This is a genomic window from Streptococcus sp. NSSLK0004 (genome assembly GCF_059039125.1).
The window spans coordinates 1,527,818-1,585,364 of sequence record NZ_CM180142.1; the positions used below are offsets into that span (position 1 = coordinate 1,527,818).

At 41.8% G+C, this 57,547-nt stretch carries 58 protein-coding genes and 2 pseudogenes (1 of these 60 only partly in view); 10 read left to right on the plus strand and 50 right to left on the minus strand.

The window, feature by feature from the left end; all coding sequences use genetic code 11:
* Positions 1–85: 85 nt before the first annotated feature.
* Positions 86–1,081 carry an alpha-ketoacid dehydrogenase subunit beta gene (locus tag AC4CS8_RS07905; RefSeq protein ID WP_024376419.1) on the minus strand — a complete coding sequence of 332 codons (996 nt, stop codon included), beginning with the start codon at positions 1,079–1,081 and terminating at the stop codon, positions 86–88.
* Between the two features lie 424 nt (positions 1,082–1,505).
* Positions 1,506–2,474, minus strand: a complete 969-nt coding sequence (locus AC4CS8_RS07910; RefSeq protein WP_104931150.1) for a thiamine pyrophosphate-dependent dehydrogenase E1 component subunit alpha — start codon at positions 2,472–2,474, stop codon at positions 1,506–1,508.
* A gap of 234 nt (positions 2,475–2,708) precedes the next feature.
* Here AC4CS8_RS07910 and AC4CS8_RS07915 point away from each other — a divergent pair, with 234 nt between their 5' ends.
* Complete coding sequence (locus tag AC4CS8_RS07915; protein ID WP_493892706.1) at positions 2,709–3,362, plus strand: trimeric intracellular cation channel family protein; 654 nt, start codon at positions 2,709–2,711, stop codon at positions 3,360–3,362.
* A gap of 33 nt (positions 3,363–3,395) precedes the next feature.
* Here the strand turns inward: AC4CS8_RS07915 and AC4CS8_RS07920 are convergent, their stop codons facing one another.
* The 17 genes and pseudogenes from AC4CS8_RS07920 to AC4CS8_RS08000 all read right to left on the minus strand — a co-directional run bounded on the left by AC4CS8_RS07920 (position 3,396) and on the right by AC4CS8_RS08000 (position 19,823).
* Positions 3,396–4,550 carry a carbohydrate-binding domain-containing protein gene (locus AC4CS8_RS07920; RefSeq protein WP_493892707.1) on the minus strand — a complete coding sequence of 385 codons (1,155 nt, stop codon included), beginning with the start codon at positions 4,548–4,550 and terminating at the stop codon, positions 3,396–3,398.
* Positions 4,551–4,675: 125 nt separating this feature from the next.
* On the minus strand, positions 4,676–6,109 hold the full coding sequence (locus tag AC4CS8_RS07925) for an ABC transporter ATP-binding protein (RefSeq protein WP_493892708.1): 1,434 nt from the start codon (positions 6,107–6,109) through the stop codon (positions 4,676–4,678).
* Positions 6,067–6,732 (minus strand): energy-coupling factor transporter transmembrane component T, encoded by a 666-nt coding sequence (locus AC4CS8_RS07930; protein ID WP_493892709.1) that lies wholly within the window; start codon positions 6,730–6,732, stop codon positions 6,067–6,069. The genes AC4CS8_RS07925 and AC4CS8_RS07930 overlap by 43 nt, the downstream gene beginning before the upstream one ends.
* Positions 6,732–7,322 (minus strand): MptD family putative ECF transporter S component, encoded by a 591-nt coding sequence (locus AC4CS8_RS07935; protein ID WP_493892710.1) that lies wholly within the window; start codon positions 7,320–7,322, stop codon positions 6,732–6,734. Before AC4CS8_RS07935 ends, AC4CS8_RS07930 begins: the two co-directional genes overlap by 1 nt.
* A complete protein-coding gene (locus AC4CS8_RS07940) occupies positions 7,323–8,984 on the minus strand; it encodes an amino acid ABC transporter ATP-binding/permease protein (RefSeq protein ID WP_493892711.1) in 1,662 nt (553 codons plus the stop codon).
* On the minus strand, positions 8,977–10,737 hold the full coding sequence (locus AC4CS8_RS07945) for an ABC transporter ATP-binding protein/permease (RefSeq protein WP_493892712.1): 1,761 nt from the start codon (positions 10,735–10,737) through the stop codon (positions 8,977–8,979). The genes AC4CS8_RS07940 and AC4CS8_RS07945 overlap by 8 nt, the downstream gene beginning before the upstream one ends.
* Before the next feature lie 122 nt (positions 10,738–10,859).
* Entirely contained in the window at positions 10,860–11,210 is a 351-nt protein-coding gene (rbfA, locus tag AC4CS8_RS07950) for a 30S ribosome-binding factor RbfA (RefSeq protein ID WP_493892713.1), read from the minus strand.
* Positions 11,211–11,298: 88 nt separating this feature from the next.
* A pseudogene (gene infB, locus AC4CS8_RS07955) lies at positions 11,299–13,761 on the minus strand (translation initiation factor IF-2); the annotation flags it as partial.
* Positions 13,762–13,916: 155 nt separating this feature from the next.
* Positions 13,917–14,073 (minus strand): annotated as a pseudogene (locus tag AC4CS8_RS07960) (translation initiation factor IF-2 N-terminal domain-containing protein); the annotation flags it as partial.
* Positions 14,074–14,090: 17 nt separating this feature from the next.
* The gene (locus AC4CS8_RS07965) at positions 14,091–14,399 is read right to left on the minus strand and encodes a YlxQ-related RNA-binding protein (RefSeq protein WP_493892714.1); all 309 of its coding nucleotides are present in this window, start codon (positions 14,397–14,399) and stop codon (positions 14,091–14,093) included.
* The gene (rnpM, locus tag AC4CS8_RS07970; RefSeq protein WP_493892715.1) at positions 14,386–14,682 is read right to left on the minus strand and encodes an RNase P modulator RnpM; all 297 of its coding nucleotides are present in this window, start codon (positions 14,680–14,682) and stop codon (positions 14,386–14,388) included. The genes AC4CS8_RS07965 and rnpM overlap by 14 nt, the downstream gene beginning before the upstream one ends.
* 18 nt (positions 14,683–14,700) lie before the next feature.
* On the minus strand, positions 14,701–15,846 hold the full coding sequence (nusA, locus tag AC4CS8_RS07975; RefSeq protein WP_493892716.1) for a transcription termination factor NusA: 1,146 nt from the start codon (positions 15,844–15,846) through the stop codon (positions 14,701–14,703).
* Between the two features lie 89 nt (positions 15,847–15,935).
* On the minus strand, positions 15,936–16,406 hold the full coding sequence (rimP, locus tag AC4CS8_RS07980) for a ribosome maturation factor RimP (RefSeq protein WP_493892717.1): 471 nt from the start codon (positions 16,404–16,406) through the stop codon (positions 15,936–15,938).
* A 160-nt stretch (positions 16,407–16,566) separates the two neighbouring features.
* Positions 16,567–17,205, minus strand: a complete 639-nt coding sequence (trmB, locus tag AC4CS8_RS07985; protein WP_493892718.1) for a tRNA (guanosine(46)-N7)-methyltransferase TrmB — start codon at positions 17,203–17,205, stop codon at positions 16,567–16,569.
* Positions 17,202–17,996: a cell cycle regulator CcrZ gene (gene ccrZ, locus AC4CS8_RS07990; protein ID WP_493892719.1), complete on the minus strand. Its 795-nt coding sequence runs from the start codon at positions 17,994–17,996 to the stop codon at positions 17,202–17,204. The genes trmB and ccrZ overlap by 4 nt, the downstream gene beginning before the upstream one ends.
* A gap of 49 nt (positions 17,997–18,045) precedes the next feature.
* Positions 18,046–19,092, minus strand: a complete 1,047-nt coding sequence (locus AC4CS8_RS07995) for an ABC transporter permease (RefSeq protein ID WP_493892720.1) — start codon at positions 19,090–19,092, stop codon at positions 18,046–18,048.
* A complete protein-coding gene (locus AC4CS8_RS08000) occupies positions 19,092–19,823 on the minus strand; it encodes an ABC transporter ATP-binding protein (protein WP_493892721.1) in 732 nt (243 codons plus the stop codon). The genes AC4CS8_RS07995 and AC4CS8_RS08000 overlap by 1 nt, the downstream gene beginning before the upstream one ends.
* Before the next feature lie 62 nt (positions 19,824–19,885).
* Here AC4CS8_RS08000 and AC4CS8_RS08005 point away from each other — a divergent pair, with 62 nt between their 5' ends.
* Together AC4CS8_RS08005 and AC4CS8_RS08010 are read left to right on the plus strand one after the other, a co-directional pair.
* On the plus strand, positions 19,886–20,305 hold the full coding sequence (locus tag AC4CS8_RS08005; protein WP_493892722.1) for an HIT family protein: 420 nt from the start codon (positions 19,886–19,888) through the stop codon (positions 20,303–20,305).
* On the plus strand, positions 20,302–20,598 hold the full coding sequence (locus AC4CS8_RS08010) for a chemotaxis protein (protein WP_493892723.1): 297 nt from the start codon (positions 20,302–20,304) through the stop codon (positions 20,596–20,598). The genes AC4CS8_RS08005 and AC4CS8_RS08010 overlap by 4 nt, the downstream gene beginning before the upstream one ends.
* 48 nt (positions 20,599–20,646) lie before the next feature.
* Here AC4CS8_RS08010 and lytR read toward each other — a convergent pair whose 3' ends face one another.
* The 6 genes from lytR to AC4CS8_RS08040 form a co-directional block, all read right to left on the minus strand.
* The gene (lytR, locus tag AC4CS8_RS08015; protein WP_493892724.1) at positions 20,647–21,801 is read right to left on the minus strand and encodes a glycopolymer--peptidoglycan transferase LytR; all 1,155 of its coding nucleotides are present in this window, start codon (positions 21,799–21,801) and stop codon (positions 20,647–20,649) included.
* On the minus strand, positions 21,798–22,325 hold the full coding sequence (locus AC4CS8_RS08020; RefSeq protein ID WP_493892725.1) for a GNAT family N-acetyltransferase: 528 nt from the start codon (positions 22,323–22,325) through the stop codon (positions 21,798–21,800). Before AC4CS8_RS08020 ends, lytR begins: the two co-directional genes overlap by 4 nt.
* On the minus strand, positions 22,318–22,758 hold the full coding sequence (tsaE, locus tag AC4CS8_RS08025) for a tRNA (adenosine(37)-N6)-threonylcarbamoyltransferase complex ATPase subunit type 1 TsaE (protein ID WP_493892726.1): 441 nt from the start codon (positions 22,756–22,758) through the stop codon (positions 22,318–22,320). Before tsaE ends, AC4CS8_RS08020 begins: the two co-directional genes overlap by 8 nt.
* A gap of 221 nt (positions 22,759–22,979) precedes the next feature.
* Positions 22,980–23,459 carry a TM2 domain-containing protein gene (locus tag AC4CS8_RS08030; protein ID WP_493892727.1) on the minus strand — a complete coding sequence of 160 codons (480 nt, stop codon included), beginning with the start codon at positions 23,457–23,459 and terminating at the stop codon, positions 22,980–22,982.
* 2 nt (positions 23,460–23,461) lie between these two features.
* Entirely contained in the window at positions 23,462–23,791 is a 330-nt protein-coding gene (locus AC4CS8_RS08035; protein WP_493892728.1) for a hypothetical protein, read from the minus strand.
* Between the two features lie 105 nt (positions 23,792–23,896).
* Positions 23,897–25,357: an NCS2 family permease gene (locus AC4CS8_RS08040; RefSeq protein ID WP_493892729.1), complete on the minus strand. Its 1,461-nt coding sequence runs from the start codon at positions 25,355–25,357 to the stop codon at positions 23,897–23,899.
* A gap of 230 nt (positions 25,358–25,587) precedes the next feature.
* Between AC4CS8_RS08040 and AC4CS8_RS08045 the strand changes: the two genes are divergently transcribed.
* From AC4CS8_RS08045 to serS, 6 genes are all read left to right on the plus strand, one after another.
* Positions 25,588–26,400, plus strand: a complete 813-nt coding sequence (locus AC4CS8_RS08045) for a Cof-type HAD-IIB family hydrolase (protein WP_493892730.1) — start codon at positions 25,588–25,590, stop codon at positions 26,398–26,400.
* A 465-nt stretch (positions 26,401–26,865) separates the two neighbouring features.
* A complete protein-coding gene (locus AC4CS8_RS08050; protein WP_493892731.1) occupies positions 26,866–27,858 on the plus strand; it encodes a PTS sugar transporter subunit IIB in 993 nt (330 codons plus the stop codon).
* Positions 27,859–27,889: 31 nt separating this feature from the next.
* Positions 27,890–28,699, plus strand: a complete 810-nt coding sequence (locus AC4CS8_RS08055; RefSeq protein ID WP_493892732.1) for a PTS mannose/fructose/sorbose transporter subunit IIC — start codon at positions 27,890–27,892, stop codon at positions 28,697–28,699.
* An 18-nt stretch (positions 28,700–28,717) separates the two neighbouring features.
* Positions 28,718–29,629 carry a PTS system mannose/fructose/sorbose family transporter subunit IID gene (locus tag AC4CS8_RS08060; protein WP_248027188.1) on the plus strand — a complete coding sequence of 304 codons (912 nt, stop codon included), beginning with the start codon at positions 28,718–28,720 and terminating at the stop codon, positions 29,627–29,629.
* A 59-nt stretch (positions 29,630–29,688) separates the two neighbouring features.
* Positions 29,689–30,060, plus strand: coding sequence for a DUF956 family protein (locus tag AC4CS8_RS08065; RefSeq protein WP_024403603.1), 372 nt, complete (start codon positions 29,689–29,691; stop codon positions 30,058–30,060).
* 217 nt (positions 30,061–30,277) lie between these two features.
* Positions 30,278–31,552, plus strand: a complete 1,275-nt coding sequence (serS, locus tag AC4CS8_RS08070; RefSeq protein WP_493892733.1) for a serine--tRNA ligase — start codon at positions 30,278–30,280, stop codon at positions 31,550–31,552.
* Positions 31,553–31,598: 46 nt separating this feature from the next.
* On the opposite strand, the gene AC4CS8_RS08075 is transcribed toward serS, so the two are convergent.
* From AC4CS8_RS08075 to AC4CS8_RS08145, 15 genes are all read right to left on the minus strand, one after another.
* Positions 31,599–32,264 (minus strand): CPBP family intramembrane glutamic endopeptidase, encoded by a 666-nt coding sequence (locus tag AC4CS8_RS08075; protein ID WP_493892734.1) that lies wholly within the window; start codon positions 32,262–32,264, stop codon positions 31,599–31,601.
* A 151-nt stretch (positions 32,265–32,415) separates the two neighbouring features.
* Positions 32,416–33,189 (minus strand): acetyl-CoA carboxylase carboxyl transferase subunit alpha, encoded by a 774-nt coding sequence (locus tag AC4CS8_RS08080; protein WP_493892735.1) that lies wholly within the window; start codon positions 33,187–33,189, stop codon positions 32,416–32,418.
* Entirely contained in the window at positions 33,186–34,052 is an 867-nt protein-coding gene (gene accD, locus AC4CS8_RS08085; RefSeq protein ID WP_493892736.1) for an acetyl-CoA carboxylase, carboxyltransferase subunit beta, read from the minus strand. The genes AC4CS8_RS08080 and accD overlap by 4 nt, the downstream gene beginning before the upstream one ends.
* A gap of 14 nt (positions 34,053–34,066) precedes the next feature.
* Complete coding sequence (locus tag AC4CS8_RS08090; protein WP_493892737.1) at positions 34,067–35,440, minus strand: acetyl-CoA carboxylase biotin carboxylase subunit; 1,374 nt, start codon at positions 35,438–35,440, stop codon at positions 34,067–34,069.
* A gap of 24 nt (positions 35,441–35,464) precedes the next feature.
* On the minus strand, positions 35,465–35,887 hold the full coding sequence (gene fabZ / locus AC4CS8_RS08095) for a 3-hydroxyacyl-ACP dehydratase FabZ (RefSeq protein ID WP_014638565.1): 423 nt from the start codon (positions 35,885–35,887) through the stop codon (positions 35,465–35,467).
* Positions 35,884–36,357 carry an acetyl-CoA carboxylase biotin carboxyl carrier protein gene (accB, locus tag AC4CS8_RS08100; RefSeq protein ID WP_493892738.1) on the minus strand — a complete coding sequence of 158 codons (474 nt, stop codon included), beginning with the start codon at positions 36,355–36,357 and terminating at the stop codon, positions 35,884–35,886. The genes fabZ and accB overlap by 4 nt, the downstream gene beginning before the upstream one ends.
* The gene (gene fabF / locus AC4CS8_RS08105; RefSeq protein ID WP_493892739.1) at positions 36,358–37,593 is read right to left on the minus strand and encodes a beta-ketoacyl-ACP synthase II; all 1,236 of its coding nucleotides are present in this window, start codon (positions 37,591–37,593) and stop codon (positions 36,358–36,360) included.
* 15 nt (positions 37,594–37,608) lie between these two features.
* Complete coding sequence (gene fabG / locus AC4CS8_RS08110) at positions 37,609–38,343, minus strand: 3-oxoacyl-[acyl-carrier-protein] reductase (protein ID WP_493892740.1); 735 nt, start codon at positions 38,341–38,343, stop codon at positions 37,609–37,611.
* 9 nt (positions 38,344–38,352) lie between these two features.
* Positions 38,353–39,273: an ACP S-malonyltransferase gene (gene fabD, locus AC4CS8_RS08115; RefSeq protein ID WP_493892741.1), complete on the minus strand. Its 921-nt coding sequence runs from the start codon at positions 39,271–39,273 to the stop codon at positions 38,353–38,355.
* A 1-nt stretch (position 39,274) separates the two neighbouring features.
* Positions 39,275–40,240, minus strand: coding sequence for an enoyl-[acyl-carrier-protein] reductase FabK (gene fabK / locus AC4CS8_RS08120; protein ID WP_493892742.1), 966 nt, complete (start codon positions 40,238–40,240; stop codon positions 39,275–39,277).
* 167 nt (positions 40,241–40,407) lie between these two features.
* Positions 40,408–40,632: an acyl carrier protein gene (locus AC4CS8_RS08125; protein WP_105146749.1), complete on the minus strand. Its 225-nt coding sequence runs from the start codon at positions 40,630–40,632 to the stop codon at positions 40,408–40,410.
* 58 nt (positions 40,633–40,690) lie between these two features.
* A complete protein-coding gene (locus AC4CS8_RS08130) occupies positions 40,691–41,668 on the minus strand; it encodes a beta-ketoacyl-ACP synthase III (RefSeq protein ID WP_493892743.1) in 978 nt (325 codons plus the stop codon).
* Complete coding sequence (gene fabT / locus AC4CS8_RS08135; protein WP_493892744.1) at positions 41,665–42,099, minus strand: fatty acid biosynthesis transcriptional regulator FabT; 435 nt, start codon at positions 42,097–42,099, stop codon at positions 41,665–41,667. The genes AC4CS8_RS08130 and fabT overlap by 4 nt, the downstream gene beginning before the upstream one ends.
* An 80-nt stretch (positions 42,100–42,179) precedes the next feature.
* On the minus strand, positions 42,180–42,971 hold the full coding sequence (locus AC4CS8_RS08140; protein ID WP_493892745.1) for an enoyl-CoA hydratase: 792 nt from the start codon (positions 42,969–42,971) through the stop codon (positions 42,180–42,182).
* Between the two features lie 138 nt (positions 42,972–43,109).
* A complete protein-coding gene (locus AC4CS8_RS08145) occupies positions 43,110–43,757 on the minus strand; it encodes an HAD family hydrolase (RefSeq protein ID WP_493892746.1) in 648 nt (215 codons plus the stop codon).
* A gap of 119 nt (positions 43,758–43,876) precedes the next feature.
* Between AC4CS8_RS08145 and AC4CS8_RS08150 the strand changes: the two genes are divergently transcribed.
* Positions 43,877–45,226 (plus strand): aspartate kinase, encoded by a 1,350-nt coding sequence (locus AC4CS8_RS08150; RefSeq protein WP_493892747.1) that lies wholly within the window; start codon positions 43,877–43,879, stop codon positions 45,224–45,226.
* A 77-nt stretch (positions 45,227–45,303) separates the two neighbouring features.
* On the opposite strand, the gene AC4CS8_RS08155 is transcribed toward AC4CS8_RS08150, so the two are convergent.
* From AC4CS8_RS08155 to AC4CS8_RS08200, 10 genes are all read right to left on the minus strand, one after another.
* Positions 45,304–45,468: a hypothetical protein gene (locus AC4CS8_RS08155; protein ID WP_493892748.1), complete on the minus strand. Its 165-nt coding sequence runs from the start codon at positions 45,466–45,468 to the stop codon at positions 45,304–45,306.
* 8 nt (positions 45,469–45,476) lie between these two features.
* Positions 45,477–46,790, minus strand: coding sequence for an accessory Sec system glycosylation chaperone GtfB (gene gtfB / locus AC4CS8_RS08160; protein ID WP_493892749.1), 1,314 nt, complete (start codon positions 46,788–46,790; stop codon positions 45,477–45,479).
* Complete coding sequence (gene gtfA / locus AC4CS8_RS08165) at positions 46,774–48,294, minus strand: accessory Sec system glycosyltransferase GtfA (protein ID WP_493892750.1); 1,521 nt, start codon at positions 48,292–48,294, stop codon at positions 46,774–46,776. The genes gtfB and gtfA overlap by 17 nt, the downstream gene beginning before the upstream one ends.
* A gap of 12 nt (positions 48,295–48,306) precedes the next feature.
* Positions 48,307–50,691: an accessory Sec system translocase SecA2 gene (gene secA2 / locus AC4CS8_RS08170; RefSeq protein WP_493892751.1), complete on the minus strand. Its 2,385-nt coding sequence runs from the start codon at positions 50,689–50,691 to the stop codon at positions 48,307–48,309.
* Positions 50,688–51,239 carry an accessory Sec system protein Asp3 gene (gene asp3 / locus AC4CS8_RS08175; RefSeq protein WP_493892752.1) on the minus strand — a complete coding sequence of 184 codons (552 nt, stop codon included), beginning with the start codon at positions 51,237–51,239 and terminating at the stop codon, positions 50,688–50,690. Before asp3 ends, secA2 begins: the two co-directional genes overlap by 4 nt.
* Positions 51,239–52,813, minus strand: coding sequence for an accessory Sec system protein Asp2 (gene asp2, locus AC4CS8_RS08180; RefSeq protein WP_493892753.1), 1,575 nt, complete (start codon positions 52,811–52,813; stop codon positions 51,239–51,241). The genes asp3 and asp2 overlap by 1 nt, the downstream gene beginning before the upstream one ends.
* On the minus strand, positions 52,791–54,380 hold the full coding sequence (gene asp1 / locus AC4CS8_RS08185; RefSeq protein ID WP_493892754.1) for an accessory Sec system protein Asp1: 1,590 nt from the start codon (positions 54,378–54,380) through the stop codon (positions 52,791–52,793). Before asp1 ends, asp2 begins: the two co-directional genes overlap by 23 nt.
* 10 nt (positions 54,381–54,390) lie before the next feature.
* Complete coding sequence (gene secY2 / locus AC4CS8_RS08190) at positions 54,391–55,647, minus strand: accessory Sec system protein translocase subunit SecY2 (protein WP_493892755.1); 1,257 nt, start codon at positions 55,645–55,647, stop codon at positions 54,391–54,393.
* Between the two features lie 156 nt (positions 55,648–55,803).
* Positions 55,804–55,980 carry an LPXTG cell wall anchor domain-containing protein gene (locus AC4CS8_RS08195; RefSeq protein WP_493892756.1) on the minus strand — a complete coding sequence of 59 codons (177 nt, stop codon included), beginning with the start codon at positions 55,978–55,980 and terminating at the stop codon, positions 55,804–55,806.
* Positions 55,981–56,310: 330 nt separating this feature from the next.
* Positions 56,311–57,547: the 3' portion of a KxYKxGKxW signal peptide domain-containing protein gene (locus tag AC4CS8_RS08200; protein ID WP_493892757.1), read on the minus strand. Its footprint extends 1,007 nt past the window's final position; only the last 1,237 of its 2,244 coding nucleotides appear in the window; the start codon falls outside the window, past its right edge; it ends in the stop codon at positions 56,311–56,313.

A 57,547-nucleotide genomic window follows, 5' to 3' on the forward strand; every position in this document is an offset into this window, starting at 1 on the left:
ACCAGACCTATTCCCTAGTCGGTTCAAGTTCTGGTTGCATTCTTTCAAACAGGGACTGGACGGTTGCCCGTCCTTCCGTTCTGGATTAACCTCTGTTTACTTGCTTGTAGATTGCCGCTTTGATTTTCTCTACGTTTGGCAATACTGCGTTTTCAAGAATGTTTGCGTAAGGAACTGGTACATCGTCTGAAGCGATACGAATGATTGGTGCATCCAAGTAGTCAAAGGCTTCGCTTTCTGTGATGATTGATGCGATTTCACCAATGAAACCACCTGTTTTGTAAGCATCGTTCACCAAGATAACCTTACCAGTTTTCTTAACAGATTCGATAATCAATTCTTTATCCAATGGGATAAGAGTACGTGGGTCAACCACTTCTACGCTGATGCCTTCTGCAGCTACTTCTTCAGCCGCTTTCAAGGCACGTTCCAACATACGACCGTATGAAATGATGGTTACATCTGTACCTTCACGTTTGATTTCACCTTTACCAAGTGGAATGTAGAAATCAGGATCCAAGTTAACTTCTTCTTTCTTACCGTAAAGTGCTTTAGGCTCCAAGAAGATAACTGGGTTGTTGTCAAGGATAGATGACTTCAAGAGACCTTTTGCATCGTTCGCTGTACCTGGTGCAACCACCTTGATACCTGGGATGTGGGTCAACCAAGCCTCAAGAGATTGTGAGTGCTGTGCCGCTGAACCGATACCTGATCCAGATGCCACACGGAAGGTTACAGGTGTTTTCAAACCGCCACCAAACATGTAGTTGGTTTTCGCAGCTTGGTTAACAATCGCATCAAGGGCAATTGTTACGAAGTCCATGAAGGTCAAGTCAACGATTGGACGAAGACCTGTTTGAGCCGCACCAACCGCAGAACCAGCGATTGCTGCCTCAGAGATAGGCGTGTCGCGAACGCGTTTGGGACCAAATTCGTCCAACATACCAACAGATGTACCGAAGTCACCGCCGTAGATACCGACGTCTTCACCCATCAAGAATACTTTTTCATCCTTACGCATTTCTTCGCTTTGAGCCAAGTTAATCGCTTCACGCAAGGCCATTACTTTTGTTTCAGCCATTTTTTACTCCTAATTTATATCAATTTATCTATACTGTACCAAGGAAAACCAAACAATTACCACAATGTAATTGTCTATAGTCCCTGCTTAAGACACCTTAGTTTGACTTTCCCTTCAACTCTGATGTTACTTACGACACGGAGACTATTCAGCCGATATTGCTGAATAGACGAAGTTAGCTTCAAACTTTTGGGAAATGTTTGAAGGTCTTCCCGATAGGGAGAACTTTGTTCTCCTCCTGTAAGTAGGTAGTCCACCTTGGTGAGCTACCCTAGTTTGACTTGCTCTTTAGAGCTTAGTCAAACTTCTTACGTTAGTAGTTGGGTTCAGACTAGAGGCTTGGAAAAATAGATGAGCCATTAGTGATGTCCACATCACTAGCTGACTCCCTAATTTTTCTGTGCCTCTTTAACGTCTTCACACCCTAGTCTACAAACACGTCTTCGTAAGCTACTGAGATGTCTGGATCTGGGCTTTCTTGTGCGAATTTCACAGATGCTTCTACCTGTTCTGCAACTTGTGCTTCGATTGCATCCAATTCTTCGTCTGTCGCAATCTTGTTTTCTGTCAAGTATTTACGGTATTTCTTAAGTGGGTCTTTTGCTTTCCACTCGTTAACTTCTTCTTTTGTACGGTAAACACCTGCATCGGCAGTTGAGTGACCAAACCAGCGATATGACTCGACCTCAACCATTGCTGGTCCGTTACCTGCACGAACGTACTCGATGACTTCTTGCATTTTCTCATAAACGGCAATGACATCGTTACCATCTTCAACATAGTGACCAGGCATACCGTATGCAGCAGCACGTTGGTAAAGGTGAGGAATCTTAGTCGAATAAGAAATATCTGTTGAGATACCGTAACGGTTGTTTGTAATGAAGAAGATAACTGGCAAGTTCCAAACTGCCGCCAAGTTCATTGATTCATGGAAGGAACCTTCGTTAGTAGCTGAATCACCTGAGAAGGCAATAACAATGTTATCTGTACCAAGATATTGTTGCGTAAGGGCTGCACCAACTGCAAGGGCATAACCACCACCTACGATACCGTTTGAACCAAAGTTTCCTTTTTCAACGTTTGCCAAGTGCATAGAACCACCACGACCTTTTGATGTACCAGTTGCCTTACCAGCAAGCTCAGCCATCATGCCATTGATGTCAATACCTTTTGCAATAACGTGACCGTGACCACGGTGGTGTGAGAAGATAATGTCCTCATCTGTCAATCCTGCAATTGGACCAACCGCTGCAGCTTCTTCACCAACTGAGAAGTGAGTCATACCTTGTACGAAGCCACGACGCACCAATTTGTTCAATTTCATATCAACATCACGGATTTGTTGCATTTTTAAGAACATGTCCAAATGTTGTTCTTTTGAGATAGATACCATAATTTCCTCCAAAGGTTTTCTCGTTCTGCTCTATGATAGACCAATATTTCACAAATGGCAAATAATTGAACCGTTTTCTATTCCACAACTAAAATGCCTCAACCTATTGACGTTAGTGTATTTTTTCACAATCCAATTATCTTATTCATCTTTTTGTTTGATATTTTTTTCACAAACTTTTCCGACTGTTGAAAGCCAAATCATTTTGTGCTAAGATGAAGTCAGGAGGTAGATATGGACTTTGATTTTTTCCTACTAATTTGTAACTACATTGGAAGTACCGCCTTTGCCGTATCAGGTGTTGTCAAGGGGTTTAAGAAAAAATTGGATATTTTTGGAATTACCTTGCTAGCTATTCTTACTGCAGTTGGTGGTGGAATCATTCGGGATATCATGCTTGGAAAAATTCCGGCAGCTCTGAAAGAACCGTCCTCCATCTATTTATCCATCGGCGTTTCTCTGATAATGTATCTAATTGTTATCTGTAAAAAGCAGGACACACCCCGTGACAACCAACTTTATCGCTATCTAAGTAAGATAAATTTAATCTTTGATGCGATTGGGTTGGTTATCTTTGCTCTTTTGGGAGCTAGCGCTGGCATCGAATCCAACTTGAATAGTATGGCAACTGGTATTTTAGCCAGTCTAACAGGTGTTGGTGGCGGTATTATCCGTGATCTGCTCGTCAATGAAACCCCTTCTGTACTAAAAGAAGATATCTATGCCTTACTCGCATTTCTCACTGGATTGAGCTACCACATCTTGGTCCTCCAATTCCATCTACCTCGTATTCCCAGCTTTATTAGCTGCTTCGCCTTTTTCCTAATCCTTCGTCTCTTGATCATTAAATACAACATTAACCTACCAAATATGGATCGCACAAAATAAGACTTGAGCCTGCTCAAGTCTTATTCTTATTTCTTACCAGCCACCGTGACCGTCAGGAGCTGCACCTGGACCTGTAGCTGTAATTTCCGTGATTTGCTCACCATTGACTGTTACAGTACCACCTGTAAACTCAACCGTTCCATCAAAGTCAAATGCTGATTGCGCTGTGACATCAATTGTACCACCTGAGATGTAAATATCACCATTAGCATCAAAAGCATCTGTATCACCACTACCCACTGCTACTTTGAGATTGCCACCTGTCACCTTGATAAAGATATCAGATGAAATTGTACTTGCTGCATTGATTGCATCATCAGAACCGTACACATCCAAGGTACCACCGTTGATAGTAATATTTGTTCCCTCAAGGGCTTCAAGCGATTCCGATACCGTGATATCTCCACCATCAATTGTCAATGCCATTTCAGCCTTAATACCATCGTCACCGGCAGCTACAGTAATTGTACCGCCTGTGATGGTTGTATAACCCTTAGTCGTATCTGTATCATTGGTTGATTTTATACCGTCTCCACCTGCTGTCACATCAATTGTGCCACCATTGATAGTCATAGAATCCTTACCGCGGATACCATCATCTACTGCAGTTACTTTAATATTTCCTGCATTGATTACCAAATCATCGGTTGATACGATACCATCTTGGAAGTTTGCTTCTACTGTCAAGCTACCATTACCAGTAATGGTCAAATCTGCTTCTACGTGAATTGCCCCTTCGATATTGGTGTCTGAGTGAGTGCTCGTATCTTTAACTATATTTTCTGTACCGTCTTGCAACTCGATTTCAACATTGTCTGCTGAAATAACATTGATTGCCGCTGTATCTGAACTTGAAATAGTTGCACCAGCCAAAATGATACGAACATTTGCATCTGTTTCAACCGTCACACCGCCTGTTGTTGAACCGGTTAAAACATAAGTCCCTCCCTCAGTAATTTTCAAACCGTCGTTTGACAGCGTCACTTCTGTAGTTGGAAGAGCTGACCAGTCGATTGAAGAACTTGTATCAGACGTTGCTGATGTATTGCTAGTCGTCACAGCGGTTGATGACGTTGTTCCTGATGAAGAGCTATTGTTGGTCGCAGTCGAACAAGCTGCCAGAACACTAATGCTGAATAGAGTAATTGTTGAGTAAAGCCATTTTTTCATAGGTTTTGATGATTTCATGTAAATATACCTCTTTTTCTATCAGGAGAACATCAGGCCTCCCTTGTATGCTCTTAGTTTACAGACTATTCCTAAAAGAAAGGTTAAAGATATCCAAAAGAAATCTTAAAACAAAAAAACTGCCCTTAGACAGTTTTTATGTATTCTATATCGATAATTTTATCACAAACAGTTGCCAAAAGTTCCTCATCATGCGAGATTAGAATGACTAGCTTCTTTTCTTTCTTTAAAAAGGCCAGAGCCTTAGCCAGTTCCTTCATCTGAGCCAGATCCAATCCGCTAGAAGGCTCATCAAAGATGAGGATATCCTTGTCCGCCAATAAGCTGGCTACAATCATCAAGCGTTGCTGCTCACCCCCAGATAAGCTGACGGGGTGCCTGTCCAGCAAGCCATTCAAGCGAAAACGGCTGAGTAAATCTTCAGCAATCTCCTTGTTTTTTTTACCTAATGTAAGTTCTCTACGAACAGTTTCAGCAAAGAGTTGCAGGTGAACATCCTGCATGACAAAGCTGGTTTTTTCTAATCGTTGTCGTGATGACAAGACCTGTCCCTGCCAACTAATTTGGCTGGCCTTGTCCTCTTCTAAGCCAACTAAGAAACGAGCCAAACTGGTTTTGCCAAATCCATTGGGTCCGACAATGCCGACAACCTGACCTGGTGCAAGGCATAGGCCTTCAATCTTATAAAGAAGGTTTCCAGCTTGACTGACTGACAAATGTGAGATGGATAGCCCTTCCTCATCTGAAACAAACAGACTAGCCTGCTCTGCTATTGCCTGCCGATAAGGCTCCACATCATAACACCGTAAGCCCATGTCCTGACGACACTCCTCTGTTCTATGAAGGAAATCACTCGCTGGATAATCTGCAACCAGCTGACCATCCTGAAAGTAGAGATAGCGATCTGCCAAGTCTCCCAAATAAGCTAGCAGGTGTTCCGCAATCAAGATAGTCCGCCCTTCCTGTTTCAGCTTATGCAGGGTTTCCTTGACCTTTTGAACACCAACCTGGTCCAAATTTGCAGTCGGCTCATCTAAGAGCAAGACCGGACTACCCTGCATGGTCGCCGTAGCCAAGGCTACCAACTGCTTTTGCCCACCAGATAGTTGAAAAATTGGCTTCTCCAACAAATCTTCCAGTTGAAAGAGTGTATTGACCTGCTGCAAGCGTTTTGCAATTTCCTCCCTTGAAAGTCCCTGATTCTCACAAGGAAAGACCAGCTCATGCAAGACTTGGGAATGGAAAAATTGAGTAGCGGGATTTTGAAAAACGGAGGCTACATAGTAGGACAGCTCCTCCACGCTAGTCTGTCCAATATTTAGCTGACCTAGAAAGGCTTGTCCTGCAAGCTGAGCGGGATAATATTCAGGAATCAATCCATTGAGCAGTTTGAGCAGACTAGATTTACCAGAGCCACTAGGACCACACAAGGCGACACATTGCCCAGTTGGAATGGTCAGCTCCTTAATCTGTAAAGCCGGTTTGGCCGCACCTAAGTAAGTTATCTCTATATTCTTTAATGAAATAGTCGTGTCCATAGAAGAAAGACTAGACAACATAGACAAAGACTCCAATCTAGCCAAGTCCACTTTGACTTGACAAACTCACTGGGACGACCATGAAGCGCTAAGCCCTTGGTCAAGGTGGCCACTGTCAAATCCTGTGCAGTGGTCAAGAGAGATAGCATCAGGGGGACCAAAAAGTACTCCAAATACCTAAGCGGTTGAAGGAGGATAGCCCACCTACTGAGGAAAATTCCTCTGACTTTCAACGATGCCCGAATAGTACGTGCATCTTGCTTGATAGCTGGCAAAAATCGAAACATGACCCCCAAGGTCAATAGGAAAGTTTCTGGCAGGTGCCATTTTCGCAAACCATGAATGAGCTCATAGCTACCAGTGGTCATCAAGAGCAAATGCCCTGCCAAAAGCGGTGGCCAGATATAGCCCATCACAACAAACAAATACGTCAACCAAGCAGGCAAGATAGACCAATAGGATAAGCCCTGAAACAGACCGTAGCCAATTAATCCAACAAGTGCCATTTTAGGCTTTCCAGAAAGCCAGAAAAGCAGGCTCAGTCCACAGACCAAGACTACATTTTCTATCCCGTTTAGTCGCATGCCATAGGTAAAACTGGTAAAGACGACTAAAAGAATTTTACTGCGCGCGTCTAATTTCATTACACCAAACCTGAACGGTCAAAGTAGCGTTTGACCATGTATTGTCCGAACAAGCCGCTCAGACTAGCTGCTAAGATAATGGTAAAGGATAGCCAGAGAACATTATTCGGTGTGAAATCCAGCATGACACGTGCTACATATTCTGCAGATTTTCCACGCGCTAAGAGATTGGCCTCATAGGCATCCCGCATCAACCACATGAGAATGATAGGACCTAGATTGCCAAAGGAAAAGAGAATAAAGCTGAGCAAGTTACTCCATTTATTCTTATAGGCACCTAGCTTAGCCAAGCCATCTCCCAACAAGCCAAAGGTCAAACTTGGTAAAAAGGCTGCTGTCATATAGCCTGATAGAAAGAAGAAAAAGGCCATGACTGCACCGACCAGGCTAATCGATCCAAACTTTCCAACTTTGGCAATCAAAAGCATATAAACTGGACCAGCTAAGAGGGCAGCAAAAGCTGGTGCGTACATCATATTTCCTGAACGGTCAAAGAAGACACCGATTAAGGTTCCTAAACCTACACACAGAAAATACAAGCCAGCTAAAGCCCCTGTCACCATGAGGTCTTTGATTTTTAATTGTTTCATTTATCGTTCCTTTTGTAAATTTCCATTCTCCAAGCGGAAGATGACATCCGCACAAGCCATAGTCGAACTTCTATGCGAAATCAAGAAGACCATACCCTGACAGTGTTCTTTGACCAACTGGATAAAACGAGCTTCATTGAGCGAGTCCAAGTTACTAGTTGGTTCATCAAAAATATAACAATCAGCCTGCTTGAGAAGAGCTCGCATGAGTTCCAAACGTTGCCCCTCTCCCGCTGAGAAATCACTTGCTTCCACAAGCGTATCCAAACCTTGTGGTGCCGCTTCAATCCGCTCCTTCATGTAGCATTTTTCAGCCAAGTCCATGATATGCTCATCTGACACATCTGTCCGTCCCAAAAGAAGATTCTCTCGAATGGTCTGACGAAAAATTTGTGGCACTTGAGGGACATAGGCAAAGGAGCCTTGCAGATGTGCCTTATCAACTTGACGACTATCGAATCCAGACAGGCTAATCTGACCAGACTGCCAGTCATACCAGCGCATGATGAGTTTCATCAAGGTTGATTTTCCTGTACCTGATTCACCGACCAGACCAATGATTCCACCTTGAGAGAACTGGACAGACAAGTTGCGATAGAGACCTGTTTCCCGGTCATCGTAGTCAAAGTCCAGTTGGTCAATTACAATATCTTTCACACTGACCTCAACAAGCTCACCTGTTCGCTCTGCTTCTTTTTCATCCAAAAGAGCATAGATGTTGCGACCAGCATTCATAGCCCGTTTGAAACCAAGAGGCAGACGGCTGAGTTCCAAGAATGGCGCAAAAGAACTGGTGAAAGATACCAATAAAGCCACTCCTGTTGCCAACTCCAATTTTTGAGCGCCGACTAAATCAAAAGTCAACCATGCAAAGCCCATAATGGATAAGCCCACCACTAAGAAGGACACCGCATACTGCATAAAGTTGGTTTGGGCAACTCTCCGTTCCTGACCATTAACCTCTTGACTTTTTTGAGTCAAACTAGCAAAGCGGGCATCGGTCTGTTGGAATTGCATAAGGTCTTTCATACTCTTGAGACTTTCAATAAAGTAGGACACATAGCCTTTACGACTGGCATTTTGCTCCTTGAGTAAGGGTTGTAAGTTCTTAGCAAAGCGATTGGGAATAGCGATCGCCAAGAGGACATATGTTAGGAGAGCCAGCAAGGCCAAGCCCCAACTAGATAGACCGAAATACAGGGTCAAGCCAAGGGCCACCAAAATCCCCGTACAGATTGGAGCAATAGTATGAGCAAAAAAGACTTCTAAAGCTTCAATGTCCTCCCCAATCATCTTGAGCAGGCTACCACTGTCCTGCCGGTCCAATTTCCCAGGAGCCAAGGCCCGCAATTTTGCAAAAATCAGACGGCGGTAGGCAGCCAGGGTATGAAAGGCCACATAGTGACCAAAGTAGTGCTCGCCATAGCGGAAGGCACCACGCAGAAGAGCTAGAATGACTAAAGCTCCCAAGGTCCATAGCGGAGCAGGATTGCCAGCAAGGGCATTAAAAGCCAGATAGACTAGCGTTACTGGAATAGCAATGGTCACTACCTGCCCCAAAACCGCAAAGCAAACCGCTACTACAATCCGTGGCAAAAGGTGTTTCATGGAGTGCAAGAGTCTCGGAATCAGCACCCGTGTTGGCATTTCTTTCTTATCCATAAACGGACTCCTCCAATTCTCTTTGTTTATCGACCAGCTGACGGTAGGCTGGACTGGTTTGATAAAGCCAGCTATGGTTGCCTGTCACCGCTCCCTCCGCAGACAAGAAGAGAATATCATCTGCCTGTTCCACCTGCTTCATCTTATGCGTAATAATGATGACAATAGCATCCTTAGCGACCAAATTAATCAAGTCATAAATCAAGCCTTCATTGTCTTGGTCCACACTTGAGGTCACCTCATCAAAAATATAGAGCGAGCGTTTAGCCAAGATTGCACGGGCACAAATGACCTGCTGGCGTTGACCAGGAGACAAGAAAGCACCATCATCGCCAACTACCGTGTCCAAACCATCTTTCAGGTTCTTGATAAATTGCAAGACACTATGCTCCTCTGCCCAAGCCAAGATGTCCTCCTTGGACAAATCGCAAGCCATCCGCAAATTGTCATAAATTGACTGATTAAGAAGATAAGACTGACCAGACACATAGAGGACCTGCTCATTCAGCGACAACTGACTGACACCTGAAATCTCCTGCTCACCCAAGTAAATCGCTCCCTTATCCGCCTGCAAGCGTCGCAAGAGTAGCTGAGCCAAGGTCGTTTTCCCCTGACCAGATTCACCCGCCAAAGCATAGACACGACCTGCTGTCATGGTCATGGAAATATTCTCTAAAACAGATTTTTCGCCGTAGGCAAAGGCCAGATTTTCAAGTGTCAAACTATCGAAGACTTGCACATGTACAGAATCCATTTCCTGCTCCGCTGTCATGCTGTCCAAGAAACCAAAGATGCGATCCGCCATCTTGGTATTCATCATAACCAAGTGCATACCGTAGCCCTGCTCCCGAATCGGTGCAAAAAACTCCGTCGCAATGAGGACAAAGAAAAGCATACTAAACAGAGATAAATTGCCTGCCGCTAGGCTATTGACCGCTACAAAACCAGACAGACCAATACCTAGATACATAACCGCATCCATGTAGCCTACCGCTTGCAGTTGGAAACTGAGCAACTCCATGGTCGCATCGCGGAAGTCCTCCGCCTGCTCACTAAAGGTCTTCTCGTAAGTCGCATCCGCCTGATATGAGTAAAGAGTGTTGAGCCCCTTGAGGTCATCCAAGAAGAGATTGCCCACATCCATGTAGGAGCCCCAGTAGCGATTCATGATCCGCTTGGACCGCTTCTGCATAGCGATAATGGAAATGGGAATCAAAGGCAAGGCCAAGATGAAAATGACCGCACCCAACGGGAAAATCAGAAAGACCAGCAAGAGCACAGTCGCACAGTTAAACTGGGTCCGCAAGGACGAAGCCAAATAGTAGGAATAGTAAGTATCCAGACTGTCAATTCCCTGCGAAGCGATGTTAAAAACATCAGCCGCAGTTGCTGTTGAGTCAAACTGACCGTCCTTGGCCAAAAGGGCCTCAAAGAAGGACTGCTTGAGCGAATCCCGAGCAAACTGGGAGCCCAAGCCCTGCAAACGCTTGGCGATCAAGGCCACACCGTAACCAAAGGCATTCAAACCTAACAAAATGAGGACATATTGCAGTAAATCAACCTGACCACCTTCATAATAGGTCACAAAACCTTGGGCAATCAGATAAAAGGAAATAATCCGCATCAAAAATTGTACCCAGGATAAAAAAGCTGCTAGATAAACTAGCTTCATTTTTGGCTTAATCCGTTCTTTCAGACGCTTCAAAAGCGCCTTTTTCTTTTCTCGAGAGATTTTCTCCTGTTCTTGTGCCATGGCTCACCCATTCTTTCTCATTTTCTATCATTCAATAGTCACGTCAAACCAACCCCTATTATATCATTCTTTGAATTGTCTGTAAATTCTAAGTAAAATAAAACTGGATTTCTCCAGTTTTCTTATTGCTGATCCAAAGCACGTAGCATTTGATCAATTTTATTACCATATTCAATCGATTGGTCTTTTTCAAAGACCAAATCAGGGATTTTATAAAGAGTAAGCTTGCGACCGAGTTCTCTCTTAATGGTTCCTGTTGCTTTTTCCAGACCTGTTTGGGCTTTTTGATTATCCGATGCCAAGTCACTCATAATAGAGTAATAGACTTTGGCTACTGATAAATCGCCAACCATCTGCACATCTGTAATGGTCACTCCTTGTACACGGGGGTCACGGACCTTTTTCTGCAAAATCTCATTCACTTCGCGTTTGATTTCCATACCCACACGGTCTGTACGAAAATGGTTTGCCATAGAGCATTTCCTTTCTTACATGATAGAAAAGCTGAGTTTCCTCAGCTTTAAGTAATTACAGTAGGTTCAATTTACTGTATGCTTTGATTTATTTTTTAATTTCTTCCATGATGTAGGCTTCAATGGTATCGTCAACTTTCAAGTCGTTGTAGTTCTCAATCATGAGACCACCTTCTTGGGCATTGCCGACTTCCTTAACATCGTCCTTATAACGTTTCAAGCTTGCCAACTGACCATCAAAGACAACCACACCGTCACGGATAACGCGGACGCTTGAATCACGGGTAACTTTACCACGGATAACCATAAATCCTCCGATAGTACCAACTTTGGATACCTTGAAGGTTTCACGAATAGTTGCTTCACCAATGATTTTCTCTTCGTACTCAGGATCCAACATCCCTTTCATAGCGTCTTCCATTTCCTCAATCACCTTGTAGATGATACTGTGGAGACGAACTTCTACCTCATCTGCTTCTGCCTGTTGGCGTGCTTCTGGTGTAGGACGAACGTTAAATCCAATAACAAGAGCATTCGACGCTTCTGCAAGGGTAATATCTGATTCATTGATGGCACCGACTGCTGAGTGGACAATATTAACACGCACCCCTTCCACTTCAATCTTTTGAAGAGATGAAGACAAGGCTTCAACAGATCCTTGTACGTCAGCCTTGATAATGACGTTAACAGACTTGACTTCACCTGCTTTAAGAGTATCAAAGAGGTTTTCAAGGCTAACACGTTGGGTAGCTTGACGTTGTTTGAGAAGGGCACGTTTAGCACGCTCTTCACCAGCTGCACGAGCAGATTTTTCATCTTCATAAACTGCGAAATGGTCTCCCGCCATCGGAGTTTCATTCAAACCAGTGATAGAGACTGGTGTAGACGGACCTGCAACTTTAACACGACGACCAAGGTCATTAGTCATAGCACGGACACGACCAAAGGTATTTCCGACAACGATTGGATCTTGAACATTAAGGGTGCCTTGTTGAATAAGGAGAGTTGCAACCGCACCTTTTCCTTTGTCCAGATGCGCCTCAATAACTGTACCAATCGCACGAACTGTAGGGTCAGCCTTGAGTTCTTGAATTTCAGCTACCAACAGAACAGTTTCTAGCAATTCATCTATGTTTTGGTTGAACTTAGCTGAGATTTCCACAAACTCAGACTCTCCGCCCCAGGCAGTTGAGATAACACCATGTTCTGCCAATTCACCGATAACACGCTCAGGGTTAGCACCTGGTTTATCAATCTTGTTAATGGCAACAATAATTGGAACATTGGCAGCTTTGGAATGGTTGATAGCCTCGATAGTCTGCGGCATTACACCATCATCTGCTGCAACGACCAAAATCGTCAAATCGGTAACAGAGGCACCACGCGCACGCATAGATGTGAAAGCCGCGTGTCCAGGAGTATCCAAGAAGGTGATTTTCTTACCACTTTCTTCGATCTGATAGGCACCAATATGCTGGGTAATACCACCAGCTTCTCCGGTTGCGATACGTGAGTTACGAAGGGTATCCAAAAGAGTTGTCTTACCATGGTCAACGTGTCCCATGATAGTCACAACTGGTGGACGCTCTACCAATTCATCTTCGTTAAGGTAACCTTCTTCTACGAAGAATCGCTCGATGTCTGCATTATCAACTTCTACTTTTTCCTTCGCTTCGATACCATAATCAACCATGAGGAGTTCAATGGTGTCTCCATCTAGAGATTGGTTTTGTGTTGCCATAACACCCATCAGGAAGAGTTTCTTCACGATTTCTGCAGGTTCACGCTTAATACGTTTAGCGATTTCTGCAACGGTCATACCAGCAGTGTACTCAAACTCTGTTGGCAACTCATGGAACTTACGTTCTGTTACAGGTTTAGTAGGCTGATTATTCTTGCCTTTTTTATTTTTCTTGTTATTATTCCAGTTACTATTTCTTTGATTTCTCACTTGATTTTGACTATTTCGATTTCTTTGTTGTTTTCTTGGACCATCTTCTTCGTCACTATTGAAGTCACGTTTTTTATCTGGTCGTGCTTGTTTTTTCCGACGGGTATCAGCATTTGCCGGTTCTACTGGAACTGGAGCAGGTTTTACAACTGGCTTCACTTCCTCTACCGGTTCTTCAAACTTGATTTCCTTCGGTTTTTTCGGTTGTTTTTTAGCCTCTTGGGCTTGACGGAATCGCTCCTCGCTCGTGCGAGCATATTCTGCATTTTGCTCTGCTTTTAAAGCTGCTGCACGTGCTTTAAAGTCAATTTTAACAGCCGGTGATGGGCTTTCTTGACGGCGATTCTGGCGTTCAAATCGTCCTGCTTGTCCTTGTGGTCGACGATCGTTTCCACCTTGGCGACGGTCTTGACCTTTGAAGTCACGACGATCTCCTGTCCGTACTTCTTTTCGGTCATCACGGCGAACGTTATCACGACGGTCTTGGCTAGGCTTATTCTGCGAACGTCCTGCACCTTGACCCTGTGTACGTTTCGTTGCTTGTTCCTTAGCCCGTGCTTCCCGTTCTGCCTTAAAATTGCGACTCTTTGGTCGTTGAACTGTCGGGCGAGCAGGCCCTTCTTGTGCAACTGCAGAAGCAACTAGTTTCGTTTCCAAATCCTCTTTTTTCGTTTCTGACTTCTCTATTTGGCTTGACTGTGTTTCCGACGCAGCTACCTGTTCTTTCTTGGTAGTCGGTTTCGTTTCATTTTTTCCCTTACCAAAGCTAGCAACGATACGCTGAGCACTCACTTCATCTACACTAGATGCGTGACTTTTAACATCAAAGCCCAGTTCCTGTGCCTTGGAAACGACTTCCTTACTGGTAAGCCCTAATTCACGGGCAATTTCATTCAATCTCTTCTTAGACAATGCCTTGTCCTCCTGTTCTATTCCATAATAGACCTCATCTTCTTTGTAAATCCAGTGTCTGTTACTGCAAGGACTTTTCGTGCCTTGCCAACAGCCGCACTTAATTCCAGCGTTGAAAACGCGGTTACAACTTCTACGTGATAGGTATGACTTTTGTCAGTTACTTTTTTACTTAAATTTGGGCCAGCATCTGCCGCTAAAAATACAAGTTTAGCCTGCTGTTTTTGTATAGCCTCAACGACTAAATCCTCTCCTGAAACCAGGCGACCTGCTCGCTGAGCTAATCCCAATAGATTTAAGATTTTCTGTGTTTTATTCGAGTCCAAGCTCTCTCCTTTTGACCTTGTGGTCAACGTAGCTAATCAATTCATCGTAAAATTCAGGAGCTACTTCCATGCTAAAAGCACGGTTAAAAACTTGCTTTTTCTTAGCTAGAGCAGCTTCTTCATTGTCCAGTTTGATATAGGCACCGCGTCCATTAGCTTTACCTGTCGGATCTATAAAGACTTGGCCCTCTTTATTTTTTACGATGCGGAGCAAATCTCGTTTATCAATGATTTCTCCAGACACTACGGATTTTCGTAAAGGTATCTTTCTAGCTTTTGCCATGACTACCTCCTGCTTAGACTATTCTGCTGCGTCGGCTTCGTCAAATTCTGCCTGCTCTGCATCTCCATACAAGGCAGCTTCGATAGCTTCGTATTCAGTCGCAGATTTGATATCAATACGGAAGCCTGTCAAATGAGCCGCTAGGCGAACGTTTTGTCCACGACGACCGATTGCAAGAGATAGCTTATCATCTGGGACAACCACTGTTGCATGTTTGCCATCTTCTGTGTCAAAGATAACCTGATCGACTTCAGCAGGAGCAAGGGCATTGTAGATGAACTCAGCTTCATCTGGTACCCACTCGATAACATCAATATTCTCTTCAGTCGGAATCATACGGTCATTCTTAGCATCATAACGAGCTGGATGGAATTTACTGGTAATTTTCTTAATGTTAGCTCCACCACGACCAACGATAGTCCCAATTGCATCTACGTTTGGATTGTGACTACGAACTGCTACCTTAGTGCGATCACCAGCCTCACGAGAGACGCTCATGATTTCTACTGTTCCGTCGTAAACTTCTGGAATTTCTTGTTCCATGAGACGTTTAATCATTTCTGGGTGACTACGGCTAACAAAGACATTGACGCCACGACCATTATCTTCTACTTTGTAAACATAGACCTCAATTCGGTCATGCGATTGGAAAACTTCCCCTGGAATCTGATCTTGTTTCGAAAGTTGAGCTTCAATCGTGCCTAAGTTAACATAGATGAATCGATTATCAAAACGTTCAACCGTCCCAGACATAATCTCACTTTCATGTGCCTTATAAGTATTGTAGGTAATGGCACGCTTTTGCTTGCGCATTTTTTCCATGATAGTCTGCTTAGCAGACTGAGCTGCTACTCGACCAAATTCAGCAGGTGATTCTGGTGATTTGATTTTATCTCCAAGCTCATAAGCTGATGAGATGGCCAAGGCATCTTTGAGGCTGATTTCCAAACGGCTATCGAATACTTCATCGACCACTTCTCGTACAGTGTATACGTGGAAATCTCCTTTTTTCTCATCATATTCAATCGCTGCAGACTCAGACTGTCCGTAACGACGCTTGTAAGCAGAGCGGAGGGATTCCGTTACCGCCTCGATGATGTCCTCTTTATTAATACCCATGTCTTCCTCTAACACGCGGAAGGCTTCTAGCATTTCTTTACTCATGATTTTTTCCTTTTGTAACAAAAGGTCCTTTCTTATTAAATACTGTATCTAACTTAGCACCAAGTCTGTGAAACTTAGCCTATAGGGAGTTATAGCTTAACAGCCAATCTAGCTTTAGCCACCATAGAATATGGAATCGTCACTTCTTTCTTACGGGTCTTATCCAGGTATTCGATGACCAACTCTTCACCATTGAAAGAAAGAAGAGTTCCTTCAAAAATCTTCACCTTGTCAATAGCTTGATAGAGCTTAACGTGAATGTATTTCCCGATTGCCTGTTCCACAGCTGCTGCTGTTTTAAGTGGTCGCTCTAAACCAGGACTAGTGACTTCCAGCATATACTGGTCCGGGAAAGGGGCTGGCTGAATACTATCTAATAAGGGGCTTATAATTTCAGATAAATCTGCTGTATCTTGTAAACTAATCCCACCTTCTTTATCGACAAAGATAGACAGAACATAGTCTCCACCCATTTTTCCATACTCCACATCTACCAACTCGTAAGGAGCCTGAATGGACGGAGCAACAGTCTGAGTTACAACCTCAACAATTGAAGACATAGCTACCTCCTTTATTTGCTTACGTTGAAAGGGCTGACTTTCGTCAACCCCTTTCTCTCGCTATTTCTGTTGATTATTCTAGCACAATTTTCTTCTATTGTAAAGAAAAACGATGCAAAAGCCCTAAAATGAGCTTTCTGACACCGTTTTGATGAATGTTTTATTGAAATTGTGCCTCTACGCGATATATAACTTGACCCTTTTTAGAGAACTTTTCCTCGTATTCAGTCATGACATTGCCCTCAAAATCACTGGCATGCAAATCCAACCAGACCTGATTGAGTACCATGCCATACTGAGAAAAACTTACCAAACTATATTCAAACAAACCTCGGTTGTCTGTTTTAAAATGAATTTCTCCCTTATCTGGTAAGATTTCCTTATAGGTATCCAAGAAAGACTTATAAGTCAAGCGGCGCTTTTCATGCCGTTTCTTAGGCCATGGATCAGAAAAATTCAAATACAAGCGATCAATCTCTGCTGGTGCAAAATAGTTGGTCAAGCTGGACCCATCCACCTGCAAGAGTTTAATATTAGGCAAGCCTGCTTCTAAAACGCGATCCAAGGCATAGGATAAAACTGTCAATTGGATATCAATTCCGATATAGTTGATATCTGGATTCTGTGCTGCCATCCCTGTAACAAAACGACCTTTCCCAGATCCGACTTCCACATGAATGGGATTGTTATTGCAAAAGATTTCTGCCCATTTCCCCTTACAGTCTTCTGGATTTAAGATGACATATTGAGGATTATTGGCAAGGAGTTCTGGTGCTCCTTTTCGATTTCTAACTCTCATAATTCCTTATAAAAACTCTGACGAAAATGTCGTAAGATGTAAATCTCTCTATTAGCTGCTTCTAAATTATAACTTTCAACATGTTTAGTAATCTGATTGAGATAGCCTAGCTGACCATACCAATAGATTTTCTTCAGAACAGCGCTATTGTACTTATAACCGTAAGCACGCAACCATTCTTCCCACTGCCTCCGCGGAATGTAGTGAGTCAAGAGGTAGGCCACATCCAGCATACGATCCGTCACACAGGCTGTCTCCCAATCTGTCAAGTAAACTAAACCGCTGGTTGTCTCTACCCAATTTTTATGATGCAAGTCTCCATGAACAAAAGTCGCCGTATCCTTGTGAAAACTTGGTAGATTCTGAAGTAAATCCTGGCAGACGGATTGTAGATAACTATTTTTCACCAAACGAGCAGGAGCCTCTTCTTGCCATCTACGTACTAAGTCCTGTGGTTCCTGATAGGTGTAATTTAGCTGTAGAGCCTGATTGAGCAAAATACGTGAAAAGTGCATTCGTACTAAGATCTGCCGTACTTGCTTGTTGCCCATATCCTCCCTATCCAAGGTCCGCCCATTCAACCATTCCTGCTCCACACGTTGCCCCATACCCAGCTCCCGATTCGCAGAGAGAACCGGCGGAGTAATTTGCTCCCGAGCCAAGGCTGATACAATGGGAGGCATTTCGTACTTGACAAATACCGGCGTTCCGTCTGACCGAAGACCCTTAAATGCTTTTCCGCTGTTCCCTGAAATAGACTGTAACTGAAGCCCATTCGAATCAAACTTCATGCCATTCCTCCTTTAAAAATTCTTTACTATTTTACTAGTTTTCAGAACATTAGTCAATCAATTTCTTCGCTTTCAACGTTAGATAGATTGTGTTGAGAAAGAGGCCACCTAATAACAGCACTGCAAGAACTTGGTCATTTCCAAATCTAAGCCAGGCGACGATTATTTCAACCAATAAAAATACATTCATTAAGAAACTGACAAATTGCTTAAAACCTACTCGTTTTAAGGTTGAATCAATAGGATAAACGTTAGTCAGGTATTGATAATCATAAACATGAATAAGAGCAAAAAGCTGGAATAGCAATAGATAATGAAAAACTAAAGCCAGACCAACAGCTAACCAAGCCAGTTTTACCCAGTATAGAGCTAGTAGACTGAGCATCGAAAGGCGTATAAATAAGCCAAAATAGTCACCCGATCGCACAAAGGCACGAGCAAAAAGGTAGAACCAAACGTTTTTTGAACCACGACTAGATATTCCTAGTAGCCCATCCATATACCTTCTCGGCTTGACTGAATTTGTGACACCTTTTACATGTGTAAAGAGAGCAAAAAACTGTAAAATACTTTGCTTTCTTCGTTGTTCATCTCTTATCGCTCTATTCCAATCCAGATTCCCACCTTTTTTCCAAAGAACAAGTTGTCTATCAAATAGGATATATTTAAGAGCAGTTAAACCCGCTATCCCCCCCACAAAGACAGGGATACTAACGCCCAATCGTAAATAAATAGAAAGAAGGAAAACCTGTCCAATTCCCTGAACAATCGACCAAAAGATAAAAGCACGATAGCAACTAGCCTGTAGCCAAGACCATACCTTCGTTTCTTGGGGTAAAAGAAACACTTGATCAGCTTCTTCCATATAATTAGCAATACGTCCAGAAAGCAATAACAGTATAGAAATCAGACTCAATGCCACATAAATCGGCAAGTGTTGATTTGGAAAATTCTCTAATAAATTTCGATATTGCAAGGTTATAAAACCTAATAATACCATTAAGACCAAGATAAAGTGGTCATTGAATACATAACGAAGATACCGAGCACAAGATTGTAAAAATATTCGCCGTCTTTCTTGAAAAATCTGCTTCATCAATCCGCTCCCTCTTGCGTCAAGTACAAGTAAATCTCAGTTAAACTGGCATTCAGCATGGAAAATTCGGACTGCAAATCCGACAAAGTTCCTTGAGCACGTACCTGACCTTGATGCAAGATAACAAAACGATCACACATTTTTTCTGCAGAATCGAGTACATGTGTGGACATTAAAATAGACGTACCTTTAGATTTTTCTTCTTCTAAAAGTCCAATCAAATCAGCAATTGCTACAGGATCCAATCCCAAAAAAGGCTCATCCACAATCAGTAAACTTGGCTCAATCATCAGAGCACAGATAATCATCACCTTTTGTTTCATCCCCTTAGAAAAGTGTATTGGATACCAGTCCAACTTTTCATCCAAACGAAAAAGTTTAAGCAACTTGTCTGCAATACGTAGAGCCTTGTTTTTTTCAATTCCAAAGGCCAAAGCAACCACTTCTAGATGCTCTTTCAAAGTCAGTTCTTCATACAGACTAGGCGTCTCAGGGATAAAACCAATCTTTTTTCGAAAACTCTCAGTCTCTTCTGAAATAGATTTTCCATCAAGAAGAATCTGACCTTGATAGAGAGGTAATACCCCTATAATCTCCTTGATAGTGGTCGATTTCCCTGCACCATTCAAGCCAATTAAGCCAACCAGTTCCCCATCAGACACTTCAAAAGTTACATCTTTCAAGACAGGGATATTGGCATAACCACCGCTAATATTTTTTACTTCTAACATACATTTCTTCCTACATTTTGCTATAATTATTATAACAAAATTTCAAAAAAGAGGTTGGAAATATGTCAGATTGTATTTTTTGTAAAATTGTTGCTGGGGATATCCCAGCTTCAAAAGTCTATGAGGATGATTCACTTTTAGCCTTTTTAGATATCACACAGGTCACTAAAGGCCATACATTGGTTATTCCAAAAAAGCACTTCCGCAATACTTTAGACTTGGATCCAGAAACAGCTGGAACTCTCTTTTCTGTCGTTCCTCAGCTCGCTAGTCATTTAAAAGAAAAACTAAATGCTGATGGACTGAATATCCTCAATAATAATGAGGAAGCCGCAGGTCAAACCGTTTTTCATACTCATATCCATCTTCTTCCCCGCTATGGTGATAAGGATGGTTTAACAATTGACTTCCAGACCAACGAACCTGATTTTAACAATCTCGGTCAACTAGCTCAAGAACTCTACCTAGGAGAAAATTTATGAAACTTCGTAACATACTATTAACTGGCTGTGCTGCTACTGTTACCTATCTAGTGATTAAAAACCGTGAAAAAATTATCCAAGAAGTCCAAGATTCACTCAATCAAATTCAAACAATCGAGTCCAACTACAACAACATCCAAAAGCAGTTAGACATTATCCAGAGCTACCGAACTCCTTTGGCAGAGATGGCTGCCGACTTAGGTTACAAGACCCGTGTCTACCAACAAAGTATCGCTGCCAATTTAAGGGAAATTGAAAAAATTCGTGAGAAGTATATTGTTGACGAACAATAAATACGAAATAGCGCACAGCTACCGCTGTACGCTATTTTTTTAAGATTTCTATTGAGAGTCTGAACTTGCGGTTGAACTAGAACTTGTAGTACTAGTATCGCTTGACGAGGTTATTGTACTTGTTGTAAAATCCCCTGTCCCTTCTACCAGTGTTGTACCGGTATACACATCAACAATATTGACTGGACTAGACCCACCAAAAAGTAATTCCAACGTCTGGACATTGGTCCGTAACTCTGTAGCAGCTGGTAAGCCAAGAGAAGTCTTGATAATATTTTGAATTTCAAACAGATGCTGACTGGTCGGAATTTGGTAGGATAACCCATCAACCATCTCTCCCTCACCATCTAACTGATAGGATTCAATGGTATTCAGGGAATCTCGATACCCCAGTAAGCTGTTCATCGTTGAGCTTGATATCTCAATATCCGTTTGCATATTATTCGAAACTGCATCTAGAATGCCTTTATATTTGGTAAATCCATCTAATTGTAAGAGTTTATTTAAAACAGCTGCAATTACTTCCCTCTGTCGTTTCTGACGACCATAGTCTCCTTCTGGGTCATCATATCGCATACGCGCATAAACCAAAGCCTGCTCCCCATTAATCAACTGCACGCCTGGCTGGATAACCGCTGTATAACCTGGCTCCTGTTCCGCGATAGAGATTGGGAAACCGAGCGTATTATTTACAGTAATCCCTCCAAGTTTGTTAACCAATTCTACCAAACCATCCATATTGATTTGAACATAGCGATTAATGTCTATGTCTAGCATTTTTTCAATAGTTGCGACAGCCATCGGAGCTTGACCATAACTATATGAGTGATTTAATTTTTCTAAGGTACCTGTAGCTGTTCCATCAGGGTCAGTAATATTAACCATTATATCACGTGGAAGACTGACCATCGTTGTCTTCTTAGTCTCTGGATTGACTGTCACCACTATCATTGTGTCACTACGTCCACCTTCCCAAGCACCTCCCCGAGTTTGGCTGGTATCTACACCCATAAGCAAAATCGTAATGGGTTCAGTAGCTTCAATAATATTGTCCTCTTCAGCAGAACCATCCAACTTCTTATAAGTTTTAAGCAATGCTGAATCCGAGTAATTCAAAACAGTTGCTGCATAAAGTATTCCCGCGCCTATAGTTAGCCCAATAACTGCTAGCAACATAAAAAAGATTTTTTTTCCAATTGTCATTTTTCTTCTATGAGCCTACCCATATAATAAAGGTCCAGCCACTCTCCTTCATCTGTTCTAGCCCCTCTTTTCTGGGTGCCTTCTATACTAAATCCATACTTTTTATAGAGATGAACCGCTGCTTGATTGCGTACTTGGACAGTCAACTCCAAACGCTTGATGAGGTCCATTTCCCGAGCCCAGGTTATAACTTCATCCAACAAAATCGATCCAATCCCATAGCCCCAATAAGCTTTTTTGACTGCAATAAAAATATTCCCAATATGGCTAATCCGAAACTGTTGAGAAGTTTTGACTGAAATCGCACCAATCACTTCCGAACCAACTTTTGCTAGGAGGCATAGTTCACGAGGATTCTCAAGTCCAGCCTCAAAAGTTGTCTCCATTTGCTCTTGGCTAAATCGAAAACCTGTTTCATCCATAACCAGATAGTCAGTTTCCTTTGCCACCTGATTCATAAAGTCAATAAAGGCAGGAGCATCGCTTGGTTCAGCTTCTTCAAAAACGATTTCTTTCCTACTCATACTCTAAGTCCTCTAGTAAAGCCTGACTATTCGGTCCATGTGCCTGAAAAATCAGTTCACGACCTTCTGCTTTTTTTTCGATCCTAATAAAAAGATAGTCTCCCAACAGATGGTCGTCAAGTAAATCTCCCCACTCAATCACGGTCACGCCATTCCCAAAGAGAAAATCGTCCAAGTCAATCGAGTCAGGATCGTCACCTAATCGATAGACATCCAAGTGATAAAGTGGCAAACGCCCTTCATACTCTCGAACAATGGTATAGGTTGGACTTTTAATCATCTGTTCAATTCCTAATCCCTTTGCAATTCCCTTGGTCAATGTGGTCTTTCCTGCTCCCAAGTCTCCCGATAAAACCAAAATATGATTAGCTTTTGCATGCTGGCCAATTTTTGAACCAAGTGCAACTAACTCTGCTTCGTTTCGACTATACATACCCTACATTATATCACAGGGAAGAAAATTTGTCATACATAATCCAACAACTTTTATGTGGTAAACATTCGGCAGAAAATAGATACTCTGAAACCAATAGCTTTACAATCACTACATGCACCATCATCAATATCATTAATACATAAAACAAAAAGTACTAGAGATAGCTTGGCTACTCTAGTACAAAAATTATGATATCTCTATTGCAGATAAAGTCGTCTTTATTCTGCTTTTTTGACGATTTCTAGCACCCTATAAAAATTGATTTTCCGAGCCTTCTTGTATGTTAAGAAATAATCAATAATCGTCCAAATTCCCAAACCTCCTGCAGTAATCAACTTGAGAATCCCTAAGCCTACATCTCCAATAAGGAAACGATCAACACCTAGTCCACCGAACAACAAGGAACAAATTAAAACGATTTGCGGGTCTATTAATTCAACGGCATATAGTTGTTGAAGCTTTTCTTGGGAGATACCATTTAAGGTTTTCTGTAAAACTAAGTGATCAGCGCCTTCAAACTTATTACTATTCATTAATAAAAATTGCTGGACCTGTTGTGATGTCTCTATTTCTCCCGCCATATAATCTTCGAAGTGAGTATCTAAAAATATTTTCCTGGACTCTTTTTTCGAAAAAACCTGTATAAAAATTAAAACAGCCATAATACCAACTAGCAAAAAGATAATATATCTAGGCATATTTACCTCCCTATTCCCATCCCCATTAAAAGAGCAAAAATTGAACTTATCAGAAACACAATACTCAAATATCTATTATTTTGCTTTCTTAAAATACCTAAATAAGTAAATACAAAAAGAAAGACAAAAATCAGCGTGTTAAAGAGGCACCACAAAAAGAAAACTGGATCAAAAATAACTATATCTATGAGCGAATAAGAAAGATGGACGTTAAAAAGTGTCTGCGGAAATACATACGGCCAGAGAAAATGCAATACTAGCCATGTAAGTCCAACAACTCCACAGACTATTCCCATTCCTCGACTTACCACAGAATTACTAATGTTTTTCATATCTATCCTCCATATTTTTGTTGTTATAATAATGTCAAAATATTGGTTGTGATACAAATAATACTACTATCTTTTGCAAAAAACTGGGTTGCCCCAGTTTTTGCTTTAAATAATCGCTAAGATAATAAAATTGATGATAAAGAGGGCAGTTGCTCCCCACAGAATTGGATGGATTTCTTTCGCCTTACCTGTCGAAACTTTCACCAAGCAGTAGAAGATAAAGGCTGCTGCAATACCGTATGAAATGGAGAAGCAAAGTGCCATGAAAAAGGCTGCAAAGAAGGCCGGAAGAGCATCTTCGAATTGACTCCAATCAACATCAAGGAAGGATGAAACCATCATTACACCGACGATAATCAAAGCTGGTGCTGTTGCTGCTGCCGGTACAATACCAATAAATGGCAAGATAAGGATAGAGAGCAAGAACAGAACTGCTGTCGTTACAGCTGTCAAACCTGTACGACCGCCCGCTGAAATACCCGCTGCTGACTCAACATAAGTTGTTGTATTTGATGTACCAAAGAGGGCACCGATAGATGTACCAATAGCATCCGCAAAGAGAGCCTTGTCCATCTTAGAGTTGAAACCAGTACCGTTTTCAAGAGCTTTTTCATCTTCTTCTGAGAAGATACCTGTCTTACGACCTGTACCGATAAAGGTACCGAGAGTATCAAAAGTATCAGACAAACTAAAAGCAAAGATGGTCATCAAAACAAGTGGCAGACGGCTTGAATCAGCAAAGAGTGATGATAAACCACCAAAAGCAGCAAGGAAAGTTGTTCCTAATTCCCCAAAAGCAGTACCGATATTATTGTTTGCAAAATCAATAGTAGAAAGATCTACAACACCTGCTGGAATACCTGCCAAGGTTGTTGCGATGATACCAATCAAAATAGCACCACGAACATTTTTAATAACCAAAACAGCTGTTAAAAGAAGACCAAAGACTGTCAAAAGAACACTTGGATCAGTAAAAGTTGAGATTCCCGGTACTACACCACCACCAGCAAAAACAGAGAAGACACCATTTGAGAAAGTTTCTGCTGTTGCATCGGCCGGAGCTACACCATTGACAGTAATAATATCTGAACCAGAAGTCAAGAAGGTAATCAAGTTAGAGTTTTTGAAACCTAGGTAGGCAACAAATACACCAATACCACCACCGATAGCGTGTTGCAAGCTTATTGGGATCGCCTTGATGATGCTCTTACGAACTTTTGTAACCGTAATAAAGATGTTAAACAAACCGCAGAGGAAAACCATAGCCAAAGCTTCTTGCCAAGTAAAACCAAGACCAATTACCACTGTATAGGTGAAGAAAGCATTCAGACCCATACCCGGAGCCAATGCATAGGGAACATTGGCAAATAATCCCATAATCAAAGTTGAAACCGCACTAGCAATAATAGTTGCCAAGAAAACAGCCTGAGTAGGCATTCCTGCTACGCTCAGCACACTCGGGTTGACAAACAAGATGTAAGACATGGCGAAGAAAGTCGTAAGACCAGCCATGAGTTCAGTTGAAACGGTCGTACCGTGTTCTTTAAGTTTAAAAAACTTATCCATTATTTTTCATTCTCCTTTTTTACGAACGATACTTTTATTATAAACTCAACAATGTTATTTTTCAACAATATTTGTTTTAAATCCATTCAAAAACTATACATCGTTCGTTATTTACGAACATTCGCCTCATTCCTATTCTTTTTTAATAAAATTTTGATTGTCTACTTGCTTTCTGTTATACTGGAAGTTATAAATCTAATAGAGTAATAGAAAGTTTGAAAACTGACGGTATGAAGACAAAAATAATTGCACTAGACCTTGATGGAACCTTACTAAATACAGATAGCCAGCTAACCGATTATACTATTTCAACTATCAAAAAAGTGAAAAATGCTGGGCATACTGTTTTGATTGCAACAGGTCGTCCCTATCGCATGGCTGCACATTATTATAAGCAACTGGAATTAGATACTCCAATGATTAACTTCAATGGATCCTTAATTCATAAGCCGGGACAATCTTGGCAGTGGGAGAAAAATATTCTTATTGACAAGCAATACCTACTGGATTTCCTTCAAGAAGAAGAACGCTTCGAAGCAGATTTCATTGCAGGTGAGTACAAAAATAAATTCTACATTACTCAAAATAACTTAGACAAGATTGATCCCACCTTGATGGGGGTTGAACAAATAACACCCGAAACTCTCATCAAACCTGAACTTATCACAAGTGACCCTCACTCTATTCTGATGCAAACACGCGCAGCTGATAAGTACGAATTAGCAAAAGAAATGAATGCGTATTTTAACGATGAACTAGAAATAAACACATGGGGAGGTCCTCTAAATATCCTAGAAACCTGCGCAAAAGGTGTCAATAAAGCCACTGCGCTAACCTACGTGCTAGATCTTTTCCAAGCCAGCCCAAAAGACTTAGTCGCTTTTGGTGATGAACACAACGATGTCGAAATGCTTCAATTAGCTGGTGCTGGCTATGCTATGAAAAACTGCAGTCAGGCACTTCTTTCCAGTGCAGATTATATGACAGAATTTAGCAATGCCAATGATGGAGTTGCAAGAGAACTTGAAAAAATGTTTTTGTAAAAGGGAGTCGGAAAAATCTCAAAAGGTCAAAATAGAATTCCCACCCTCCATATTTGTAAATTCGGCTGAAACAGTTGGACTGGTGACTATTGGAGGTTGGAAATAGAGCGAGCTTGTTCACCTTAGTCATATAGGTCCTATTTAGAGTGCAAAACACAAGCAAATCTGCCAATCAACCATTGCACGGAGATGTTAACGTGAAGTCTGAGAAACGAGCTGGACGTTTTGCCCGGCCCTTTTTTTGTTACCTTGACACAATATGAGGATATCCATTTTACGTCTGATTATGACTTCTGTCGCTTTTTGAAAGTTTCTGAAATGTTTTGAAGCGTTTTGACAGCAAATAACTTTTTTACGCTTGACAAATATCCTGAAAACGGTTTATAATGGAACAGTTCGAAAAATGTAAGCCTATTCATAGTTTTACATTTCAAAGGAACTAGAAAAAATTTAGGAGGATCAATAATGAGTATTGGAATCATTATTGCAAGTCATGGCGAATTTGCTGCTGGTATTCATCAGTCAGGTTCAATGATCTTTGGCGAACAAGAAAAAGTACAAGTTGTCACTTTTATGCCAAGTGAAGGTCCTGATGATTTATATGCTAAGCTAAATGCTGCCGTGGACGCATTCGATGCCGATGATGAAGTTTTGGTTTTGGCTGACCTTTGGAGTGGTTCACCATTTAACCAAGCAAGCCGCGTAGCTGGTGAAAATCCAGACCGCAAGGTAGTAATCATCACAGGTCTAAACTTGCCAATGCTTATCCAAGCATACACAGAACGTATGATTAATGCTTCTGCTGGTGTGGAAGAAGTTGCGGCAAACATTATTAAGGAAGCTAAGGATGGTATCAAAGTTCTCCCAGAAGAACTTCAACCAGCTGAAGCTACTCCTGTGGCAACTGCCACTCCTGCTGCACCTCAAGGTGCTATCCCTCCAGGAACTGTTATTGGTGACGGCAAGTTGAAAATCAACTTGGCTCGTATCGATACGCGTCTCTTGCATGGTCAAGTGGCGACTGGTTGGACTCCTGCTTCCAAAGCAGATCGTATCATCGTTGCATCAGATACAGTTGCCAAAGATGAATTGCGTAAACAACTCATCAAACAAGCTGCACCTGGTAACGTAAAAGCGAACGTTGTCCCAATCAAGAAATTGATTGAGGTTTCTAAAGACCCTCGATTCGGTAACACTCACGCCTTGATTCTTTTCGAAACTCCTCAAGAAGCTCTTGAAGCAATTGAAGGTGGTGTTGAAATCAAAGAATTGAACGTTGGTTCTATGGCTCACTCAACTGGTAAAACAATGGTTAACAACGTATTGTCAATGGACAAAGATGACGTTGCAACCTTTGAAAAATTGCGTGACCTTGGCGTTGAATTTGATGTGCGTAAAGTACCAAACGATTCGAAGAAAGACTTGTTTGAACTTATCAACAAGGCAAACGTTCAATAAATCGATCTGTTAGTATAGAAAGGATTACAACATGTCAGATATTACACTTATTTCTGCAATTCTCGTTGTCATCGTTGCCTTCTTCGCTGGTCTTGAAGGTATCCTTGACGAATTCCAATTCCATCAACCATTGGTAGCTTGTACCCTTATCGGTCTTGTAACTGGTAACTTGGCTGCAGGCGTTATGCTCGGTGGTTCCCTACAAATGATTGCACTTGGTTGGGCAAACATCGGTGCAGCTGTTGCACCAGACGCAGCACTTGCTTCTGTTGCTGCTGCTATCATCATGATCAAAGGTGGCGACTTCTCAGCAGAAGGTATTGCCGTTGCAACAACAACTGCTATCCCTCTTGCCGTAGCTGGTCTTTTCCTTACTATGATTGTACGTACAATCTCAGTTGGTCTTGTACACGGTGCTGATAATGCTGCAAAAAGTGCTAACTTTGCTGCAGTAGAACGTTACCACTTATTTGCTCTCCTTCTTCAAGGTTTGCGTATCGCGATTCCTGCTGCTCTTCTTCTTGCAATTCCTGCAGAAGCTGTTCAATCAGTACTTGAAGCAATGCCAGCATGGTTATCAGGTGGTATGGCCGTTGGTGGTGGTATGGTTGTTGCCGTAGGTTACGCTATGGTTATCAACATGATGGCAACACGTGAAGTATGGCCATTCTTCGCTCTTGGTTTTGCATTTGCTGCCCTTAGCGAATTGACACTTATCGCTCTTGGTGTTATCGGTGTTGCAATTGCTCTTATCTACCTCAACTTGTCTAAACAAGGTGGTTCAGGTAACGGTGGTGCTTCATCAAACGACCCAATCGGCGACATCCTTGAAGACTACTAAGAGAAGGGAGATTTAACCATGTCAGAAAAAATTCAACTTTCCGTAAGCGATCGTAAAAAAGTTTGGTGGCGTTCAACCTTCCTTCAAGGTTCATGGAACTACGAACGTATGCAAAACTTAGGTTGGGCATATGCAGTGATCCCTGCTATCAAAAAACTCTACACGAAAAAAGAAGACCAAGCAGCTGCTCTTGAGCGTCACTTGGAATTCTTCAACACTCACCCATACGTTGCTTCACCAATCCTTGGTGTAACGCTTGCCCTTGAAGAAGAACGCGCAAACGGTGCTGCCATCGATGACACAGCTATCCAAGGTGTGAAAATCGGTATGATGGGACCTCTTGCTGGTATCGGTGATCCAGTTTTCTGGTTTACTGTTCGTCCAATTCTTGGCGCTCTTGGTGCTTCACTTGCTATGAGTGGCAATATCATGGGACCAATCATCTTCTTCTTTGGTTGGAACGCAATCCGTATGGCCTTCCTATGGTACACTCAAGAATTTGGTTACAAAGCTGGTAGTGAGATTACCAAAGATATGTCAGGTGGTATCCTTCAAGATATCACAAAAGGCGCTTCAATCCTTGGTATGTTCATCCTTGCCGTTCTTGTTCAACGTTGGGTATCTATCAACTTCACCGTTGACCTTCCTGCAAAACAGTTATCAGAAGGTGCTTACATCGTCTTCCCAGAAGGCACTGTAACAGGTACTGAACTTCAAGGTATCTTGGGTGACGCCCTCAGCGGACTTAGCCTCTACCCAACTCAAGCACAAACCTTGCAAGGCCAGTTGAACAGCTTGATTCCTGGTTTGATGGGACTTCTCCTTACTTTCCTCTGCATGCACTTGCTTAAGAAGAAAGTAACGCCAATCACTATGATTATTGGTCTCTTCATCGTAGGTATTCTTGCTCGTTTCTTCGGAATTATGTAATCTATTGCCCCGCACCTGCGGGGTTTTATGGTATAATGAATATCTAAGAAGGGAGCACTATGGCACAATCACAAAACACTAGCGTTGAGCTACAAACCACAGGGGTTTCCTACATGGGATTTGGTGGTAAGGTTGGCAAATTTTTACTTGGTGACAAGGCTCTAGAATTCTATCCTGATAGCAACGTTGAGCGCTATATCCAGATTCCTTGGTCAGAGATGACTAGCATTGGTGCAAATGTTTCTGGAAAAACAATCAGTCGACATTTTGAAATTTACACCGAAAAAAGTCGCTTCCTGTTTGCTTCCAAAGACTCTGGTAAGATTCTCAAAGTTGCTCGTGAGCATATCGGTAATGAGAAAGTTGTAAAATTACCAACTCTCATTCAAACAATTGGAAGAAAAATTTCTAATCTATTTGCCAAAAAATAAAAAATCAAGTATAATAGTGGAAACGGATAAGTAGCTTCTAGCTCCTTTCAGAAAGTCTGCGGTTGCTGTGAGCAGATAGGAAAAAGTTGTGAAATTCTACCGTTGTATATAAAAATGACATACTTAAAGTGCACAGAATGTGAAGCTGGATGGAACCGCGGTAAATATCGCTCCAGCATCTCTCATTCTGTGTTTTTTTATTCTAAAGGAGACATCTATGCTAGATATCAAACGTATTCGTACAGATTTTGACGGAGTAGCTGCCAAATTAGCTACTCGTGGTGTGGCTGCCGAAACATTGGCAAACATCAAGGACTTGGATGCAAAGCGCCGTGAAATCTTGGTTACTGTAGAAGAATTAAAAGCAGAGCGCAACACCGTTTCTGCGGAGATTGCCCAAGCAAAGCGCAACAAGGAAAACGCAGATGACAAAATTGCTGCTATGCAAAAACTATCTGCTGATGTAAAAAACTTGGATGCAGAATTGCTAGAAATTGATGAAAAATTGAACGCAATCCTAGCTGTCCTTCCGAACACCCCGCACGATTCTGTACCTGTTGGAGTAGACGAAGAAGAAAACGTGGAAGTTCGCCGTTGGGGAACACCTCGTGAATTTACCTTCGAGCCAAAGGCACACTGGGATTTGGGCGAAGACCTAGACATTCTGGACTGGGAACGTGGCGCAAAGGTAACAGGTGCCCGCTTCCTCTTCTATAAGAACTTGGGCGCTCGTTTGGAGCGTGCCCTTTACAACTTCATGTTGGACGAACATATCGCAGAAGGCTACCAAGAAATCGTTACACCTTACATGGTCAACCATGACTCTATGTTTGGTACTGGCCAGTATCCAAAATTCAAGGAAGATACGTTCGAATTAGCAGATACCAACTTCGTCCTCATTCCAACTGCAGAAGTGCCTTTAACCAACTACTACCGCAACGAAATCTTGGAGGAAAAAGACCTACCAATCTACTTCACTGCTATGAGCCCTTCTTTCCGTTCTGAAGCAGGTTCTGCTGGTCGTGACACCCGTGGTCTGATCCGTCTGCACCAATTCCACAAGGTTGAAATGGTCAAATTTGCAACACCAGAACAGTCTTATGATGAATTGGAGAAAATGACGGCAAACGCAGAAAATATCCTTCAAAAACTAGGCTTGCCTTACCGCGTTTTGGCCCTCTGTACAGGCGATATGGGCTTCTCAGCTGCTAAGACCTATGACTTGGAAGTCTGGATTCCTGCCCAAAATGCCTACCGTGAAATCTCAAGCTGTTCAAATACTGAGGATTTCCAAGCCCGCCGTGCCCAGATCCGCTACCGCGATGCTGCTGACGGCAAGGTTAAATTGCTCCACACCCTCAACGGTTCTGGCCTAGCAGTTGGCCGTACCGTTGCGGCAATCCTTGAAAACTACCAAAACGAAGACGGTTCTGTCACCATTCCAGAAGTTCTCCGTCCATACATGGGCGGGGTTGATGTGATTAAACCTTAGTATTTATAGCAAAGGACGACTCTTTCTGAATCGTCTTTTTTGTTAATTATTTAAAATAGTAAAAAGCCACCACCGACCAAGCATTGTTGATAAAATGGACAGCCATAGGATAAATCAAGTAGCCCGTCTTATGATAGAGAATACAAAAGATAAGACCACCACCTCCATAAACCAGCCAAGAACCGATGTCCGTTGGTCCATGAAGGGCTCCGAAAAGCAAACTTGAAACAATGATACCAATAACCACCTGCGACCCAAACAATTTCTTAAAGAGATAGCCTCGAAATAGGACCTCTTCTGCAATTGCTGGCAAACAGGCTGTTGTTAAGAAGGCCAGCCAAAAAGGAACACCCTTTAAATATTCTATGATTAAAGCCTCATTGGCTGTTGATGTAGTCCCCTGTAATTCCAACAAATAGAAGCCAAGCATATCCGTCAACTGCATGATAGCAAAAGCTAATAGGACTATTGCCAGACCATCCCAAGAAAGAATGCTTTTATCCCAGACTGGCAGATTATTTTTTTCAGCCCGCCACCAGAAAAAAATTAAGAGCCCAAGTGTTAGTAGCACAGCCATGACTAAAGCAACTTGCGATTTCGCTTCCTCCAAAATGATAGTTGGAATCGCAAATATGATTAGGAAACCAAACACTCTCAACAAGAGCCAAATCGTCCGACCAATCCATTCCAAACCTTGACTTAATTTTTTCATTCCATCCCCTTTTTCTAAAAAATATAGAGCATTCCCAATTCATAATAGGGTTTAATATAAGAGATTTGCTTTGTATTGTTTTTATAATACAATCTTACAACGATACATTCAATTTGTCAAGATAAATCCAGCAAAAAAATACTAGGTCTTCCTAGTATTTTCTAAAGCGTTTATAGCGGTTTTCGAGTAGCTCATCAAGTGGCAAGGCTTGTAGTTGAGCCAACTGGCTGACCAGATTGTCCTTGATGTCAGCCAAGACTTCCTTGGTCGCTCTGCCATTTTCCAAAACAATCCGATCGACCACTTGGAGTTTCTCCAACTCGTAAGAAGTGATCTTCATGAGTTCTGCCGCTTCCATGGCCCGACTGCCGTCTTTCCAGAGGATAGAGGCGAAGCCTTCAGGGCTGAGGACGGCGTACATGGAGTTTTCCAGCATCCATACCTGGTCTGCGACTGCTAGGGCAAGTGCTCCACCCGAGCCTCCCTCGCCGATGATAATGGCGATAATAGGTACCTTGAGGTCGCTCATCTCCATGAGGTTGCGGGCAATGGCCTCTCCCTGTCCACGCTCCTCAGCACCAACACCTGGATAGGCTCCAGCGGTATTGATGAAGGTGACAACGGGACGACCAAACTTCTCCGCCTGCTTCATGAGGCGAAGGGCCTTTCGGTAGCCTTCAGGGTGGGGCTGACCGAAGTTTCGTTTGAGATTGTCCTGGAGATTCTTGCCTTTCTGGATACCGATGACTGTCACCGGCTGACCTGCTAGAAAGCCGATACCACCTACAACAGCTCCGTCATCACGGAAATTCCGATCGCCGTGCAGTTCGATAAAGTCATCAAAGAGTTGTGTGGCATAGTCCAAGGTCGTCAGGCGAGCCTGGTCACGTGCCAAACGGATCATACGTGCTACATCACTGGTCATCTGACACCTCCATGCATTCTCAACAAGCGACCAATAGTCGCTGGCAAGTCCTGGCGCTTCACAATGGCATCCACAAAGCCATGTTCTTGTAAAAATTCAGCCTTCTGGAAATTGTCTGGCAGATTTTCCCGAACAGTTGACTCAATAACCCTGCGGCCTGCAAATCCAACCAGAGTCTGTGGCTCAGCCAGGATAATATCGCCTTCCATGGCAAAACTAGCCGTAACACCTCCTGTTGTAGGGTCTGTCAAGACCGTCAGGTAAAAGAGGCCAGCATTGGAATGGCGTTTTACAGCTGCCGAAATCTTAGCCATTTGCATCAGGCTCATAATGCCTTCCTGCATCCGAGCACCGCCAGAGGCTGTAAAGAGGACGACCGGCAGTTGCTCTTCAATGGCCAATTCAAAGAGACGAGTGATCTTCTCACCAACCACCGTTCCCATAGAAGCCATGATAAAGTGCGAATCCATGATTCCCAAAGCTACTGGTTGCCCACCAATCATCGCCTTGCCTGTCAAAACTGCCTCATCCAAGCCAGTCTTTTGACGAGTTGCTTCTAATTTTTCCAAATAATTTGGGAAATCCAAGGGATTTGTCGTTTCAATTCCTGTAAATAATTCTTCAAAAGAACCCTCATCAACTGTCAAATCCAAGCGTTCCTGAGCTGTAATGCGAAAGTTGTAGGAACAGTGTTGGCAAGTTTTTTCAGGTCCCAAATCTTTCTTGTAGAGAATTTCCTTACAAGCTGGACATTTGGAAAAGAGTTCGTCTGGCACCTCTGGCTTTGTTTGAGGTGCCGACTCTATCCGCGAACGATTGGGATTGATGCGGATATATTTGTCCTTTTTGCGAAACAAAGCCATAGCATTCTCCTATTTTACTGTTTTAATTCTTCTTGGTAGCGAGGTAAAAATTCTTCCATGAGGTAGGCGGTATCATAATCACCAGCCACCACACGTTTGTCGGAAATCAAATCCAATTGGAAATCGGTGTTGGTAACCACCCCATCAATTTCCAATTCGTAGAGAGCCCGTTGCATCTTCATCAGAGCTTCAAAGCGATTTTCTCCATGCACAATCACCTTGGCAATCATTGAATCGTAATAAGGCGGAATGGTGTAGCCAGGATATACAGCCGAATCCACACGCAGACCGACACCACCGCTTGGCAGGTAAAGATTCGAAATCTTTCCTGGACTCGGTGCAAAGTTGAAGGCTGGATTCTCCGCATTGATACGGCATTCAATGGCATGACCTGTAATCTGAACATCTTCTTGGCGGACACTTAATTCCTGACCTGCAGCAATCTTGATTTGCTCCTTGACAATATCTACTCCCGTTACAAACTCGGTGACCGGGTGTTCCACCTGCACTCGCGTGTTCATTTCCATGAAGTAAAATTCGCCCTTGGCTTCGTCTAAGAGAAACTCGATAGTTCCCGCATTTTCATAACCAACCGATTGAGCAGCTCGCACAGCAGCCTGACCGATTCGGTCTCGCATGGTCTGACCAATAGCAATAGATGGCGCCTCTTCCAAAACCTTCTGGTTATTGCGTTGAAGAGAACAGTCCCGTTCACCCAAATGGATAACATGACCATGCTGATCTGCTAAAATCTGCACTTCGATATGACGAGCCGGATAAACAACACGCTCCATGTACATGGCGCCGTTTCCGAAAGCTGCCTTGGCTTCGCTAGAAGCTGACTCAAAAGCTGGAACGAGGTCTTCGGCTTTTTCTACCTTACGAATCCCCTTACCGCCTCCACCTGCTGATGCTTTGAGCATAACAGGATAGCCAATTTTTTCAGCGATTGCAAGAGCTTCTTGGCTAGTCAAGACTTCGCCGTCTGACCCTGGAATAACAGGCACCTGAGCCTTGATCATCTCTGCTCGTGCATTAATCTTATCCCCCATGGTGTCCATGACCGTTCCAGAAGGTCCGATAAACTTGATACCGACTTCTTCACAAAGAGTTGCAAACTTGGAGTTTTCACTCAAAAATCCAAAGCCGGGATGGATAGCCTGAGCACCCGTCACAACAGCTGCCGAGATGACCGCCTGCATATTGAGATAGGAGTCTGTCGAACGTGCAGGTCCGATACAAACCGCCTCATCTGCCAGCATGGTGTGGAGGGCTTCCTTGTCAGCTTCTGAATAAACAGCTACTGTTGCAATTCCCAGCTCTCTGGCCGCACGAATAATCCGTACCGCAATCTCACCACGATTGGCGATTAAAATCTTTTCAAACATGATGAATCCTATCTCCTTTAGATACTAATTTCCAATAGCAAAAGTCAGCACACCCGACGCAGCTAGTTTTCCGTCCACTTCTGCCTTTGCTTCAACAACCGCAATCGTTCCACGGCGTTTGACAAATTTAGCAGTCATGATTAACTGATCTCCTGGGACAACTTGTTTCTTGAACTTAACCTTGTCCATACCAGCATAAAAGACCAGCTTGCCCTTGTTTTCTTCTTTAGACAATTCCAAGACACCTGCAGTTTGCGCCAAAGCCTCCATGATGAGAACACCTGGCATGACTGGATAGTCTGGAAAATGTCCATTGAAGAAAGGTTCGTTAATGGTCACATTTTTAAGGGCAACAATCTCATCTTCAGACACCTCAAGTACGCGATCCACCAAGAGCATAGGATAGCGATGAGGAAGAGCCTCTTTAATTTTCAAAATATCAATCATTTAATGCGTACCAATCCTTGTCCAAATTCAACAACATCTTGGTTGGCAACTAAAATTTCTGTTACCACACCATCTCGGTCTGCTGGCACCTCATTCATGACCTTCATAGCTTCGATGATCATGAGGGTCTGTCCTTTTTTGACTGTATCACCAACAGCGACAAAGGCTGGTTTGTCTGGTGCAGGTGATAAGTAAGCCACACCCACGAGTGGACTTTCCACTACTTCACCTTCTGCAACAGCACTTGGGCTTGCTTCTACTTGAGCTGGCTCACTGGTTTCAACTGTTGGCACAGGGGCTGGGCTTGCAGGAGTTACTTGAGCAAGCGGGGCTTCTACCGCTGGACTCGGAGCAACTGCCTGTTTGTTTTTACTAAAATGCAAGGTTTCCCTAGCATTGCTATACGAAAATTCGCGTAAACTTGACTGGTCAAACTGACTCATCAAGTCCTTAATTTCTGTAATATTCACTTAGGCCTCCCAACGCTTGAAGGCAATCACAGAGTTGTGACCTCCAAAACCAAATGTATTTGAAATGGCATGACGGATTTCCATATCACGACCCTGACCGTAGATAACATCCGCCTCAATGTAATCAGATAATTCTGTCGTACCAGCTGTCTTAGGTGCATGAGAATGACGCATGGCTTCAATAACAGCCACTGCCTCAACTGCACCAGCTGCACCCAACAAGTGACCGGTGAAGGACTTGGTGGAAGAAACTGGCGTATTTTTACCAAATACAGATACGATTGCCTGACTTTCACCTTTTTCATTAGCCGGTGTCGAAGTGCCATGAGCATTGATATAGTCAATATCTGCTGGCTCTAGACCTGCCTCTGAAATCGCCAACTTCATAGCCTTAATGGCACCCAATCCTTCTGGATGTGGTGAAGTCATATGGTGGGCATCACAGGTATTTCCATAACCAACAATTTCTGCCAAAATAGTCGCCCCACGCGTTTCTGCGTGCTCCAAACTTTCCAATACCAAGACAGCTGCTCCTTCTCCCATAACAAAACCATTGCGGTCCTTGTCAAATGGAATAGAAGCACGGCTTGGATCATCTGTTGTTGACATGGCCGTCAAGGCTTGGAAACCACCGATTGCAAACGGTGTAATAGCTGCTTCAGAACCACCTGCCAACATGACATCTTGGAAGCCAAATTTGATTTCACGAAAGGCTTCACCTAAAGCATCGTTTGATGAAGCACAAGCTGTGATGACACATTTACACACTCCATTTGCTCCAACCTGCATGGCAATATTTCCAGCTGCCATGTTGGGAAGAGCTTTTGGCAAAGCCATTGGGCGAATGCGTTTTGGTCCTTTTTCGTTCATGCGAGCAACTTGCTCTTCAATTTCCAAAATGCCACCGATACCGGTTGACAAGATAACACCAAAACGATCGCTATCAACTGCTTCTGTATTGAGATTGGCATTGGCAACCGCCTCTTGCGCTGCGTAGAGAGCATAGAGAGAGTAATTGTCATAACGGTTGGTGTCTTTTTTGACAAAGTATTTATCAAATGGGAAATCTTTTAATTCTGCAGCATTATGCACAGTATAGTCACTGGTATCGAATTTAGTAATTTTACCAATACCAATCTTACCATTGACCAAGCTATCCCAGAATTCTTCTGGCGTATGTCCAATTGGCGACGTCAGACCATAGCCTGTCACTACTACACGATTTAATTTTGTCATTTTTTATTTCCTCTCTTATTGCATAGTGAGTCCGCCGTCGATGGCAATCACTTGTCCTGTTAGATATTCTTGCTTAGCAAGAAAAACAGCAACTTCTGCGACTTCCTCTGTCAAACCAAAACGTTTCATTGGGATTTGACCCAACATTGCATCTTTAATCTTATCTGACAAGACATCTGTCATATCAGACTGGATAAAGCCTGGTGCGATGGCATTAACACGAACATTTCGACCGGCAACTTCACGGGCAATGGATTTTGTAAAGCCTATAACACCTGCCTTAGATGCTGCATAGTTGGCTTGTCCAGCATTACCAGTTAAACCAACTACGCTAGATAGGTTGATAATCGCTCCTTCGCGCGCCTTAGTCATAGGCTTCAGGACAGCCTGTGTCATGTTAAAGGTACCTGTTAGATTGATACTCAAAACGCTCTCGAAATCCTCTTCCGTCATTCGCAAGGCCATACCGTCTTTGGTAATTCCTGCATTGTTGACCAAGATATCAACACTTCCGAGAGCCTCAACTGCCTCAGCCACCATTCGTTTGGCATCTGCCGAGCTGGAAATATCTCCTGAAATCGCCACAACTTTAACACCGTAGCTTGAAAAGCTATCCAGCAAGTCCTGCCCCAACTGACCACGACCATTCAGCACCACATTGGCACCAAGACTGGCAAACTTATGGGCAATGGCCAAGCCGATTCCACGACTTGAACCTGTCACAAACACATTTTTATTGGTAAGTTCCATGTTTTCTCCTTATTGGCTAGTCAACAAGCCTTCTAGACTTGCCACATCTTCTACTGTTACCACCTCGGCTGTCTTATCAATTTTCTTGATAAAGCCTGCCAAAACCTTACCTGGACCGATTTCGATAAACTTGGTCACACCAGCCGCCTGCATGGTGGCAATGGACTCATAAAAACGGACAGGCTCCATGACCTGACGGGTCAAGAGGGACTTGATGTCCTCTTTTCTCATGACCTTGGCTTCTGTATTGCCAACTAAGTCTACTTGGAAATCTGAAAACTCCACCTCTTCCAGAGCCTGAGCTAATTGCTCCGACGCTGGACGCAAGAGAGCTGTATGGAAAGGCCCCGACACGTTGAGGGGAATCATGCGTTTGACACCCGCCGCCTTCAAGGCTTCCACCGCCTCATCCACAGCTGCCACCTCGCCACCGATAACGATTTGGGCTGGTGTATTGTAGTTGGCTGGGGAAACAATTCCAGAGGTAACTGATGAACAGACCTCTTCGATCAAGCTGACATCTGCATTGAGGACTGCGACCATCTTACCAGTCCCTGCTGGTGCAGCAGTCTCCATAAACTCACCCCGTTTGGCAATCAAGGCAATGGCATCTTCAAAGGCCAGAGCACCAGAAGCAACCAAAGCGGCATATTCTCCCAAGGACAAACCAGCCACCATGTCAGGTTTAATCCCTTTTTCTGCCAATAAACGATAAATGGCAAGGGAGGTTGTCAAAATCGCAGGTTGGGTATAGCGGGTCTGGTTGAGCTTATCTTCCTGATGGTCAATCAAGTCCCGCACATCATAGCCCAGAATCTGACTAGCCTGGTCGTAAGTTTCCTTGACAATGGGATAGGTATCATAGAGGTCACGGGCCATACCAAGTGTCTGAGCCCCTTGACCTGCAAATAGAAAGGCTGTTTTTGTCATCTTATTCTCCAACGGAAGCCCAGCGATTCGCTTCCTCACGAATTACCTTAGCAGCTCCAAAATATAGATCTTTCAAAATTTCTTCACAGGTTTCTTCCTTGGTCACCAAGCCAGCAATCTGACCTGCCATAACCGAACCATTGACCACATCACCATCTACAACGGCATTGCGAAGGGCACCTGCACCCAGTTCTTCAATAGATTCTGCAGAAATTTTTCCTGCTAGGAAGTCTTTCTCTGCCGCAGCATAGGCAGTCGAAAGTTTATTCTTAATCGCACGTACTGAGTGTCCTACAACTGAGGCCGAAACGGTTGTGTCAATATCCTTAGCTTTTAAAACTTTTTCCTTATAGGCTGGATGAGCATTTGACTCTTTAGCGACCACAAAGCGTGTTCCAACCTGAATAGCCTCTGCTCCTAGCATGAAGGCAGCTGCCGCACCTGCACCGTCTGCGATACCACCTGCTGCAATAACAGGAATGGATACTGCATCAACAACCTGACGAACCAAGGTCATAGTTGTTAGTTTTCCGATGTGACCGCCAGCTTCCATACCTTCTGCAATGACGGCATCAACACCTAATTTTTCCATACGTTTAGCCAGAGCCACGCTCGGAACCACTGGAATCACAGTGATACCTGCTGCATGCAAACGGTCCATGTATTTACCAGGGTTCCCTGCACCTGTTGTTACGACTTTGACACCTTCTTCAATCACCAAGTCAACGATATCATCCGCAAACGGTGATAATAACATGATGTTAACACCAAAAGGCTTGTCTGTAATAGCTTTGACCTTATCAATGTTGGCTTTCACAACTTCTTTAGGTGCGTTTCCTCCACCAATAATTCCCAAACCACCAGCGTTTGAAACAGCTCCTGCCAGATCGCCATCAGCAACCCAGGCCATACCACCTTGGAAAATCGGATATTTAATATTAAGCAATTCTGTAATCTTTGTTTTCATAGTTCCCTCAATCTTTCTTTGCTTAGCTAATCATTTGAACATCAAATAATTAGCCAAACAAGCGAGGGCAAAACCCTCACTTAATAAATACTTTGATATTTCAATGTTTTGATTATCAAAGTATTTGGTTTAAGAAAAATGCTAAATAGCACTTTCCTTAACAGTCATTATTTTGTTTTTTCTTCAACATAGGCAACCAAATCGCCTACAGTTGTCAAACCTTCTTCAGTGTCAATTTGGATGTCAAATGCATCTTCGATTTCAGAGATAACTTGGAAAAGATCCAATGAATCTGCGTCCAAATCTTCAAAGGTTGTTGTAAGGGTTACTTCTTCAGCTTCCTTACCCAATTCTTCAACGATGATTTCTTGTACTTTTTCAAATACTGCCATGATAGTGCTCCTTTTGTATAAAAAATATTTTTAATCATTGCCAGAGGCAACGTATTAACTAAAGTTTCAGTAGTAGCGTACCCCAAGTTAGTCCGCCACCAAATCCTGCCAAAACAACTGTTTGGCTACCATCCAAGTGCAAAGTGCCTGTCTCCACACATTCTGATAAAAGAATGGGAATACTGGCTGCACTGGTATTACCGTAGTGCATCATGTTGGCTGGAAATTTTTCAATCCCTAGACCCAGCTTGCGTGCCATCTTGTCCAAAATTCGACTATTGGCCTGATGAAGCAAGAAATAATCTACCTCGTCACCTGTCAGATTTTGATTATCTAATAGCTCTGCAACAGTCCTAGTTACATCTCGAACTGCAAACTCAAAAATTGCTCTACCGTCCATTTGCAAATATGGGTGGTTGATCCCCTCTTGTGAAAAAGGTGAGTGTAGGCCAGTCTGACCAGAGGTCAAGCCAAGACCGCGACTGCCATCTGTTCGATTGATTTCCGCTAGAAAATGTTGCTCAGGGCTAGCTTCCAATAAGACACCACCTGCACCATCTCCAAACAAGACTGCTGTTCCACGGTCGGTCCAATCAACCGTCTTGGACAAAACCTCTGCTCCGATAACGATCCCCTTTTGGTAAATCCCTGAGGAAATCAGTTTGTCTGCTGTAGATAGGGCAAAAACAAATCCTGAACAAGCTGCAACAAGGTCATAGGCAAAAGCCTTATTTGCACCGATAGCTGCTTGAACCCGAGCTGCCGTTGACGGCATGGCTGAATCTGGTGTGATGGTTGCGATGATGATAAAATCAATTTCATCAGCAGCCACACCCGACTTGTCTAGCAAGGATTGGGCAACCCGACTGGCTAAATCACTTGTGTCCTCATCGACAGAAATCCGTCTTTGACGAATCCCTGTCCGTGAAGCAATCCAGTCATCGCTAGTATCCATGATCTGTGCTAAATCATCATTGCTCACGACCTGTTGAGGAACATAGTGGGCAACTTGACTGATTTTAGCGAAGGTTCTCATTTCAAATCCTCCAAGAAATTATAGAGTTTGTAGAGCCCTTTTTTCATCACTTGGTATTCTGTCTCATCCATGCCGTCCGTAATCTGCTTGACCATTTCGTTGTGAAAACGTTGATGCAGACGATAGATCAATCGACCTTTTTTTGTCAGATAAAGATGAACTACTCGTCTATCTTTTGTAGAACGAACGCGTTCGATATAACCTTTCCGCTCTAAATTATTGAGACTGGTGGTTACTGTACCAAGTGTTACCATCAAAGCCCGAGCAATATCACTCGGAGTAGCTCCATCAATACTACCAATCACATCAATAGTATGCATTTCCTTAATTGAAATATCATTAAATCGGCTACTACGTAGACTTGTTTCTTCAATTATCAAGACATTATTAAAAATAGCTGTCAAGTATTCATTGATTTTATAATCTTCCAAAACGAGCCTCCTTTACTTTGATAATCAAAGTATACTCTAAAATAATTTGATTGTCAAACGTTTTTTTCAGAAAATAAATATTATTTTCCTGTGAAAACCGGCCTTCTCCGCTCTGCATGTGCACGAACACCTTCTTTAAAATCATCTTTGAAAGCCAAATTTTCTTGTAGTTGCAACTCTAAATCGCGATAAGACTCCCAGTCTTTAAACTGACTTTCCCAGACTAATTGCTTAATAGCTACATAGGAATTAATGGAGCCACGCATCAGTTTTTTGAGAACCTGCTGGACAGTTTTCTCCAATTTCTCTGGTTCAACCATCTTATAAACAATTCCGTATTCCAAGGCCTTCTCAGCAGATAAACCTTCGCCTGTCATAGCCAATTGACTAGCACGATTGGCACCGATAGCACGGCTTAGAAGGAAAATTCCACCAGCATCTGGTGCCAAACCGACACCGACAAAGGCTTGGATAAATTTGGTTTTACTTGAGGCGATGACAAAGTCCGCTGCAACTGCCATATTGGCTGCCGCGCCAGCTACTGCACCATCTGTAACCATAATGACTACTTTGGGTAATTGCATTATCGCGAAAGAAATATCATTAACCAGCTCAGCGATACGTACCAAGGAAGGAATGTCATCTTCATCGACTGCTCGCTTCATCTCTACCAAATCACCTCCAACAGAGAAAATTGGCCCATTCGCTTCAATTTGCAAAAATTGAACCTGATTATTTTCAGCTGTTTCTTCGATAGCCGCAAGAATTTCCTCGCACATTGGAATATTAAAACCGTTAGCAACATCCGGACGATTAAACGTAAGGACTGCAAGATTTCCATTCACTTGATAATTAATGGTTGTATAGGTCATCGCTTTCTCCTTTGACTTATTTCAAAAAAGTTTGAACATCAAATTATAAAATTAAATTTATCCTATTTTATCATACTTTTGGTGATTATCTGGTTTTTACTTTTAAAAAACTGTCACGTCCGAAAAGAAAATGGAGCTCTAAGCTCCAATAAGTATGTTTTTCAACTGATTAAGATTAGTAATTTTCTTGTCTGCTCGCGACTGGTCCAATCCTAACTCTCTATCTTCGATAGCCCAAACGGTGAGCTGAGCAGCCTTCCCTGCCTCAATTCCTTTAGGACTGTCTTCAATGACCAGTATGTCCGATTTATCGAATCCGAGCGCCCTACTAGCTTTTTCATATATTTCCGGATCTGGCTTTCCTGCACGGCAGTCTCTGGCAGAAAAAATAGAATCAAAATATCCGCTTAATCCTGCTTCAGAAAGCGCACGCATAACCTCTTCCTTATCTGTATTAGATGCTAGAGCTAAACGTATTCCTGAAGCTGTTAATGCAGCGAGAATCTCCTTCGTATTTGAAAATACGAGTTGTCCATATGGAACCATATGGTGCTCTTTATAGCGCCTATAGTCCTGTTCCAGCTCTGCAATATCCCAACAATCATAAGCCTCTCCTAAAATATGTTCCCACATTTGACTAAATCGTCCACCAACAAACTCAGAAGGAGACAAATGAGCAACAGATAGCCCCTTTGTCGCTAAAAAATCTGCTCGTCGCTGATAATAAAAGTGTTCGGTATCAAACAAGACACCATCCATATCAAAAATAATTCCTTTTACGTGCATACTTTCTCCTTTATCATCTATTTTACCACAGATACTCCAAAAACCGATTATTCATCTACCTATTACTGACAAGACTGGTAGTTTTTGCTATAATAATAAAAACTCAAAAAGGAGCCTTTATGAAAGTTATCAAATTTGGCGGTAGTTCCTTAGCGTCCGCTGGCCAATTAGAAAAAGTATTTAATATCGTTCAAACCGATCCTGAACGTCGTTTCGTTGTCGTGTCTGCCCCTGGTAAGCGGGATAGCCAAGATACCAAAGTAACAGATGCTCTTATCAAATATTACAAGCAATATATTGACGGAAAAGATGTGACTGCTAGTCAGGAATGGATTATTAATCGCTATCAGGCAATGGTCGATGAATTAGGATTTACCGCTAAAAGCATGAAAAAGATTGCGGAAAGTATCATCTCCCTTGCTAGTCTCCCCATTGAAAACAATGACTTCCTGTATGACACATTCTTAGCAGCTGGTGAAGATAATAATGCCAAGCTAATTGCAGAGTATTTCACTTACAGGGGGCTTCCTGCTCGCTATGTACACCCTAAAAAGGCAGGTATCATTGTCAGTGCTGAACCCGGTAATGCCCGTATCTTGCCATCAAGTTATGATAAAATCGAGGAGTTACGCAATTCAGATGAAGTTCTCGTCATCCCTGGATTCTTCGGTGTGACAGTTGACAACCAAATCTGTACTTTCTCTCGCGGTGGTTCTGATATTACAGGCTCCATCGTGGCAGCAGGAGTCAAAGCGGACCTATATGAAAACTTTACAGATGTAGATGGTATCTTTGCCGCTCATCCAGGGATTATCAAGAATCCGCACTCTATTAAAGAACTGACTTATCGAGAAATGCGGGAACTAGCTTATGCAGGCTTTTCTGTCCTTCACGACGAGGCCCTTCTACCTGCCTATCGTGGTCGGATTCCTCTTGTTATCAAGAACACCAATAATCCTGACCACCCAGGTACTCGTATCGTACATAAACATACCGACGAGACCCTACCTGTCGTAGGAATCGCTGCAGATGATGACTTTGTCAGCATCAATATTTCTAAATACCTAATGAACCGTGAAGTCGGATTTGGTCGTAAGGTTTTAGAAATCTTAGAAGATTTAAACATACGTTGGGAGCACATGCCAACAGGAATTGATGACCTATCCCTTGTACTACGAGAACGCGAATTGACGCCGATTAAGGAAGAGGAAATTGTTCGTCGCTTGAACACAAAATTAGAGGTAGACAAAGCAGAAATCGAGCACGGTCTGTCCATCATTATGATTGTCGGTGAAAATATGAAGAGCCATGTCGGTGTTACTGCAACAGCTGCTACTGCCTTATCTCAACAAAACGTCAATTTGGCAATGATTTCTCAAGGTGCCAGCGAAGTTTCTGTCATGTTCGTTGTTAAAACAGAAGAAAAGACAAAAGCTCTTAAAGCTCTCTATCAAGCCTTCTTTGGATAGAAGTAATACAAAAAGGAAGTAAGAATGTACGATTCTACTTCCTTTTTTCAGTAATTCTAAAACGCTATGGATTAGTGTTAGATATAGCGAAGCAGTGAAAAGATAACAGCTACTGTTACTAAACCAACAATAATCAGATAAAAGATTGGTTTCTTTTCTTTTTCCTTTTCTGGTTCCACATAGCGAGCTTTCTCAATAGACTGATGAATTTCTTCTTCTAATAATGAATTTTTTTTAGACATAGACACTCCTAGCTCAATATTCCTTGATAGCGTTGTATAGACTCATGACTAGTTCCCAATCTCTGCTTTTGAACTGTTGGCTCAAATTGTCCATTTAAACTAATTAGCGACTGGACCAATAAATTGGCCTCCGCTGTAGAATAAAGGTGATCTTTTAAGACGAGTTTCGGTTCATGTGCGGTCTGTTGGAATCCATAAATGAGCATATTATTTTCAAAGGCACGACGGACTGCTGATAATACTTGCCCTCCATGGTTAATATCAAAGTAGATATCACAGTCTTTAAAGAGTTTATCCAAGTTACTTGCAGATGCATTAGGATACAGGTTGACATTGTCCTTTTTGTCAAAAACTTGTAAACGCTGAGACATCTCAGTTAGGGCTACAATATGAAAGTCAAAATCTATCAGCTGATCCACCAAATATTCCAATTGTTCAACCTGATCTGAGTTGGTCACAATTAAGATATCTTTTCGATTTTGGTTATTTCTAATATTTGGATAGATGTAACCTAGATAGGTTAATTTACTTTTGTGAGTTTCATCCACTAGGTCCATCATTTTGATATAAACATCATAGTTTTGAACAATAATCCGTTGGGTGCGAGCATGTGGGTTATTGAGTAAAGCACGCATATTTCCTGGTATTTCGTCTCCAATATTTTCCTGCCAGAATAAAATATCTTTTCCTGGTTGATTCATGCCATAAGATAGGAAAAACGGAGTAGAAAGTGAGTTATACCAAATTTGCGATGAATCCCATCCCATTTCCTCAAAATAGTAGAGAAAAAGTTCTACACGGCTATCGAAGAAGTGAGTTTTTCCTTGCCAATTCAGAATAATATCCCCTGTCATAAAATTTTCAACTAAGACTTCCTGCTTGGCTTGGTTGAAATAGGTCCGAGTGGCACCTTTTTGATCTGCAGTAAAATATGTTCGAGCATATAACCAACCATATTGGTTATAATGATCTGTGAAACGAACTTTTTCTTGCTTATCGAACCAATCTACGTTTTTGACTAGACGGAGATGCTTTGGCTCTGCATAAAAAATTTTAGCTCGTCTATAACTATAATCCCAAACTTCCCCATCTGCGTTACTAGCTGTAATTTCCCAAAATTCAGGAACCGCAATTTGATTAAAGTAAAGCGGTCTGCCATTCCCTGTCTCCATTTGACAGAAATAAGAATAGGCTGAAGTAACCCCTTCTGGTAGAAAGCCATCATCGTTTATAACAACTGCAGGTCCATTAAAGCCGGCTTCTTTTAATGAATGGTACAAATCCTGACTAGATTGATGAAAGTGATCATACAGTTGTATCATATTCGACGACCTCCTTAATAGCTGCTTTCCATGTTTCTTCTAGACGACTGGTTAAAAATTCCTCTGCACGTTGGTAAGATGTTTGGTGATAGGTAGACAAGTCATTTGATTGATAAAGCTCTACCAAGGCTTTCGCAAAACTCTGAGCATATTGCTTGGCATTATCTGGTTGCGTTCTCGGTATCAGATAACCATTTTTCCTATTTTGTACAAAGGTCGTATTCCCATAGGGAACATCTAAACCGATGATTGGAAGCCCCGAACCAATTGCTTCCATAAGTGTCAAGCCAAATCCCTCACTAGTAGAGGCGGTCAGATACACTTCATATTGCTGATAAACCTCTGTTAGATTATGATGACCTCTTAATTTAATAAAGTCTTGGGCTTGATATTCCTGAATCAATCGTTCCAAGGTTGCACGCTGTCCTCCTTCACCATAAATGTCGAAGGTAAGTCCCTCAATGTCCTTTTGAGCTAAGACAACTGCTTCAACCAACCAATCAATATGCTTTTCACTTGCAAGTCGCGAACAAGTCAAGAGAGAGTAGGGTTTCCTTCCGTCCTTAGAATGATAAAGTTGATCCAAGCTACCCACAGGAATAGCGATAACTTTTGGTTTCATATCTGTATATGTCGCAAACTGTTCTTCTAAAACTTGCTTTTGTGCATCTGTAGACACAATAAAGGCTGCAATCTTATCTGCGTTAGAAAATTGAAACTCATAATAATTATTCCATAAAACAGTGTGTTCTGTTGTTGCACCTAAACTATAGTGCTCTGCATGAACAACAACCACAGCCTTAGCAGGACCCTTATGACGCAAAATAGCAGGTCCGACACCCGTTGCGCGATCGATTAGAATCACATCTTGACTCGTCAATTTGAGCAGTTCAAACATGTAGCCTATCAATTCTTCCTTAGAATAAAGAATCGTATTTGAAAAACGGAAAATACTTCTTTCACCATCGCAGTTTTCCTCATACGCAACGCTGCCATCCTCATTAAAGAAGGTGCGTTGGTAAATGTGAGGTTTGTTATCTTTTGGGGCATAGTATTCTGAAAATATTCTAGTATAACTATAGTAATCCTTACGAATCAATTTGCCTTTAGATAAAAATTCTACCCGCTGTACATATGAGCTTTCTCCCTTGCGTAAGAAAACTGCTATCGTAAGTTCTTTATCTACGTGCTGATAACGAACTGTTTCGGAGGTTTGATTTACCTTTTGAAAATCGTCTGTTAAACTGCCTTCAAACTGTTCCAATGAATAAGTAGTCGCCGCAACCTTAACATCCGTAAAAAAGCCATACAACCAAATAATTTCATCATCTTTAAAGCCAATATTAGCAGTAAAATGAGCAAGATTTTCTGCCTGAAACATGTCCGTAAAAATAAATTTACTATCCTGCCCTATCTTTCGAAAAATACCTGCTCGGTAGGCTTGGGCGTATTCTACACCACTACTCGCCCAACCAATTCCTCGGTTCACATTGTAAACTGTCATATTACTTACCCTTTATACAAAATAAATACTTGGTTTTCCATCCTTAGATAGTTCAATGGTACTTAAAAGGATGTTTCGGAGGACTTTTTCATGAATTAACTGACGCATTTTCTCATAAGAGTCAAAAGATTCCTGATAATATTCTTGCAAACCATCCCTTTGCGCAATAGCACGAGTTGATACGACTCCTTTTAATTGCTGTAAACTATCGACTTCTTCTACCCAAGCTTCGTCAATAGCCTTGAGCATCGCCAGGCGGTAAAACTCCACTATAGATTCCTCGCTAATCAAAATTTCTTTCTTTTTCTGAATTTCTGCATTTGCAATATCTTTTAGCAGGTTCGTAACCGCTTTGTCACTATCAACATCAAACCCTGAAGGAAATTTCCGAAAATGATAGGTGTAATCATCTAGAATATAGCGACGTAGTTTTTGTTCACTACGGTCTTTAGATTTCTCAACATAGGCCTTAACAACCTTATCAACAATAGAGTCGATTTTCTCAGTAATATCATATTCTTGATAGATTAAACGATCCCGAAGTTTATAAATTTTCTCACGTTGAACTCTCAAACTTTCATCAAAACGAATAGTATATCGTCTCATTTGCTGGGCAGTGTCCTCACTCTTAGCCTGCGCCTGAACAAGGGCCCTATAAAAACGGTAACCTGTTAACAATCGTGGAGAGTCTGCGGAAACCTTATCTTTATTCTTAGTCAAATAAGTTTTAATCCACTCAGGTCCAGTTTGTGTTAATAAATCGTCTTCTAAAGAAACAAAGAATTGAGACAAACCTGGCTCACCTTGACGTCCTGCACGTCCTCTTAATTGCCAGTCCATTCGACTGTTGGACATCCGCTCAGTTCCAATAACTGCCAATCCACCAAGTTCTGCTACACCTGCCCCTAATTTAATATCCGTTCCTCGTCCTGCCATAATCGTTGCACAGGTCACTGCACCTTTCTGCCCTGCTTCTTGAATAATCAAAGCTTCTTTGGCAATATTTTGAGCAGTCAGGGTGCTGTGAGCAATTCCCTCCTGAAGCAACAGTTTAGAATAAAGGTGAGTTAATTCTACTGTTCCCGAAATAAGGAGAACTGGTTGCCCTTTAGCATGAAGTTTTTTCACCATTTCTAAACTGGCAATTAATTTTTCTGGAAGAGTGGTATAAATCTTATCTGGATAATCCACACGTTCAATCGGAAGATGCGTTGGAATTGCCACAACCGGAATCCGATAGGTTTCAATCAACTCATCTACAGCCTGTATTCCTGTCCCTGTCATCCCAGCTAATTTGGGGAACATGTTGAATAGACTCTGATAGGTTACTGAACCCATGGCACGGTTTTCCCGCGTTCGCTTCACATTCTCTTTCGTCTCTATGGCTTGGTGAATTCCCGACTGGAGCCGAGTACCTTCCATCAAGCGTCCCGTTTTGGGATCAAGAAGTTTTACTTCCCCCTCATGAACCATATAATCTCTATTTTTTTGATACAGGTGATGGGCCCTGAGAGCCAAATTAAGGTGGCGATTCAGTTCCCAGCGTTCCTTACTATAGAGGTTAGCAATTGCAAAATAATGTTCCGCATAAGCAATCCCTTGGTCTGTCAAATAGACCTCTTTTTTATCTGCTTGGAAGTAAAAATCTTCTTCTTTCAGGGTCAAAATAAATTGATTGCAGATAGCATAAAGGTTAGACTGTACCCTAGGTGTCCCTGAAATGATCAATGGAGTTTGAGCACCATCTAAGAGAACAGCATCTGCTTCGTCAACGATGGCATAATGAAATTCTCGCATAAATTTATCTTGTTGAGAAGATGCTAAATTATCTACGAGATAATCAAAACCTAAACCTGTACCAGTAGTGTAAGTAATGTCTGCTGCATAGATTGCTCTTTTTTCCTCAGAAGTGACATCTTGATTTGCATCATACACTGCTAAACCGACTGTCAGACCGAGGTACTTGTAGACTTGCCCCATTTCTTCTGCATCACGCTTAGCTAAATATTCGTTTGTTGTAACGAGCAGTGCACCTTTTTCTTCCAAAGCATTCAGATAGAGAGGCATGGTTGCAGTCAGGGTTTTTCCTTCCCCTGTTTTCATTTCTGCAATCGTTCCATTATGCAAAGCAATTCCCCCCATGACCTGGACCTCATAAGGAAACTGCCCCAAAATCCGTCGACAAGCTTCACGGACGGTTGCAAAGGCCTCAATTAATAAATCATCTAAGGTCTCACCTTGCTCTAAACGAGTTTTAAAAATTTGTGTCTGTCCCGCTAATTCCTTATCTGACATCCGTTGATAGGTCGGCTCTAACGCAACAATTTTCTTTGTAATTTTTTTTATTTTAAGTAGCCTTAATTTATTTAAAACGGAAGACTTATTTCTTACTTTCATTCGCTCTTTTCATTTCTAGCCTCATTGATAAGGCTTTTTACAAATTCGATATCCGATAGATGATAGTGCTTTGCATAGTAGCCTCGAATTCCCGACTCTAGACGAAATACTTCTACTTTTTCTAGGGCATAAATGACAATCGATGAGAAGTGAACACGCTGGCATCCTGCACTGAACAATGTCAAACTGTAAGTAAAAGCATCTTTAGGATAGGTAAAGGTATCGTCATCGTCTTTCAAGATTGTTAGACCCACAACCTCTTCTTGACGGTTTCGAAACTCCAGCTGTAAATAGACGCTTCCCTCCGGTTCAACTGAAAAATTTTTTTCCAATCGATACTCATATCCCGGAACCAAAAGCGGGAGACATGGCGACTGTCGATTCCCTTGAAAATTGGTTCTCGAAACCCAACTCTTTATTTTCTTCCCTGAGGCAAAACGTAAATTTTCAAAAATTACATCATCACCGTCATATTGAATACTGGAACCATAGAGATAGAAGGAACCGCCATCATTCCATCGTATCTTTTGTAAATAATACTCAGTCATCAAAGTGTCCTTCCAAAATCAGTTCTTAAAAACTTATGATACTGCGCTAAAAACCATCTATTGATAGCACGACTATTATCATTGTGGCGCCCTTCATAGCCCTTTGCAAATAGATGGGCATCCGTATCTGCTAGATATTCCACCAATCGATCTATAGCATGGCCGTCATAGTCATCTTGTTCCATGAAGGCAATCGCAAACTTAGTTTGTGCAAAATTACCTTTTTTAAATGCTTTCCAAAAATGATTATCAAACGCTTCGATAGCAAGATCATCTGAACCACCGACCACGTTTCGAATCATATCACCACTAGTTTCAAATTCATCTGGTCTTTTCAGTTTCAAATTGACAACAGTACCACCTAAATTTGTAAAGGGTTTTCCAACGACAACGGCATGCGGTTCTAGTTTAGCTGAATTGTAGAGAGCGCCAAATGCCCCCATTGAAAGTCCTGATAAAATCAATTGCTGATTCGTAAAACCTAAATAATCTAAAGCTTCCTGAATTGCATCTACAACTTTGTTTTCCAATTCTTCTGTCCCGGAATAAAAGCAACCACCTTCTAAACGAGGATCTGCTACTAGAACAAAAGGTGCACCCATAGATTTCATCATATAAAAACCTTCAAAACCTTCCGCTTGACGAAAACCAGAGAAATAGACGTTCAAAGGAGGTTGCAAGTCTCCAGGATTAAAGTAAGTGAAAATTTCCTGACGTTTACTATCTACATGACGTTTCCCACCTAGGACAAAACGCCCTAATCCTTCACGAGAATAGCGCCAATGAGTTGCTCCAAACTTAAGTTTACCATTTCCTTTTGCTCTAAAAGAAACAAAATAAAAACCTATATCTGAACGAGATTTTAAAATATATGGTTCCTTCAGTTCATCCTCACCAATCACAAGCGTTTCAACAACTTCACCAATAGAACCTTTTTTCAAACTATCAACAACCATCTCCAATTGACAATCGCCTTCTTTAATGTATTCCGGCCATATTTCTAAAGCCATTTCAAATGCGGAAAGATTATACCGAAACGAGAAGAGTGGTTCAAAATCTTCTCCAAAATGTCCTTCAAAAATAATTCCGACATTTCCATCATAGCTAACATCCCCTGTAAAATCTGAGGCAACTTCCACATCTGGAAGTTTCAGTTTTGCACCATACTGACCACTAAAAAGAGTGCGGTGCAAAGATAGGATTACTTCACGTTTCTCCCCCCTAAATGGTAAGATTTGTCCCATTTTACGACGATAAATACCATTCTCTGTCTGTTGAAAAATAAAAGTATCTTCCGTATGAAAAAGAGTATAGGCTTCAATTGTTGGTATCAAATAGTTTAAATATTCTTCAGAAACTGATTCTGTCACTAAAATACTATCAAAACGCAAGTGAATATCAGGTTGTTCATCCATCTCTTCCAGTTTATCTTGGGGGATTTTTGCTAATTCTTTAGCTTTCAAATCTTCCAAAAACTGTTCCAGATTTTCTCCCTGACTAACATACCATTCTATATTTTCAGGTAACTCTAGGCCTATTGACCAATCTTGCTTACCTACTTGTAGGATTTTCATCTGATTTTACCAATAATTCTTTCCAATGTTCAATAATTTTACCACTCGTAAACTCACCCATCTTTTGGACAGTGTAAACAAGAGAACGGTTCCAATTGCTCAATCCGTCGAAATAGTAAGAAACAGCTTTTACCACTTCTTCACGATTCGGAGCAATCCAGCCATTTTCACCATGGCTCACATAATCTGTCTGTACACTATTAATCTGGGGGATGCCCGCACTGAGACTTGCAATTTGCGTATACAAATCTGGTTCGGGACTCAAATCAATAACTAAACGAGTAGTATCTAATTCCTTGATGATTTGATTTTCATTTGTAAATGTGTGAAACTGAACAGCTGTCAATCCCATTTCTCTATCCTCATCTAGATTATTTTCCCCTGGATTATCTACTTCACTTGTGAAACGGCTCATCGGAAGGCCTGTTTTCATAATATAATCAGTTATATCACTCAAAATAGATTCTTTAGATTGACCAGACTCATAAGTAATCAGATGTAATTCAATCAATGGATTTGCAACCATCAACTCTAATAAATCATGAAGAGTTTCATTGTACTTTTCTTTTGAAATGCCATCAATCAGGAAATAAACAATTAACTCTTGTATCGTTTGACTCTGCCCCAAACGAAGACGTGTATCAAATGGGGTTACACGAGAAACGGATTTTTGCGGCAAAGCCTGCTCGCTCATCTGTTTCAATAGAGCATGTTCCGTAGTTTCTGTATCAACAATGATTAAACTTGCGGTATCCACCATTTTCTTCAGTTCTTCTGCATTTGAAAACCTAAATCTTTCGCCAAAAATAGAGAAAACTTTGCGGTAAGCTGGGAAATTACGTAGAATCAAGTCATTATGACGTTCATCCGCAGATACAACAAGGCAATCCTCTAAATTCATATGATATGCTTCGAATACACGTAAACGTTCCACAAATAATTCTTCCCAAGAATCATAAAAAGCTTTTTGGAAAAATTTATCTGCATTTGGATTAATTTCTAAAAATATATCTTGACGTGAAAAATACTCTCTGACCTGCCAAACCCCTAGTTCATTCAAATAATCTTGATATAGTAACTGACCGTCCTCTAAGTATTTAATGCTAGATAGGAAGCCACGATCATCGAAGTAGAAGACACGCGACTCTTTCCCGTCTTCTATAAAGATAATTTGTAGAAGGTTCCCATTTTCTGCAAAGTGAATATTAGCATATGGCTTTTCCTTCATCCTTGCCACAACCATAAAGGGAGTATAAGTGAAGGATATCCCCTTAGGCCAGCCTAATTTTTGAAATTGGATAGCTTTTGTCTCTGTTCGATGGATGTTCTGAATATCATCGAAAAACGACCAGTAACTCACCTTCAATAGATCTTGTTTATGCAAAAAATAGCGGAGCTGTGGCTGATAACAATTGAGTATGAACGCTGCATCTTCATTGGAATTTTGAAAAATTTTCATTTGATTGATGGAATCATCAAATCTCATTTTTTCAAAAACACGAAACCAATAGGGGGCTTCAATTTTCCAACTATCATTATCATACCAAGAAGGAATGAAATAAAACATAGTTTCTCCTTTAGATAATGTCTCGGTAGCTCTTCCAAGAACGAATAATGCGCACTTGCTCTACCATTCCTAGCAACAAACTAGTCACAATATAAATATTATTAACTAGCAGGGCTAGACCGAGTTCTCCTTTCTGACTCCAGACGAACAAAAGAGGGAGACCTCCCATTACACTTGTATAGATTGCTCCTATGAGGGCTAATCTCCACAAGTAAAATTCAATATAATCTTGCGTCTCTTTTCCTGGTCGCACATTGACAATATAATCGCCTGATTTACGCATTTGGTTTGATAATTCTGCGGGGTCCACATTAAAATATGCAAAGCCAATCGCTAGGATAAAGAGCATGCTAATATAAACTATAATTCCCGGTAATTGACTAATGCTCATCTGCTGACGTAATGATAGCAAAAGTTCACTATTAGGGAATAATTGCAGAAGACCAATGACAATCATTGGTGGCAATGACATAAGAGTCATTGCATACATGAAGGGCATTCCTCCAGCCGGAGTCAGACGAATAGGGAGATAGGTGCTATCTACCAAACGACTGATAACATTAATTCGTCTTATCGGAATCCGATACTCGGCACGATAAACACGCACCGTAATCCATACCAGCAGAGAGGTAATTAGGACAAATAGCACTAAAAATCCAAGGAGCATCAGCAAATCAAGACGATTTTCTTGGAAAAATCGTGTTGCATTCACTAAAAAACTAAGAATCATATTGGATATGATGATGGCAGTTGGACCTCCTAGACCCAGGCGACCATTTTGATCTGCTAGCCACATTAATCCAAAACTTCCAGCAACTAAAATAAAAATAGTTATTGTTCGTAAAATTGGTAGGCTCGCATCTCCAAAACTTTCTAAATAAAAGTAATCCGTCATTGCAGAAAAACCGAATGCTTGAATTAAGCTAATTACAAGCATCATAAGCATCCGATAATAATGAGTCTGACGATTGGTCATTCCTTGCACTTTTTTGAACAAAGTGAAAAAGCGCCACAAAATCATAGTGGTCATCCAAGGACTTAGTCCCAGCGAGAAAAGATTCAAACTGGAAAACTGACCACCTGTAATCATCGCCAAATTGTCTAGGGAATCTCCCCATATTCCTGTTGTTTTTAAATCGCGATAGGTAGGTAAAGTAGCTATCGGTGTATATTTCCCCAGCATATAGACAAATACAATTGCAATCGTCCATAAGATGCGTCGAAGGAGGGGGGAAGTTTTGATAGTTTTTTTAAGTTTTTCTAGCATCTATTCCTCACATGTATTTATTGTGTGCTCGCACGGAGCTGATAAGTCTTCCGGTCATCTTCGTATGCTTTTTCGTTTTTTATTTGAGACAACAATTCAGAGGCTCGAACAAATGTCCCAGCCTCGAATATATTTACAATGGTCATTCAACTAGAACTAGCTCTCATCTGACTTTTTTTCTTTTTTATGACGGTTGTAGAAAGCACCAAACAGAAGCCCTGATCCAACCACTCCTGCCAAGGAGTCAGATTTTTGACCTGTTTTTGGAAGCAAACGTTTTTTAGTTGCGTTGCTATTGCTTTCTGAAGCTGATTTTATCGTTAAATTTGACAATTCACTAATAAGGTCGATTGAGATAGTTCTGCATGTTTCAATTCAATTGATGCTAGAACTTCTATCTTCCACTTCTTATCAGTTTTATTGCCCTTCATTCGTTAGTATACCTCTTCTAAACTGAATTTTTTCAACATATACTAAATCATTTTACCATAATTACCGATTTTTTTCCAACAACTGGCTCCCCTTGTTGTCTGTATCCCTATAAAAACCAACTAAAAACCCTCATGGAAAATCTACACTGGACTCAAATGCTAGAATTTTTCTAACATTTTGGGTACAGTTCAATTTATCCTGAGGGTTAATGAGATAAACTAAACTAGCTTATTAAGACTCATCTGCTTTATCAGCTTTTTTTCGACGGCTATAGAAAGCTCCAAGTAACAATCCTGCTCCTGCAAGTGCTACAACATCACTACTATCTTCACCAGTTTTTGGTAAGAGACGTTTCGTCGGAGTTGGAGTTTGACTTTCAGAATTTGGTACTTCTGAAACCTGTTCGCTAAGAGACTCTGAAATTGATTCTGATACAGACACTGACTCGCTGATTGATTCAGAAGCTGATACTGATTCAGAGCTTGATACTGATTCAGAAGCTGATACTGACTCTGAGCTTGATACTGATTCAGAACTTGATACTGACTCTGAGCTTGATACTGATTCAGAACTTGATACTGACTCTGAGCTTGATACTGACTCTGAGCTTGATACTGATTCAGAACTTGACACTGACTCTGAGCTTGATACTGACTCAGAACTTGATACTGACTCTGAGCTTGATACTGATTCAGAACTTGATACTGACTCGGAGCTTGATACTGACTCGGAGCTTGATACTGATTCAGAACTTGATACTGACTCTGAGCTTGATACTGATTCAGAACTTGATACTGACTCTGAGCTTGAAAGTGACAATGACTCAGAAGTATTGACAGTATACCAGTGCGTTGTCTCTGTCATAGAAAGCGTCGGATTAGTGAACGAAATCGGTTGGTTGATACCAAAATATGACATATCAGTATCTTCTGCTGGATTATACTCGCCTGCAGTCGCTGTACGAACAGACATCGTACGAATACCAGTATAGTTTCCATCAGCCGGTAACCACGCAACAATGTACTTAAGTGCGCCAGTTGCTTCTGTTAAAGAAAGATTTGGATTTACATCAATCGCAATACTTTGGGTTCCTGAAAGATATAAGTCTGAAACAGAGGTGATAGCTGTTCCTCCACCAAATCCTTGTTTATATGACCAACCAACAGGCATTCTCAGAACAGAATACTTGTCCAAAATAGAAGCATCAAGAGTAAAGCTTGTGTTTGTTCCACCTGGTGCAATTTCACCCGTTGTTCCAAGATGGAAGAATCCATCCGTAGTTAAAGATGTGAAATCGTGCGTTCCAGCATAAGTCGGATCAATAAAATAGATATCTTTCGTAATTGTTCCATCAGTCCCAACAGGAGTCGCTGTCATCTTAAATCCTACAACAGAGACATTACGCGATCTATCCACATAAGTAGTGCCCGCCGCTTTGGTTACAGTAGATGTACTTGTTGTAGTAGAA

What these genes read in the sequence shown, in the direction of transcription:
- secY2 (WP_493892755.1), bottom strand. Translation starts at nt 55,647, where the DNA reads ATGCTAGAAAAACTTAAAAAAACTATCAAAACTTCCCCCCTCCTTCGA.
- secA2 (WP_493892751.1), bottom strand. Translation starts at nt 50,691, where the DNA reads ATGAAAGTAAGAAATAAGTCTTCCGTTTTAAATAAATTAAGGCTACTT.
- serS (WP_493892733.1), top strand. Translation starts at nt 30,278, where the DNA reads ATGCTAGATATCAAACGTATTCGTACAGATTTTGACGGAGTAGCTGCC.
- AC4CS8_RS07930 (WP_493892709.1), bottom strand. Translation starts at nt 6,732, where the DNA reads ATGAAATTAGACGCGCGCAGTAAAATTCTTTTAGTCGTCTTTACCAGT.
- AC4CS8_RS08075 (WP_493892734.1), bottom strand. Translation starts at nt 32,264, where the DNA reads ATGAAAAAATTAAGTCAAGGTTTGGAATGGATTGGTCGGACGATTTGG.
- AC4CS8_RS07910 (WP_104931150.1), bottom strand. Translation starts at nt 2,474, where the DNA reads ATGGTATCTATCTCAAAAGAACAACATTTGGACATGTTCTTAAAAATG.
- AC4CS8_RS08010 (WP_493892723.1), top strand. Translation starts at nt 20,302, where the DNA reads ATGAAACTTCGTAACATACTATTAACTGGCTGTGCTGCTACTGTTACC.
- AC4CS8_RS07940 (WP_493892711.1), bottom strand. Translation starts at nt 8,984, where the DNA reads ATGGATAAGAAAGAAATGCCAACACGGGTGCTGATTCCGAGACTCTTG.
- AC4CS8_RS07920 (WP_493892707.1), bottom strand. Translation starts at nt 4,550, where the DNA reads ATGAAATCATCAAAACCTATGAAAAAATGGCTTTACTCAACAATTACT.
- AC4CS8_RS08045 (WP_493892730.1), top strand. Translation starts at nt 25,588, where the DNA reads ATGAAGACAAAAATAATTGCACTAGACCTTGATGGAACCTTACTAAAT.
- AC4CS8_RS08080 (WP_493892735.1), bottom strand. Translation starts at nt 33,189, where the DNA reads ATGACCAGTGATGTAGCACGTATGATCCGTTTGGCACGTGACCAGGCT.
- asp1 (WP_493892754.1), bottom strand. Translation starts at nt 54,380, where the DNA reads ATGTTTTATTTCATTCCTTCTTGGTATGATAATGATAGTTGGAAAATT.
- AC4CS8_RS08150 (WP_493892747.1), top strand. Translation starts at nt 43,877, where the DNA reads ATGAAAGTTATCAAATTTGGCGGTAGTTCCTTAGCGTCCGCTGGCCAA.
- fabF (WP_493892739.1), bottom strand. Translation starts at nt 37,593, where the DNA reads ATGACAAAATTAAATCGTGTAGTAGTGACAGGCTATGGTCTGACGTCG.
- AC4CS8_RS08065 (WP_024403603.1), top strand. Translation starts at nt 29,689, where the DNA reads ATGGCACAATCACAAAACACTAGCGTTGAGCTACAAACCACAGGGGTT.
- AC4CS8_RS07935 (WP_493892710.1), bottom strand. Translation starts at nt 7,322, where the DNA reads ATGAAACAATTAAAAATCAAAGACCTCATGGTGACAGGGGCTTTAGCT.
- AC4CS8_RS08005 (WP_493892722.1), top strand. Translation starts at nt 19,886, where the DNA reads ATGTCAGATTGTATTTTTTGTAAAATTGTTGCTGGGGATATCCCAGCT.
- AC4CS8_RS08040 (WP_493892729.1), bottom strand. Translation starts at nt 25,357, where the DNA reads ATGGATAAGTTTTTTAAACTTAAAGAACACGGTACGACCGTTTCAACT.
- AC4CS8_RS08050 (WP_493892731.1), top strand. Translation starts at nt 26,866, where the DNA reads ATGAGTATTGGAATCATTATTGCAAGTCATGGCGAATTTGCTGCTGGT.
- AC4CS8_RS07995 (WP_493892720.1), bottom strand. Translation starts at nt 19,092, where the DNA reads ATGAAGCAGATTTTTCAAGAAAGACGGCGAATATTTTTACAATCTTGT.
- AC4CS8_RS08000 (WP_493892721.1), bottom strand. Translation starts at nt 19,823, where the DNA reads ATGTTAGAAGTAAAAAATATTAGCGGTGGTTATGCCAATATCCCTGTC.
- AC4CS8_RS07925 (WP_493892708.1), bottom strand. Translation starts at nt 6,109, where the DNA reads ATGTTGTCTAGTCTTTCTTCTATGGACACGACTATTTCATTAAAGAAT.
- AC4CS8_RS07905 (WP_024376419.1), bottom strand. Translation starts at nt 1,081, where the DNA reads ATGGCTGAAACAAAAGTAATGGCCTTGCGTGAAGCGATTAACTTGGCT.
- AC4CS8_RS08090 (WP_493892737.1), bottom strand. Translation starts at nt 35,440, where the DNA reads ATGTTTGAAAAGATTTTAATCGCCAATCGTGGTGAGATTGCGGTACGG.
- AC4CS8_RS08140 (WP_493892745.1), bottom strand. Translation starts at nt 42,971, where the DNA reads ATGACCTATACAACCATTAATTATCAAGTGAATGGAAATCTTGCAGTC.
- trmB (WP_493892718.1), bottom strand. Translation starts at nt 17,205, where the DNA reads ATGAGAGTTAGAAATCGAAAAGGAGCACCAGAACTCCTTGCCAATAAT.
- asp2 (WP_493892753.1), bottom strand. Translation starts at nt 52,813, where the DNA reads ATGAAAATCCTACAAGTAGGTAAGCAAGATTGGTCAATAGGCCTAGAG.
- ccrZ (WP_493892719.1), bottom strand. Translation starts at nt 17,996, where the DNA reads ATGAAGTTTGATTCGAATGGGCTTCAGTTACAGTCTATTTCAGGGAAC.
- rimP (WP_493892717.1), bottom strand. Translation starts at nt 16,406, where the DNA reads ATGTCTTCAATTGTTGAGGTTGTAACTCAGACTGTTGCTCCGTCCATT.
- AC4CS8_RS08145 (WP_493892746.1), bottom strand. Translation starts at nt 43,757, where the DNA reads ATGCACGTAAAAGGAATTATTTTTGATATGGATGGTGTCTTGTTTGAT.
- AC4CS8_RS07915 (WP_493892706.1), top strand. Translation starts at nt 2,709, where the DNA reads ATGGACTTTGATTTTTTCCTACTAATTTGTAACTACATTGGAAGTACC.
- accD (WP_493892736.1), bottom strand. Translation starts at nt 34,052, where the DNA reads ATGGCTTTGTTTCGCAAAAAGGACAAATATATCCGCATCAATCCCAAT.
- AC4CS8_RS07945 (WP_493892712.1), bottom strand. Translation starts at nt 10,737, where the DNA reads ATGGCACAAGAACAGGAGAAAATCTCTCGAGAAAAGAAAAAGGCGCTT.
- tsaE (WP_493892726.1), bottom strand. Translation starts at nt 22,758, where the DNA reads ATGTATAGTCGAAACGAAGCAGAGTTAGTTGCACTTGGTTCAAAAATT.
- fabG (WP_493892740.1), bottom strand. Translation starts at nt 38,343, where the DNA reads ATGGAACTTACCAATAAAAATGTGTTTGTGACAGGTTCAAGTCGTGGA.
- nusA (WP_493892716.1), bottom strand. Translation starts at nt 15,846, where the DNA reads ATGAGTAAAGAAATGCTAGAAGCCTTCCGCGTGTTAGAGGAAGACATG.
- AC4CS8_RS08130 (WP_493892743.1), bottom strand. Translation starts at nt 41,668, where the DNA reads ATGAGAACCTTCGCTAAAATCAGTCAAGTTGCCCACTATGTTCCTCAA.
- fabD (WP_493892741.1), bottom strand. Translation starts at nt 39,273, where the DNA reads ATGACAAAAACAGCCTTTCTATTTGCAGGTCAAGGGGCTCAGACACTT.
- fabK (WP_493892742.1), bottom strand. Translation starts at nt 40,240, where the DNA reads ATGAAAACAAAGATTACAGAATTGCTTAATATTAAATATCCGATTTTC.
- gtfA (WP_493892750.1), bottom strand. Translation starts at nt 48,294, where the DNA reads ATGACAGTTTACAATGTGAACCGAGGAATTGGTTGGGCGAGTAGTGGT.
- asp3 (WP_493892752.1), bottom strand. Translation starts at nt 51,239, where the DNA reads ATGACTGAGTATTATTTACAAAAGATACGATGGAATGATGGCGGTTCC.
- rnpM (WP_493892715.1), bottom strand. Translation starts at nt 14,682, where the DNA reads ATGGCAAAAGCTAGAAAGATACCTTTACGAAAATCCGTAGTGTCTGGA.
- AC4CS8_RS08030 (WP_493892727.1), bottom strand. Translation starts at nt 23,459, where the DNA reads ATGCCTAGATATATTATCTTTTTGCTAGTTGGTATTATGGCTGTTTTA.
- fabZ (WP_014638565.1), bottom strand. Translation starts at nt 35,887, where the DNA reads ATGATTGATATTTTGAAAATTAAAGAGGCTCTTCCTCATCGCTATCCT.
- AC4CS8_RS08055 (WP_493892732.1), top strand. Translation starts at nt 27,890, where the DNA reads ATGTCAGATATTACACTTATTTCTGCAATTCTCGTTGTCATCGTTGCC.
- AC4CS8_RS08020 (WP_493892725.1), bottom strand. Translation starts at nt 22,325, where the DNA reads ATGAGTAGGAAAGAAATCGTTTTTGAAGAAGCTGAACCAAGCGATGCT.
- rbfA (WP_493892713.1), bottom strand. Translation starts at nt 11,210, where the DNA reads ATGGCAAACCATTTTCGTACAGACCGTGTGGGTATGGAAATCAAACGC.
- AC4CS8_RS08155 (WP_493892748.1), bottom strand. Translation starts at nt 45,468, where the DNA reads ATGTCTAAAAAAAATTCATTATTAGAAGAAGAAATTCATCAGTCTATT.
- AC4CS8_RS08125 (WP_105146749.1), bottom strand. Translation starts at nt 40,632, where the DNA reads ATGGCAGTATTTGAAAAAGTACAAGAAATCATCGTTGAAGAATTGGGT.
- lytR (WP_493892724.1), bottom strand. Translation starts at nt 21,801, where the DNA reads ATGACAATTGGAAAAAAAATCTTTTTTATGTTGCTAGCAGTTATTGGG.
- AC4CS8_RS08060 (WP_248027188.1), top strand. Translation starts at nt 28,718, where the DNA reads ATGTCAGAAAAAATTCAACTTTCCGTAAGCGATCGTAAAAAAGTTTGG.
- gtfB (WP_493892749.1), bottom strand. Translation starts at nt 46,790, where the DNA reads ATGATACAACTGTATGATCACTTTCATCAATCTAGTCAGGATTTGTAC.
- AC4CS8_RS08035 (WP_493892728.1), bottom strand. Translation starts at nt 23,791, where the DNA reads ATGAAAAACATTAGTAATTCTGTGGTAAGTCGAGGAATGGGAATAGTC.